General features: G+C 40.0%; 55 protein-coding genes (1 of these 55 running past the window's edge). 18 read left to right on the top strand and 37 right to left on the bottom strand.

Annotated elements, in window-relative coordinates; genetic code table 11:
- The 7 genes from VEB00_17220 to VEB00_17190 all read right to left on the bottom strand — a co-directional run.
- Positions 1 to 313, bottom strand: the 5' portion of a protein-coding gene (locus VEB00_17220) for a DUF3788 domain-containing protein (GenBank protein HYF84747.1). The gene continues 131 nt to the left of window position 1, outside the view; the window shows 313 of its 444 coding nt (coding positions 1–313); it begins with the start codon at positions 311 to 313; its stop codon lies beyond the left edge, outside the window.
- Positions 314 to 336: 23 nt separating this feature from the next.
- Complete coding sequence (locus tag VEB00_17215; protein ID HYF84746.1) at positions 337 to 900, bottom strand: nitroreductase family protein; 564 nt, start codon at positions 898 to 900, stop codon at positions 337 to 339.
- A 26-nt stretch (positions 901 to 926) separates the two neighbouring features.
- On the bottom strand, positions 927 to 1,550 hold the full coding sequence (locus VEB00_17210) for a GyrI-like domain-containing protein (protein HYF84745.1): 624 nt from the start codon (positions 1,548 to 1,550) through the stop codon (positions 927 to 929).
- A 26-nt stretch (positions 1,551 to 1,576) separates the two neighbouring features.
- Complete coding sequence (locus VEB00_17205) at positions 1,577 to 2,035, bottom strand: GyrI-like domain-containing protein (GenBank protein HYF84744.1); 459 nt, start codon at positions 2,033 to 2,035, stop codon at positions 1,577 to 1,579.
- Between the two features lie 60 nt (positions 2,036 to 2,095).
- The gene (locus tag VEB00_17200; protein HYF84743.1) at positions 2,096 to 3,037 is read right to left on the bottom strand and encodes a YafY family protein; all 942 of its coding nucleotides are present in this window, start codon (positions 3,035 to 3,037) and stop codon (positions 2,096 to 2,098) included.
- Positions 3,038 to 3,095: 58 nt separating this feature from the next.
- A complete protein-coding gene (locus VEB00_17195; protein ID HYF84742.1) occupies positions 3,096 to 4,313 on the bottom strand; it encodes an MFS transporter in 1,218 nt (405 codons plus the stop codon).
- Positions 4,314 to 4,435: 122 nt separating this feature from the next.
- Entirely contained in the window at positions 4,436 to 5,632 is a 1,197-nt protein-coding gene (locus VEB00_17190; GenBank protein HYF84741.1) for an MFS transporter, read from the bottom strand.
- Positions 5,633 to 6,114: 482 nt separating this feature from the next.
- On the opposite strand from VEB00_17190, the gene VEB00_17185 reads away from it, so the two are divergent.
- Complete coding sequence (locus VEB00_17185; protein ID HYF84740.1) at positions 6,115 to 7,743, top strand: ATP-binding cassette domain-containing protein; 1,629 nt, start codon at positions 6,115 to 6,117, stop codon at positions 7,741 to 7,743.
- A gap of 59 nt (positions 7,744 to 7,802) precedes the next feature.
- Here the strand turns inward: VEB00_17185 and VEB00_17180 are convergent, their stop codons facing one another.
- Both VEB00_17180 and VEB00_17175 read right to left on the bottom strand, forming a co-directional pair.
- A complete protein-coding gene (locus tag VEB00_17180; GenBank protein HYF84739.1) occupies positions 7,803 to 8,948 on the bottom strand; it encodes a DEAD/DEAH box helicase in 1,146 nt (381 codons plus the stop codon).
- A 57-nt stretch (positions 8,949 to 9,005) separates the two neighbouring features.
- A complete protein-coding gene (locus VEB00_17175; GenBank protein ID HYF84738.1) occupies positions 9,006 to 9,758 on the bottom strand; it encodes an exodeoxyribonuclease III in 753 nt (250 codons plus the stop codon).
- Positions 9,759 to 9,943: 185 nt separating this feature from the next.
- Between VEB00_17175 and VEB00_17170 the strand changes: the two genes are divergently transcribed.
- From VEB00_17170 to VEB00_17160, 3 genes are all read left to right on the top strand, one after another.
- Positions 9,944 to 10,597 carry an SIMPL domain-containing protein gene (locus VEB00_17170; protein ID HYF84737.1) on the top strand — a complete coding sequence of 218 codons (654 nt, stop codon included), beginning with the start codon at positions 9,944 to 9,946 and terminating at the stop codon, positions 10,595 to 10,597.
- 100 nt (positions 10,598 to 10,697) lie between these two features.
- Entirely contained in the window at positions 10,698 to 10,889 is a 192-nt protein-coding gene (locus tag VEB00_17165; protein HYF84736.1) for an EscE/YscE/SsaE family type III secretion system needle protein co-chaperone, read from the top strand.
- Positions 10,890 to 11,075: 186 nt separating this feature from the next.
- Positions 11,076 to 11,429 carry a YmaF family protein gene (locus VEB00_17160; protein ID HYF84735.1) on the top strand — a complete coding sequence of 118 codons (354 nt, stop codon included), beginning with the start codon at positions 11,076 to 11,078 and terminating at the stop codon, positions 11,427 to 11,429.
- A 42-nt stretch (positions 11,430 to 11,471) separates the two neighbouring features.
- On the opposite strand, the gene VEB00_17155 is transcribed toward VEB00_17160, so the two are convergent.
- From VEB00_17155 to VEB00_17140, 4 genes are all read right to left on the bottom strand, one after another.
- Positions 11,472 to 13,376, bottom strand: a complete 1,905-nt coding sequence (locus VEB00_17155) for an ABC-F family ATP-binding cassette domain-containing protein (GenBank protein ID HYF84734.1) — start codon at positions 13,374 to 13,376, stop codon at positions 11,472 to 11,474.
- A 268-nt stretch (positions 13,377 to 13,644) separates the two neighbouring features.
- Positions 13,645 to 13,998 (bottom strand): PilZ domain-containing protein, encoded by a 354-nt coding sequence (locus tag VEB00_17150; protein ID HYF84733.1) that lies wholly within the window; start codon positions 13,996 to 13,998, stop codon positions 13,645 to 13,647.
- A gap of 94 nt (positions 13,999 to 14,092) precedes the next feature.
- Positions 14,093 to 15,394, bottom strand: coding sequence for a M18 family aminopeptidase (locus VEB00_17145; GenBank protein ID HYF84732.1), 1,302 nt, complete (start codon positions 15,392 to 15,394; stop codon positions 14,093 to 14,095).
- A 27-nt stretch (positions 15,395 to 15,421) separates the two neighbouring features.
- A complete protein-coding gene (locus tag VEB00_17140; protein ID HYF84731.1) occupies positions 15,422 to 16,312 on the bottom strand; it encodes a LysR family transcriptional regulator in 891 nt (296 codons plus the stop codon).
- Between the two features lie 120 nt (positions 16,313 to 16,432).
- Here VEB00_17140 and VEB00_17135 point away from each other — a divergent pair, with 120 nt between their 5' ends.
- Complete coding sequence (locus VEB00_17135) at positions 16,433 to 17,623, top strand: coenzyme F420-0:L-glutamate ligase (protein HYF84730.1); 1,191 nt, start codon at positions 16,433 to 16,435, stop codon at positions 17,621 to 17,623.
- 154 nt (positions 17,624 to 17,777) lie between these two features.
- Positions 17,778 to 18,800, top strand: coding sequence for a PTS sugar transporter subunit IIC (locus VEB00_17130; protein HYF84729.1), 1,023 nt, complete (start codon positions 17,778 to 17,780; stop codon positions 18,798 to 18,800).
- A 326-nt stretch (positions 18,801 to 19,126) separates the two neighbouring features.
- Here the strand turns inward: VEB00_17130 and VEB00_17125 are convergent, their stop codons facing one another.
- The 7 genes from VEB00_17125 to gpmI form a co-directional block, all read right to left on the bottom strand.
- Positions 19,127 to 19,798 (bottom strand): NAD(P)H-dependent oxidoreductase, encoded by a 672-nt coding sequence (locus tag VEB00_17125; protein HYF84728.1) that lies wholly within the window; start codon positions 19,796 to 19,798, stop codon positions 19,127 to 19,129.
- A gap of 2 nt (positions 19,799 to 19,800) precedes the next feature.
- The gene (locus tag VEB00_17120; protein ID HYF84727.1) at positions 19,801 to 20,349 is read right to left on the bottom strand and encodes an NAD(P)H-dependent oxidoreductase; all 549 of its coding nucleotides are present in this window, start codon (positions 20,347 to 20,349) and stop codon (positions 19,801 to 19,803) included.
- Between the two features lie 13 nt (positions 20,350 to 20,362).
- Positions 20,363 to 20,746, bottom strand: coding sequence for an FMN-binding protein (locus VEB00_17115; GenBank protein ID HYF84726.1), 384 nt, complete (start codon positions 20,744 to 20,746; stop codon positions 20,363 to 20,365).
- Positions 20,747 to 21,214 (bottom strand): MarR family transcriptional regulator, encoded by a 468-nt coding sequence (locus VEB00_17110; GenBank protein HYF84725.1) that lies wholly within the window; start codon positions 21,212 to 21,214, stop codon positions 20,747 to 20,749.
- Positions 21,215 to 21,399: 185 nt separating this feature from the next.
- Positions 21,400 to 22,857 carry a DEAD/DEAH box helicase gene (locus VEB00_17105; protein HYF84724.1) on the bottom strand — a complete coding sequence of 486 codons (1,458 nt, stop codon included), beginning with the start codon at positions 22,855 to 22,857 and terminating at the stop codon, positions 21,400 to 21,402.
- A gap of 342 nt (positions 22,858 to 23,199) precedes the next feature.
- Positions 23,200 to 23,676, bottom strand: a complete 477-nt coding sequence (locus tag VEB00_17100; protein HYF84723.1) for a hypothetical protein — start codon at positions 23,674 to 23,676, stop codon at positions 23,200 to 23,202.
- Between the two features lie 224 nt (positions 23,677 to 23,900).
- Positions 23,901 to 25,475, bottom strand: coding sequence for a 2,3-bisphosphoglycerate-independent phosphoglycerate mutase (gene gpmI / locus VEB00_17095; GenBank protein ID HYF84722.1), 1,575 nt, complete (start codon positions 25,473 to 25,475; stop codon positions 23,901 to 23,903).
- Positions 25,476 to 25,647: 172 nt separating this feature from the next.
- Here gpmI and VEB00_17090 point away from each other — a divergent pair, with 172 nt between their 5' ends.
- Positions 25,648 to 26,109: a peroxiredoxin gene (locus VEB00_17090; GenBank protein ID HYF84721.1), complete on the top strand. Its 462-nt coding sequence runs from the start codon at positions 25,648 to 25,650 to the stop codon at positions 26,107 to 26,109.
- Between the two features lie 60 nt (positions 26,110 to 26,169).
- The gene (locus tag VEB00_17085) at positions 26,170 to 26,436 is read left to right on the top strand and encodes a hypothetical protein (protein HYF84720.1); all 267 of its coding nucleotides are present in this window, start codon (positions 26,170 to 26,172) and stop codon (positions 26,434 to 26,436) included.
- A 217-nt stretch (positions 26,437 to 26,653) separates the two neighbouring features.
- Here VEB00_17085 and VEB00_17080 read toward each other — a convergent pair whose 3' ends face one another.
- Entirely contained in the window at positions 26,654 to 27,826 is a 1,173-nt protein-coding gene (locus VEB00_17080) for an aspartate aminotransferase family protein (protein ID HYF84719.1), read from the bottom strand.
- Between the two features lie 147 nt (positions 27,827 to 27,973).
- Between VEB00_17080 and VEB00_17075 the strand changes: the two genes are divergently transcribed.
- Entirely contained in the window at positions 27,974 to 29,332 is a 1,359-nt protein-coding gene (locus VEB00_17075; protein HYF84718.1) for a PLP-dependent aminotransferase family protein, read from the top strand.
- A gap of 142 nt (positions 29,333 to 29,474) precedes the next feature.
- Positions 29,475 to 30,167 (top strand): DUF421 domain-containing protein, encoded by a 693-nt coding sequence (locus VEB00_17070; protein HYF84717.1) that lies wholly within the window; start codon positions 29,475 to 29,477, stop codon positions 30,165 to 30,167.
- A 26-nt stretch (positions 30,168 to 30,193) separates the two neighbouring features.
- Here the strand turns inward: VEB00_17070 and VEB00_17065 are convergent, their stop codons facing one another.
- Entirely contained in the window at positions 30,194 to 30,733 is a 540-nt protein-coding gene (locus tag VEB00_17065; GenBank protein ID HYF84716.1) for a DUF5698 domain-containing protein, read from the bottom strand.
- Positions 30,734 to 31,248: 515 nt separating this feature from the next.
- Between VEB00_17065 and VEB00_17060 the strand changes: the two genes are divergently transcribed.
- Positions 31,249 to 31,728, top strand: a complete 480-nt coding sequence (locus VEB00_17060) for a hypothetical protein (GenBank protein HYF84715.1) — start codon at positions 31,249 to 31,251, stop codon at positions 31,726 to 31,728.
- A gap of 52 nt (positions 31,729 to 31,780) precedes the next feature.
- Positions 31,781 to 32,206 carry a spore germination protein GerW family protein gene (locus VEB00_17055; GenBank protein ID HYF84714.1) on the top strand — a complete coding sequence of 142 codons (426 nt, stop codon included), beginning with the start codon at positions 31,781 to 31,783 and terminating at the stop codon, positions 32,204 to 32,206.
- 51 nt (positions 32,207 to 32,257) lie between these two features.
- Here VEB00_17055 and VEB00_17050 read toward each other — a convergent pair whose 3' ends face one another.
- The 7 genes from VEB00_17050 to VEB00_17020 form a co-directional block, all read right to left on the bottom strand.
- Positions 32,258 to 32,629 carry a NifB/NifX family molybdenum-iron cluster-binding protein gene (locus VEB00_17050; GenBank protein ID HYF84713.1) on the bottom strand — a complete coding sequence of 124 codons (372 nt, stop codon included), beginning with the start codon at positions 32,627 to 32,629 and terminating at the stop codon, positions 32,258 to 32,260.
- A 14-nt stretch (positions 32,630 to 32,643) separates the two neighbouring features.
- Positions 32,644 to 33,495 (bottom strand): DUF6544 family protein, encoded by an 852-nt coding sequence (locus VEB00_17045; GenBank protein HYF84712.1) that lies wholly within the window; start codon positions 33,493 to 33,495, stop codon positions 32,644 to 32,646.
- A gap of 159 nt (positions 33,496 to 33,654) precedes the next feature.
- The gene (locus VEB00_17040) at positions 33,655 to 34,938 is read right to left on the bottom strand and encodes an S-layer homology domain-containing protein (GenBank protein ID HYF84711.1); all 1,284 of its coding nucleotides are present in this window, start codon (positions 34,936 to 34,938) and stop codon (positions 33,655 to 33,657) included.
- Positions 34,939 to 35,082: 144 nt separating this feature from the next.
- The gene (locus VEB00_17035) at positions 35,083 to 37,278 is read right to left on the bottom strand and encodes a tetratricopeptide repeat protein (protein ID HYF84710.1); all 2,196 of its coding nucleotides are present in this window, start codon (positions 37,276 to 37,278) and stop codon (positions 35,083 to 35,085) included.
- Positions 37,279 to 37,351: 73 nt separating this feature from the next.
- Positions 37,352 to 37,579, bottom strand: a complete 228-nt coding sequence (locus VEB00_17030; protein ID HYF84709.1) for a hypothetical protein — start codon at positions 37,577 to 37,579, stop codon at positions 37,352 to 37,354.
- A gap of 100 nt (positions 37,580 to 37,679) precedes the next feature.
- Positions 37,680 to 38,222, bottom strand: coding sequence for a hypothetical protein (locus VEB00_17025; protein ID HYF84708.1), 543 nt, complete (start codon positions 38,220 to 38,222; stop codon positions 37,680 to 37,682).
- Positions 38,223 to 38,356: 134 nt separating this feature from the next.
- Positions 38,357 to 48,334, bottom strand: coding sequence for an RHS repeat-associated core domain-containing protein (locus VEB00_17020; protein HYF84707.1), 9,978 nt, complete (start codon positions 48,332 to 48,334; stop codon positions 38,357 to 38,359).
- Between the two features lie 400 nt (positions 48,335 to 48,734).
- On the opposite strand from VEB00_17020, the gene VEB00_17015 reads away from it, so the two are divergent.
- Positions 48,735 to 49,103: an HsmA family protein gene (locus VEB00_17015; GenBank protein HYF84706.1), complete on the top strand. Its 369-nt coding sequence runs from the start codon at positions 48,735 to 48,737 to the stop codon at positions 49,101 to 49,103.
- A gap of 31 nt (positions 49,104 to 49,134) precedes the next feature.
- Here VEB00_17015 and VEB00_17010 read toward each other — a convergent pair whose 3' ends face one another.
- The 3 genes from VEB00_17010 to VEB00_17000 all read right to left on the bottom strand — a co-directional run bounded on the left by VEB00_17010 (position 49,135) and on the right by VEB00_17000 (position 51,555).
- The gene (locus VEB00_17010; GenBank protein HYF84705.1) at positions 49,135 to 49,353 is read right to left on the bottom strand and encodes a helix-turn-helix domain-containing protein; all 219 of its coding nucleotides are present in this window, start codon (positions 49,351 to 49,353) and stop codon (positions 49,135 to 49,137) included.
- 110 nt (positions 49,354 to 49,463) lie between these two features.
- Positions 49,464 to 51,311 (bottom strand): cation-translocating P-type ATPase, encoded by a 1,848-nt coding sequence (locus VEB00_17005; protein ID HYF84704.1) that lies wholly within the window; start codon positions 51,309 to 51,311, stop codon positions 49,464 to 49,466.
- 28 nt (positions 51,312 to 51,339) lie between these two features.
- Positions 51,340 to 51,555, bottom strand: a complete 216-nt coding sequence (locus VEB00_17000) for a heavy-metal-associated domain-containing protein (GenBank protein ID HYF84703.1) — start codon at positions 51,553 to 51,555, stop codon at positions 51,340 to 51,342.
- Between the two features lie 205 nt (positions 51,556 to 51,760).
- Between VEB00_17000 and VEB00_16995 the strand changes: the two genes are divergently transcribed.
- From VEB00_16995 to VEB00_16980, 4 genes are all read left to right on the top strand, one after another.
- On the top strand, positions 51,761 to 52,294 hold the full coding sequence (locus VEB00_16995) for a PadR family transcriptional regulator (protein HYF84702.1): 534 nt from the start codon (positions 51,761 to 51,763) through the stop codon (positions 52,292 to 52,294).
- Positions 52,291 to 52,656, top strand: a complete 366-nt coding sequence (locus VEB00_16990) for a DUF4180 domain-containing protein (protein HYF84701.1) — start codon at positions 52,291 to 52,293, stop codon at positions 52,654 to 52,656. The genes VEB00_16995 and VEB00_16990 overlap by 4 nt, the downstream gene beginning before the upstream one ends.
- 22 nt (positions 52,657 to 52,678) lie before the next feature.
- A complete protein-coding gene (locus tag VEB00_16985) occupies positions 52,679 to 53,491 on the top strand; it encodes a ZIP family metal transporter (protein HYF84700.1) in 813 nt (270 codons plus the stop codon).
- Positions 53,492 to 53,568: 77 nt separating this feature from the next.
- A complete protein-coding gene (locus VEB00_16980) occupies positions 53,569 to 53,949 on the top strand; it encodes a hypothetical protein (GenBank protein HYF84699.1) in 381 nt (126 codons plus the stop codon).
- 75 nt (positions 53,950 to 54,024) lie between these two features.
- Here the strand turns inward: VEB00_16980 and VEB00_16975 are convergent, their stop codons facing one another.
- From VEB00_16975 to VEB00_16960, 4 genes are all read right to left on the bottom strand, one after another.
- Positions 54,025 to 54,681, bottom strand: coding sequence for a pentapeptide repeat-containing protein (locus VEB00_16975; GenBank protein HYF84698.1), 657 nt, complete (start codon positions 54,679 to 54,681; stop codon positions 54,025 to 54,027).
- A gap of 248 nt (positions 54,682 to 54,929) precedes the next feature.
- Positions 54,930 to 55,217, bottom strand: coding sequence for a putative quinol monooxygenase (locus VEB00_16970; GenBank protein HYF84697.1), 288 nt, complete (start codon positions 55,215 to 55,217; stop codon positions 54,930 to 54,932).
- Between the two features lie 318 nt (positions 55,218 to 55,535).
- A complete protein-coding gene (locus VEB00_16965) occupies positions 55,536 to 56,378 on the bottom strand; it encodes a DegV family protein (protein HYF84696.1) in 843 nt (280 codons plus the stop codon).
- A gap of 353 nt (positions 56,379 to 56,731) precedes the next feature.
- On the bottom strand, positions 56,732 to 57,037 hold the full coding sequence (locus tag VEB00_16960; protein HYF84695.1) for a hypothetical protein: 306 nt from the start codon (positions 57,035 to 57,037) through the stop codon (positions 56,732 to 56,734).
- Positions 57,038 to 57,178: 141 nt separating this feature from the next.
- On the opposite strand from VEB00_16960, the gene VEB00_16955 reads away from it, so the two are divergent.
- A complete protein-coding gene (locus tag VEB00_16955) occupies positions 57,179 to 57,370 on the top strand; it encodes a hypothetical protein (GenBank protein HYF84694.1) in 192 nt (63 codons plus the stop codon).
- Between the two features lie 100 nt (positions 57,371 to 57,470).
- Here the strand turns inward: VEB00_16955 and VEB00_16950 are convergent, their stop codons facing one another.
- Complete coding sequence (locus VEB00_16950; GenBank protein ID HYF84693.1) at positions 57,471 to 57,668, bottom strand: cold-shock protein; 198 nt, start codon at positions 57,666 to 57,668, stop codon at positions 57,471 to 57,473.
- Between the last annotated feature and the right edge of the window lie 3 nt (positions 57,669 to 57,671).

Here is a 57,671-nt window from a genome sequence, read left to right as displayed (position 1 = left end):
CTTCTGCCGTAAATTCCTCAGATAAAGCCTCAATTACGGGCAGCAGATTCAAGGTAATGACAACCAATGCTACAAAGCTGTCCTTATCAGGATACAGAGTACAAAGCGACTTGCCGGATTTCTGGTACTTCACGTTCCATCCGGGCTTTGCTGTGCACGTGCTGTGCATTATCTTGGGTGAAACGTTATATCTCTGCTGAATAAAATGGTTAATCTGCCTCCACAGCTCCTGCGCAGGCAGATTCATATATTCATCAATTTCATTATAGGTAGGCATATGGCTTCCGTCCAGTATAAGGTCTTTTTTATCCATACAACCCCCTCCTTCATTTAAAATTATCTGATGTATGTAATGAGGTTAGGCTTCCTGTCAGGTGCGTTGGCAACTGCATCTTCCTTATACCCAAGCACAGCCGAATAGTAAGGCTTGTAGCCCTTGGGTATTTTCAGTTCTTTTCGCAATTCAGGACCTTGTGGTGAGTTAAAAGCAAACATGACAAAGTAAATCCAGCACGACCCCAGCCCGATGGACTCTGCGGCGAGCAACAGATTCTGAGTAGCAGCAGCGCAATCCGCTTCGAGAGGTATGGCCTGTTCTTTGCCAGAAACTAGGATAAGTGTCGGTGCACCATAGAAACAATTGTATGACTCATTATTCGCTATTTCACTTAAACCTTCAATATCCAGTTGCTTAGCGGCTTCTTTAGCTGCAAGATTTAGTCTGCCCATCAGCTCCTTGTTTTGAATTACTGTAAAATGCCACGCCTGGTCCCCAGCATTAGGAGCATAAAGTCCAGCTTCCAGTACCGCCTGTAATTCTTCCTTCTTGATCTGTTTCTCTTTAAAACTTCTGATACTCCTGCGCTGCTTAATGATTTTTAAAGTCTCATTGACAATCATCAAATCATTCCTCCAATAGTTGTATTCTATGCTTCCTCCACTTTAAAGCGGAGAACCGTCTGCAATTTTTCAGTTGGGGTTTTTCGTGCATCAGAGATATAGATTTCCCTATGAACCTTGGATACCCTCTTCAGATTGTTGGCCTTGCAAAACTCCTCCATCTTGACAAAGGAACCCGGCTCATTGTCATATGAGCCTAAGTGCATCATTTGCACACACATCCCATCTTCAGTACTTCCAAACCTGGCCTTTGAAAGCATCGGATGCTTTGTCTTCTTTAATGTATTTTCCAAGGCGGCCTGCGCCACCTCTTCAGTTACAAAATCCGGTTGTCTTATCATAATAGTATATATCAAGCTGTCCTTGTCCAATACTTCCAATCCTCGCGCCTCTGGAGCCAAGTCCCAGACTCCCTCCAAGGGGAATACCGTGTATTCAAAATATCCTTCCGGGGTCACACCCTTCTTAGGCATCATTTTCACTGCATATGCAAGTGAGTACAATACTCCAACTGCCTCAGAAAATTCCTCGCTGTTCGGATTGCCTTTTCCATCAAGCATGAAAAACTTCGTAGGAGGCACCATCACCATCTCCGGCTGATTCTTCGGCAGATACAATTCCTTGGCTTGCTTTTTCCATTCATACTTCATAAATGTACCTCCTATCTGGTTTTTCTCTATTTGACCGGGAACATTATCTTAGTCAACAGCTCGTTTTCTGGTACATCCATGGGTGAATTGTAATAGAACTCGTAGGATACACCTGTTGCTGCAAGTCCGTTTTCACCTATCCATTTGTTCATGGCATCATATGCCGGCACCATCTCTGCATAAGGCCCTTTGTACATGCATGCTGCATACTTGCCGGCTGGAATCTCTTTTGCTTCAATTACGCCTCTCCCTGCAAGCATTTTAGAAACCGGGAAGCCCATCTCCACATCAAGATGCTCCATGTCCATGTTGTAATAGGCAGTAAACGCTGCATCTGTTGGTTGTTCACCAATTTCATTAAGATACTGTATTATGCTCCCATAGGCTTTGCCAAGTTCTTGAGGAAGATTCCCCACTGCAGTGGTCTTTCTGATAGATAGTACAGGCTGTACTCCCTGCTCTTTCAATTCTATTTTATAATCCATTATTATAGCCTCCTTTGGCTTTTCTCTTGATTATAACACTGCATATATGACATCTGTATGTCATGTTCCTAGAGAATATTTTTCATATATTCCTTTTGAAATGTCTGCAAGCATTTTTCGAATATGAGGGGGATTAATTACCTCCACACCCATTCCGAAGCTCAAGATAAAACCATAGAGCCAGTTGTTTTCCGGAAGCACTGCTTTCGCCAGAAGCCTTCCGTCCTCCAGCTTCTCCAATTCTACACCGAACCATTCTGTAACAACGCTTTCCATCTCTTTTTCAAATATTAGCTCGAGGGAAATCATATTTTCAGGAGTTTTCCACTGATCCTCATAAGTAAGCTGCCCCATGGACACCTTCTTCGGTTCATAGCAAACTTCCGATGCAGTAAGCTCCCTCATCCTGGACAGCTTAAAGAGTCTGAAGTCCTGCCGAGCATGACACCAAGCATATAAATACCACTTCTGCCCCTTTAGCACCAGAGAATAAGGTTCAACCCTGCGGCTTGTCCTCTTGCCTTCGGAATCTATATATGTAAATTCTATTTCCTTATGATTTTCTATTGCCTTTCTAATGCTTGCAACGCTTTCCTTCAAAAGCTCATTAGCTCCCCATGGGGATAAGTCTATTACAAGCTGTTTTACCTTTGAGTCGAGATTCTCCAGCTGCGATGAGGACATTATATTCTTGAGCTTCTCCATGAGGACACCTTGCCTGCTGTCGGGTATTGTTCCGGCAATGCCGCTCAATGTGGATATAAGGGTAGACATATCATCCTCTGTTAGTACACTTCTGTCCAAGCGATAACCATCAGCAATACCTATTCCCCCATTTGCCCCCTGATACGTCACAATAGGTATGCCCGCAAGATTTATAGCCTCTACATCCCTAAGTATTGTTCTGACAGAAACACCAAACGTATCTGCTAGCTCTTTGGCTTGTATCCTTTCTTTCCGAAGCAGCAGCACCAGAATAGAAACCAACCTGTCAAGCTTCAATTTATCACCACCTGCCAACAAAAAAATCGCGTATAGATACAATATCTATACGCTACTATCACCTTATAATCCTCTTATGAACGGGAGATATTTTAGAATCCTTACCCTCAAATACTCCCCTCAGCCTCCCAAGTGAATACCCCGAGACAATGGGCACCAAGCCTAGGAATAGCAAGTAGAGTCTTAATGATGAGGAGGCTTTGAACAAAGATAAAAGTGCAATCAATATCAATGCGCTTATAGCCCTTCCGGCATTCAGCACCAGATCCTTGTTAATCATATATTCTATCCTCATACCTTCTTCATGGTTCCGGTCTATTACATTAAATGTCGCAGAGTTAAGCTGTATTAAAAAGAACGGGAGAAGAAAGGCATCCATCATTATATAAAAAACCAGTGTTCCATATGCCACATTGATTGCTAAGGCCAATACTGCTATGGATGAGCCGAATACACCTATTAGAATTGACAGCCTTCTATGAGGAGGCTTTATCACCCTCTGTACAAGGACATATGATGCAGAGGATATCAATGAGCTGATTAGGGTGAGTTTTCCTAAGGAGAGCTCACTTTTGGTTGCCTCAATAGTCAGTATGTTCACCAGAAAGACTATGATCACATCTCTGAATCCCCAAAGGGTGGTGGATGTTCTTACAATGCTCCATTCTTCGCAATTGCGTGAGAAGGCCTTTTTAAAATCCAACCTGTGCCCGTAACTCTTGCATCTTAGCAGCAAACTTACCAGAGTAAGAACCACAAATGTGGTCAGTGTCATGGTAAAAACCATATTGTAGCCCTTTGTCCCTTTGAAAATGCTTATTATATAAGCAGAAATCATAGGTGAAATTGCGGCAGCTATTCCGGCACTGCATCCATTGAAGCCATTGAAGGTATCTCTGTTGTTCATATGGGTGAAGTCAAAGCTGAGGGTATTGAAGGCAAGCCAGTAGAACCCTGTTGCCATACCGTAGATGATCCCCAGTAAGTATATATAGTACGTACCTTTGCTGCCCCAGAATAGTATCAACATGAAGAACAACACATAAGTCAGAAGCCCAATCCTCAGGGACCATATCCCATTTTTCCTTTTTGCCAATATTCCCGCAAGAACAAAAGTTATGGGCGTAGCAATATAATGGGTCAGATGATATATTGCAATCACCACATACTCATTCGTTTGTTTCCAAAAGAATACATTCACGAATATATTTGATAGTCCCATGGCAAAAGTAAATAAAGCACTTATAACCAACAAAATCTTAGCTTCTTTACACATAAGTTCCTCTCCTTGGCTTTCGTCACACCCTTTTATTATTTACACAATGCCTAACTATATCTAAATCAATTTTTAGCAAAGAATCCAAATAATTTAAAAAGAGCGTATTTCGTGCAAACCACCTATGCCCTCTTTCTCGAACCTAGTGCAAGCAGAAAAAAGCTGTTAATCAGTACAAACACAATGCCCAGGCCTCCAAGACACTTTATCGCAAAAGCCAGCGAATACCTGTCTCCAAGCATCCCCACAAAAGGAAAAACTGTTATCATAAAGAAGCTGAACACCATACTGGCAAAGGAAAGTATCGTGGCACGATTCTCACTGGGTATCATCTTGTTTATATAGTCACTCATAGCAACATACACGATCTCTTCTGTAATCATAAGAACTATAAAGAATACAAAATGATATGCACTAAGTGCTATGCCCCATAAGCATGCTACCGTGACAAAGGGTACAATCAGCAGGATGCCTTGTTCTTTTATTACTTTTTCAATTTTATGCACCTGAGGCGCCGTCAAAGCCGAGACCAGATATGCGGCTGCGTAGATAACACCTATTGCTGCCTCATTATAGCCATTACCCTTCATGAAATTCTGCAAATAAAAGAATATGCAGGTACAAAAGGTAAGTATTATCTCTGTGAATACTATTAGAGACCCTATCCTCGGATTTTCCCTGACAACGCTTATGCTCTGCTTGAGCTGATTTACAAATATGTTTCCCTTCTGTTCTGCCTCATGCTTCCTAGCAATGGATGGCTCCTTAAAGCTAAAGGACTGCAGCAGAGCGATGGCGCCTATAATAATTGTTAGTGTAAAGGCTATGCCATAGCTCTTTGTAGCCATGTAACCCCCCAGCAGGAAGGATACAATACCGGCAACCTGATAGAAGACTTCCTTATTGCCGGATATTTTCATGTACTTGTCTTCTTCCCCTATTTCCTTTAGGGAATCATATAAAAGAGCATCCCCGGCACCTGACTCCAGGTTATAAGATAAGGCTGTGAAAACAAAGGATATTGCAAACCAGAGGAAGTTATCCGCTGTAAGCAGTATTATGACGCTGACGAGTGAAAGCACCCGTCCACATATTCTGCTTATCTTCCTGCCGAATATGTCCGCTACAGCTCCGGTAGGAACCTCCATAAAAAACGAGGTTATATGGAATATCGTCTCCAGCAGCCCCAATTGGGTAAGGCTCATGCCTTTGCTGGCAAGGTATATCATCCAGATCCCCCTGGTCAGGTCAATATTTTGAAGTAATGTATATATATAATTTTTGTTTATATTTTTCTTTAATTGAATTTTATAATCCATGATTCTATTCTCCTTAAACGCAAAAAATCCCTAAGTAAAACCTTACTTAGGGATTAAAGCTATCAAATTTTATTAGTAAAGTTTGGTTTTTCAGTTTACATAATATTCAATTTTGGATACACTTCTCCCTTGTGCTCCAAAATCTCCTGTAATAGCGTGTGCATTAGCCAGATATTCAATTATTCCAGCATTGATATTTACCATTATATTTCTCCGTTTGAGTATTATAGGCTTATTGTAATATATTTTATTAGCTACTACAAGGGTTTTTCAATATAATACAGTCTATCTTCATTATAATGTGGTTGTCTGGAGCTATTTGTGATATAATTGCTTGGTGCCTCGTAAAGTATATCACTTCTAAAGCAGGCGCGGCACCAAATATAGGAAGTGCATTTTTAACACTTGAACAACAAGAAATTTGTTGTGTTAAAAAGCACTTGGTGTTTAAAAATTTAACTAGTTAAAGGATGGTATTAGTTTTGATCAGTACAAACAATGTAAGCCTACGATATGGCGGAAGAAAATTATTTGATGATGTTAACATAAAGTTCACTCCAGGCAACTGTTATGGTCTCATAGGCGCTAATGGCGCAGGAAAATCCACGTTTCTAAAAATTCTCTCCGGAGACATTGAGCCAAACACAGGTGATGTATCCATTACTCCTGGAGAGAGACTTGCAGTTCTTAAGCAGGACCACTTTGAATTCGATGAATTCGCAGTGCTGGAAACTGTAATAATGGGTCACAGCAGACTTTATGCAATAATGAAAGAGAAGGAAGATCTCTATGCAAAGGAAGACTTCTCTGACGAGGATGGAATGAGAGCTTCAGAGCTTGAAGGCGAGTTTGCAGATCTGAATGGTTGGGAAGCAGAGTCTGAAGCTGCAACACTTCTTACAGGCTTAGGTATCATGGAAGAGTCCCACACCAGGAAGATGAAGGAGCTGAATGGCTCCGATAAAGTTAAGATACTTCTTGCACAAGCTTTATTTGGTCATCCTCATATTCTGCTTCTGGATGAGCCGACAAACCATTTGGATATCAAATCTATAAGATGGCTTGAAAACTTCCTTTTGGATTTTGAAAATACTGTTATAGTAGTATCCCATGACAGACACTTCCTCAATAAAGTGTGTACACACATGGCAGATATAGACTATGGCAAGATAAAGGTTTATGTGGGCAACTACGACTTCTGGTACCAATCCAGCCAGTTGATGCTGCAGATGTCCAAAGACAAGAACAAGAAGACAGAAGAAAAGATGAAAGACTTACAGGAGTTTATCATGCGATTCAGCGCCAATGCCTCAAAGTCAAAGCAGGCGACCTCCCGTAAGAAGCAGCTGGAAAAGCTTACCCTTGAGGATATACAACCCTCTTCCAGAAAATATCCCTTTGTCGGCTTCAAGCCGGACAGAGAGGCTGGTAATGAGCTTTTAACTATAGAAAATTTGAGTAAAACAGTAGACGGCAAAAACATCTTTAGTAATGTCAGCTTTAGAATCAATAAGGGTGATAAGGTTGCTTTCGTTGGATCTGACGGTATAGCAAAGACAACACTATTCAAGATACTAATGGGTGAGCTGGAAGCTGACAGTGGAGAATTCAAATGGGGAATCACTACTTCGCAGTCCTACTTCCCCAAGGACAACTCCGAATTCTTCACTAATGTAGATCTCAATCTTGTGGATTGGTTAAGACAATATTCTGAAGATAATGCAGAACAGAAAACAGAAACCTTTATCAGAGGCTTCCTTGGAAGAATGCTCTTCTCTGGAGAAGAAGCACTTAAGAGTGCTAAAGTACTCTCCGGTGGTGAGAAGGTCCGCTGCATGCTTTCAAGAATGATGCTAAGCGGCGCAAATGTCCTGCTCCTTGATGAGCCGACCAACCATTTGGATCTTGAGTCCATTACAGCAGTCAATGAAGGACTCACAAGCTTCCCTGGTACGATACTATTTGTATCTCATGACCATCAGTTCATACAGACCATTGCCAACAGGATAATAGAGATTACTCCTAACGGGCTTGTTGACAGACAGATGAACTATGATGAGTATTTGGATAATGAAGATTTGCAGAAGCAGATAGAAGAAATGTACAAATAGGAAATATGATTATAAAAAGGCAGTCGACTTAATGTCAGCTGCCTTTTTGTTTTGTCTTCTTATTTTTGAGGGTCCAATATTTCTCCTCTGGAGATTATCTTCTCCTCAATTTTTATTTTAAAATCCCTCTCGCATCTTCTCACAAAGGGAACTTCCTTTTCTGTGACAATGAACACTGACGTTCCGGGCTCTCCCATTCTCCCCGTTCTTCCCGCTCTGTGCAGGTAGCCTTTGGGATCCCCAGGCAGGTCCAGATTGAATATATGTGTAACTCCCTTGATATCCAGCCCCCTGGCTGCCAAATCTGAAGCAACCAGAAGCTTTATATCGCCTTTCCTGAAGCCTTCCAGAGCCTTCTTCCGCTCTTCTTTGGAAGCATTTCCTGATATATCGTAAGCGCTCAGATGATGATACTGCAGCTTAGCAGTAGCTAATCGCAGCTCCTCGCTATTATTGATGAATACTATGGCCCTTTCAGGCTTTACTGAAGCTACAAGCTTTCGCAGCACCTCAATCTTATCCCTTTGATCTGCTACCAGATATATATGCTCGATATTAGGGCTTATTTCCCCTTCATCCTCTACGCGGACTACTTGGGGGTCCTTCATTAACCCCATGGCAGTATTCAAGGTCTTTTCAGTTATTGTGGCTGAAAAGAGCATCAGCTGCCTATCCCTTAAGGTTGTTTTTATCACATCCTTGACGGTGCCCAGGTTATGCTCATCAAGCATTCGGTCACCCTCATCAATAACTATGGTCCTTATTGTCTGTGCGTTTATTTTTCTCCTTTTTATAAGCTCCAGCACTCTGCCTGCAGAACCTACAATTATGTTGGGCTTTTCCCTGAGCTTTTCTATCTGTCTGGTGATGTTCACCTCTCCTATTATTGCTGCCGAAGTGACAGCAACTCCAGAGCTCTCAGAGAGGAGTCTTATTTCTTTCTCAATCTGCATGACCAGCTCATGGGTTGGTGCTAGTATTAATGCTTGCATCTCCCTTTTTCCTGTGTCTATCCTTTGAAAAATAGGCAGCAGGAACGCCAGTGTCTTTCCGCTTCCTGTCGGTGACTGACCAATGATATCCTTGTTCTCCAAGGCTAATTGTATAGAATCCGCCTGTATCCCTGTGGGCTCTGTAATTCCCTGTTTTTTCAAGCCCTCCACCAGACGGGGATCCAATCCCAGTTTATCAAATGTATCTATCATATTTATCCCCTTGCTATACAAAATGTGATAAGTTTGGTATTATTTTTCCCATTTCTACTATTTCATAACCAACTCTATCGGGCAGTGATCCGACCCCTGCACCTGTGGATGGATGTCTGCGCTGACCAGCCTGTCAGCCAGCCTTTCAGAGATGCAGAAATAATCTATGCGCCACCCTGTGTTGTTGGCTCTTGAATTGAAGCGATAGGACCACCATGTATAAGCGCCTTGCTTGTCAGGATTGAAATAGCGATAAGTATCTATAAATCCTGCTTCCAGCAGTTCGGTGAACTTGTTCCTTTCCTCGTCGGTAAACCCTGCATTTCTCCTGTTGCTGTTGGGGTTCTTCAAATCTATTTCCTTATGTGCTACATTCACGTCCCCGCAAACCACAACAGGCTTCAATTTGTCCAAAGCCTTGAGATGGCTTCTGAACTCATCCTCCCACTGCATCCTATATTCCAGCCTTTCCAGCTCCTGTTTAGAGTTGGGAGTATATACAACAACGAAATAAAAGTCTTCAAACTCCAGAGTAATGACTCTTCCTTCCTTGTCATGCTCTTCCTTGTTTATTCCATAGGTGCAGCTTATCGGCTCAATTCTGCTGAACACTGCGACCCCGGAATAGCCTTTTTTCTCCGCATAATTCCAGTACTTATGATAACCTTCCAGCTTCAAATCTATCTGTCCCTCTTGCAGCTTGCTCTCTTGAATGCAGAAAATATCAGCATCCACTTCTTTGAAGTATTCCAAAAACCCCTTTTGTGCACAAGCTCTAAGACCGTTTACATTCCATGAAATCAGCTTCATACAAATCCCTCCAGGTTATTTATCCTATGCATTATGATTATTTTAGCATTTATCCGGCAATGTGACAACTTATGGCAATATCCATAGACGAAAATCACAGTATCAAAGTAGTTTTTGCAATCATAATACCCACATGTTCGCATAAATATAATAAGCAATCATTGAGTAAGGAGAGTGAGTTTTTGATGTATTATAATTATTACAACCCAAGTTTGTATGCACCAAAAAAAGGTTATTTAAAGGTTAACGGAGTGGGCACGGTAAAAGCTATTCCAGATACAGCCATCATCAACCTGGGCGTTGTGACGGAAAACCTCAGTCTGGAAGCAGCACGAAGGGAAAATGCAGTGAAATCAACTGCAGTTATAAACATGCTCACTAATATGGGCGTTGAAAAAAAACAAATAAGCACAGGAGCCTTTTCTATTGATCCTTTATACGATTTCATTGACGGAAAGCAAACCTTCAGGGGATATCGTGTTTCTAACCTTCTAACTGTGACTATAAAAGATATTGCCCGAGCAGGAGAGGTTATAGACAAAGCCACCTTTTCAGGGGCCAACCGTATTGACAATATAAGCTTTATTCTGTCGGATCAAGCCCATTATTATGATATGGCTTTGAATCTGGCAATTGAGAATGCACTTCATAAAGGATCAGAAATTGCTGCCGCCCTGGATATTGAAATTGATAGGGTTCCCTGCAGAATAATAGAAAAGAGTGTAGGAGCACCTACTTATGATACCTCTCTGGCAAAGCTGTCCGCGCCAGCTACACCCGTAATGCCCGGCCAAATAGAAATCACTTCAATAATTTTGGTTATACTTGGATATAAATGATAAAGCCATCTTCTTATCCAATTAATACAAGCATTTTTTTCTGCAAAGTAAAGATAATAATACTGTAAGTCAAATAAAGATTTTATGGAGGTACGATTATATGCCAGGAAAAAATGCAAAACAACAAGTTCAGGATGTTTCCAGCCAACTTAGCACTGTTAAAAATACATTAACTCAAGCCCTTAATTCTGCTGAAAAACCTGAAAACAAGCAACAGATTCAAAACAGCTTAAATGCAGTGGATAATGCAATTAATACAACAAGCACTGCACTTACAAATTATAAAGACTGAAAATCAAAGGAGAGGCTTACGCCTCTCCTTATTTATCTCTATTCTTCTTTTTTATATAAACAGTAACACCCCTCATGCCGTTGCATATTGTGTAGTGGGACAAACCAAAATACTCAGAAATTATAGCGAAAGGAGGGAAAAAGAATGCCAATGGTAACTTACGACTCTAAACATGAAAAAGATACAATGCCAAAGAAAAGACACGAAGAAAAATGCGAATATACCGAGGAAGCCCAGACCCATAATCATGAATTCCTGGGAAGCACAAAACTTGCTTCAGAAAACGGTGAGGAAATCCATAACCACAGATTTGCAGGAGTCACCAGCGAAGTGATATTTGTACCAGGTGGACATGTACACACCTTTATGACCGATACAGACTTCTTCGACCATCTTCACGGGGTAGGAGGAACAACCGGCCTCCAAATTCTAGTCGGTGGTGGAAAGCATGTACACTTCGCCACCGGTACGACTACGTTTGACGACGGTCACGACCATGACTTCCAGTTTGCCACACTTATAGACGCCCCGCTTGTATAGCTTGGTGTAAAATAATTTTGCCGGCTGAATAAGCCGGCTTTTTCATTTATTCTTTGCTATTCTTTCAGCTAAATCATTAAGGTAAACCCATCTCTCCATCTTTTCCTCCAATTGGCTCTCCATTACTGCCTTTTCATCCATAAGCTGCTGGAGCAGCACATAGTCGCTGGATGTAGCACTTAGTCTGCCTTCTACCTCCTGGAGGTTCTGCTCCAAAAGAGCAATGACATCATCGATTTCCGCATATTCCTTTTGTTCCTTGTAGGAGAATTTCGCCGGCCTTTCCCTATCTCTTACAGCCTCATTCCTTGTGCCTGCCTCTTTATCCTTTTCCTTCATCCTCTGTCCTATGCTGTCGCTTATCTCTTCTAAAGCACCGCTTTCTTTGACATCTGTGTAGTTGCCGGTATACTTCATTATCCTGCCCCTGCCTTCAAAGACAAATATCTTATCTGCTGTCTTATCAAGGAAGTATCGGTCATGAGATACAGCTATAACTGCCCCTGGAAAGCTCTCAATATAATCCTCTAATATGGTCAGCGTTTCTATATCAAGGTCATTGGTGGGCTCATCCAGCAGCAATACATTGGGTGCTTCCATAAGTACTCTAAGCAGGTGAAGCCTTCTTTTCTCCCCGCCGGAAAGCTTCGATAAAGGTGTCCACTGTGCGGCAGACGGAAACAAGAACCTCTCAAGCATTTGGGATGCGGTTATCTTTTCTCCTTCTGCTGTCTCCAGATACTCCGCTCCCTCCTTAATATACTCAATAACTCTCTTGCTATCGTCCATATGATAAAAATCCTGTGAGAATAAACCGATTTTGACAGTCTCGCCAACTTCTATGATTCCGGAATCCAGTTTTGCTATTCCGGCTATGATATTCATCAAAGTGGTTTTACCGCTCCCGTTAGCTCCGATGATGCCTACCCTGTCATTGCGCAGTACTATGTAGCTGAAGTCCTCAATCACTTTATTTTCACCGAAGCTTTTACATATATGCGACAGCTCAATTATCTTTCTGCCCAGCCTGCTGCTGCCCACGGATATTTCCAGCTTTTCCTCCGACAAATCAACGGCTTGCTCGCTTAAATTCTCGAACCTCTCTATTCTTGATTTCTGTTTTGTAGTACGGGCTTTGGCACCCCTGCTTATCCATGCCAGCTCTTTCTTGAATAGAGTCTGTCTTTTACGCTCACTGGCGACTTCACGCTCTTCCCTATCTATTTTCTTCCCTATAAAGTTATTGTAGTTGCCCTTGTATAGATGGAGCTTGCCCTTATCCAACTCAGCAATTACATTCACTATTCTATCCAGGAAGTACCTGTCATGGGTAATCATCAGAAGGGCTCCCTTCCTTTTGCCCAGGTACTCCTCCAGCCAGTCTATTGTCCTGTTGTCAAGGTGATTTGTAGGCTCATCCAATATAAGCAGCTCTGAAGGGTTTATCAAAGCCGCTGCCAAGGCGACCCTCTTTTTCTGACCCCCGGATAAAACTGCAATTTTCTCTTGAAAATCAGTAACGCCAAGCTTGGTTAATACGCCCTTTGCCTCGCTTTCCAAACTCCAGCCATTCATCCTGTCCATTTCACTGCTGAGCTTTAAGAGCTTCTCACAATTAGCCTCAGGGTTCTCCAAAGCTATCTCGTATTCCCTCACCAACTTCATTGCATGAGAATCACCTTTAAAAACCTGCTCCAGCACTGTAGCCTCAGGATCAAAATAAGGAGTCTGCGGCAAATATTCAACAGAAACAGAATTTCCTTTAATGATCCTTCCTGCGTCTGGCTTTTCAATTCCTGCAATTATTTTGAGAAGGGTGCTTTTTCCTACTCCATTTACTCCCACAATGCCTATTTTGTCCCCATCATTTATTCCGAGGCTTATTTCATCAAGCAGTACTTTTTCACTGTAGCTTTTAGTTATATTTTCTATACTTATAAGGTTCATCAGATACCCCTTCTTAATGCCATTTTTTCTTATGGGAAACCGTTTCAAATCATCCCACCTAATTATTTTATCACATTATTCGTTTTGCGAAACACATTTTGCATTATCATTCAAATTTCGCAAAAAGTTACCTTGTTACTGTTGAATTCGCTTTTTCCCTAATATAATTCTTCAGTGCGTTCAACATAGTAAAGAAATGTATAGAATAAAAAGACCACAGTCATAATGATTCGACTGTAGTCAAGTTTTTTGCTATTCACCTTTTATACTATTTCGAGATTACTCCCAGCTCCTCGCCGTACAAATCCACCCTCATGCTCAGTATGTCTGCCAGACCTACAAACTCGCAGCCCACATTGTATCCGACTTCAGTTTTATCTATGCGTACTATTTTTAATACCGCATAAAAATACTTATCTGGAGTCAGTTGAATCTTTGCATCAAAATAGTAGTCCAGTGGCAATTCATGCCCGCAAATGAAGCCTATACCTGACTTTGATATATTATTGACCTTAATGCCTTCATTTATATTGGGAATTAGTTCATAATCCTGCCTAAAAAGTGAAGAAATAGTAAGCTCCAGCGTAAGTGGGAGTCTATCATGTTTTCTTCTTTCTTCCATAGTATATTTCCCTCCTTCATTTACTTGCAATGTTTAAATTGCCCCTTGCTAACTTCTTGCAAATAATTATATCATATTTTCTCTTGTTTTCTAATTATAATCTATAAAACTCTTCAAAGCTCCTTGTCACATAAGTGTGGTCAAGCACTCCACCCAGCTCTCTCACTGAATGCATTGCCAGAATAGGTGTCCCCATGTCCATACTTCGCATATGGAGGTGCGACGATGAAATAGGCCCTATAGTGGTGCCGCCCGGTTCATCCGAACGGTTTACAAACCACTGCACAGGTACATCGGCTTTGAAGCAAATCCCTGCATATGCAGCTGAAGAGTTGCTATCGGTAGTGTATTTCATATTAGCACTTATTTTGATTACCGGACCTTTGTTGATCAGCGGCTTGTTCTGCGGGTCATGCTTATCTCCTGCATTTGGATGAACGGCATGAGCCAAATCCGCTGATATCATGAAGGATTTTGAGACAGCTCTAAAAAAGTCTTCCCTGTCTCCCCCCATTGACAACACTATTCTCTCAAGTATGCTCGAAAGTAGCTGTGAATCTGCCCCCTGCTTACTAGTACTTCCAACTTCTTCATTGTCAAAGCAAACCATAACGTTGGTGCTCTTTGAAGCAGCAGTACTTGTGATTGCTGTTATCGCTGCATGCACCATGGCAAGGTCGTCAAGCCTTGCAGAGGATATAAATTCATCATTAAGCCCCATTATTGTCCCCTTCTCAAATTCATACAGGAACAAATCAAAATCAATTATATCAGAGGGTTCAACATTTATTTCCCTCGCTATGGCATTCAATAGATAATTGCCCTTTTCCAGCTTATCGTTTATTAATGACATCAGTGGCAGCATATCCTTCTGTTTGTTCAGCTCTACCCCTGAGTTCATATTTCTGTTCATATGTATTGCCAGATTCGGTATTACCAGAATCGGCTTCTTAATGTTCACAAGCTTAGTGATGGGGTTAAAAAGGTCAGCTCCCTTTACTGTAACCCTCCCCGCCACTGACAGCGGTCTGTCCAGCCACGTGCTAAGTATTGGCCACCCGTAGGTTTCGGTATCCAATTTGATGTAGTGGTTCTCTGCTGTCATCTCAGCTGATGGTTTTATCCTGAAGGTAGGAGAATCAGTGTGCGCACCGATTATCTTAAAACCATTCTCTTGGACCTCTCTCATGCCTACTACAAATGCAGCCAATGCAGAGTGGTTTTTTATCATATAATATTTGCTGCCCTTTTGAAGCTTCCACCTGTCCTCTTCCTTGAGCTCTGCAAAGCCATGGTTCTCCAGCATTTTTCGGGTGACATCAACTGCATGGAAAGCCGTCGGGCTATCATATATAAAATCTATTAGCTCCTTTGCAAAATCCAACTCCTTATTCATTTGCTTACCCCCAATCATAGTCATAGCTTAATTATACACCAATTCCAAAGTATCAACAAATCTTGCCGAAGCAGGCGATAGCGGTATGCTCTTCAAATAACATATGCCTATACTTCTTTTTGGTATCTCTTCAATCAGCTGCATTTCATATAATGTTCCGCTTTTTAGATACTCTTGTGAAAACTCTTTTATGACGCAAGATATGCCCAGATTGATTTTTGCAAATTCCAAAAGAAGCTCATGGGAACCCAGCTCAATCTCCGGTTTAATTCCAATTCCCTTTGAAAGCAAATACTTTTCTACGTATTGCCTTGAGTTAGACTTGGTCTCCAGCAATATAAGCGGAAGCTCTGACATTTCCTCAAGGCTTAAAGGCTTTGAAAGTTTATCCTTATACGTTTCCCCACAAACAAAGATATCTTGAATATCCATGCATTTTATTATCTCAAAAGCTTCATCTTCTATTGGCAGATTGCATACTGCAATATCAATTTCTCCCGATTTTATCATAGCACAAAGTTCTATGGTTGTACCGTTAAAGACTTTTAATTTAATACCCCTGTATAGCTTGTGGAACCTTTCCAGGTAGGGTAACAGATAATACCGTGAAATTGTATCTCCCACACCTAATCTCAATTCCCCCGCCATCAGGTTCTTAACCTCCACCAGCTTCTTTTCACCTGTATTGATTAAATTTATTGCAGAACTAATATATTCAAATAACAGCTGTCCTTCATTTGTAAGGACTACGCCCCTGGGTGTCCGTGTAAAAAGACGTATCATAAGCTCTCCTTCAAGCTGCATGATTGACTGGCTGACAGCCGGCTGCGTCATATATAGCGCTGCCGCAGCCTTTGAAAAGCTATGTACTTTAGCAACTTCACAGAAAACTCTGTATAAGTCCAATTTAACCACGATATAACCCCTCCTTATATGTTCCATAATATATATTTATTTTACTTATACCATACATTCCTATATAGTACAAGTATGGAGTCCATAGCTAATTACAAAATCACTTAATAGGAGGAGATAATAATGGAAAGAATAACAGGTACTATCTCAAGAGGTCTTCGTGCTCCGATTATAAGGCAGGGAGATAATATAGCAGAAATTGCAGTAGCTACTGTATTAAAAGCTTCAGAAATAGAGGGCTTTCATATTAATGACAGGGATATTGTTGCTGTAACCGAATCTGTGGTTGCCCGCTCCCAGGGAAACTATGCGCCAATTGAAGCAATTGCGAAGGATGTCAAAGCCATATTCGGAGAAGATACTATTGGAGTGATATTCCCTATCCTAAGCCGCAACCGCTTTGCTGTGTGCCTTAGGGGTATAGCAAAAGGAGCTAAAAAAATAGTATTGATGTTTAGTTATCCATCAGATGAAGTAGGCAACCAGTTAGTGGATATCGATGCTATTGATGAAAAGGGTGTGAATCCCTGGACAGATGTTTTGACAGAAAAGGACTTCCGCGATTATTTTGGATATACTAAACACTCTTTTACCGGTGTTGACTATATTGATTATTATAAATCCTTGATTAAAGAATGCGGAGCTGAATGCGAAATAATATTTGCGAACAACCCGGCAACTATTTTAGACTATACAAAGAATGTCCTTACCTGCGATATTCATACAAGAGTCAGAACGAAAAGAATCCTGAAGGCAAACGGTGGAAAAAAAGTGTACAGCCTTGACGATATTCTTACTGAATCAACTGACGGCAGCGGCTATAACGAAGCATACGGGCTCTTAGGTTCAAATAAGGCTACAGAAAACAGCGTCAAGCTTTTCCCGCGTAGCTGCCAGCCTATCGTTGACAGCATTCAAGCCATGCTTAAAGAAAAGACAGGCAAGACAGTTGAAGTACTGATTTATGGAGATGGAGCATTCAAGGATCCGGTGGGCAAAATATGGGAGCTTGCTGACCCCGTTGTATCACCTGCTTACACAGCTGGTCTTGAAGGTACTCCCAGTGAAATAAAACTGAAGTATATAGCAGATAATAACTTTGCCGATTTAGAGGGAGAAGCACTTAAACAGGCTATCTCAGAGTATATCAAGAACAAAGAATCTGACCTTGTCGGGAGCATGGAAGCACAGGGTACCACCCCCAGAAGACTCACCGACCTCATAGGCTCTCTATGCGACTTGACTTCCGGAAGCGGAGATAAAGGAACACCTATTATTTACATCCAAGGCTACTTTGATAATTATACAAAATAGTATTTATGGAAAAAGGTTTGAAAGCAGCATTTCAGGCCTTTTTCCATTTTTTAGCTTTACTTGCTAATAACTTTACATCATAATATATTCAGAAACAATTTTGTGCAATATAACGTTATTATTCGATTAATACTTTATTGAATGAGAGGATATTATGGAAAAAAAGAAATTCAATTTCCAGGAATACTTGATTAACGTGCTGAACTATATGGCCCAAGGCCTTTTCTCATCGCTTATAATAGGCCTTATATTAAAGCAGGTAGGAGAAAAACTGGGAATCCCTTTGCTCGTAGAGTTTGGAATAATCGCTCAGTTCATGATGGGCCCTGCTATCGGAGCAGCGGTGGCTTATGGTGTAAAAGCTCCTGTTTTATCAATCTTTTCTTCCTTAGTCACCGGGGCACTGGGAGCACAAACCATACTGCTCACCTCCACTGGCATATATTCTATAAAGATAGGAGAACCGGTAGGAGCTTTATTTGCAGCTTTGGTTGGTGCAGAAGCAGGAAAGCTGGTGCAAGGAAAAACCAAGCTCAATATCATTGTGGTTCCTGCTGCTACAATTATTGCAGGCGGACTCACCAGCGTCTTTGTAAGTCCATTTATGGCATCCCTGATGACAGCCTTGGGGCAGATGGTCAACTATGCTACAGAGCTTCAGCCTATTCCTATGGGAGTATTAGTCTCAACTATAATGGGTATGGTATTGACCCTTCCAATAAGCAGTGCAGCCCTGGCAATAGCTTTAAAGCTTGACGGTCTTGCAGCAGGAGCAGCTACTGTAGGATGCTGTGCGCAGATGGTAGGCTTTGCTGTTGCCAGCTACAGGGAAAACAAACTCGGCGGGCTTGTAGCCCAAGGCCTTGGAACTTCTATGCTGCAGGTTCCCAATATTGTAAAGAATCCTTTGATTTGGGTGCCGCCTACCATAGCAAGTGCTTTATTAGGGCCTGTAGCCTCTGCGATATTCAAAATGAGAAACAATGCCGTAGGTGCAGGTATGGGCACCAGTGGGCTGGTAGGACAGTTTGCCACCGTAGAAACTATGGGAACTGCTTCCCTGCCTTTGATTCTTGCTCTTCATTTCCTTGCGCCCGCAGTGATAACCCTGATTGTCTCTGAATATATGCGTAAGAAGGGTTGGATTAAGTTTGGAGATATGAAGCTTGATGTATAGCAAAGAAGGTCTATTTAGAATAGATTGAGGCTAATGATAAAACAGCGCTCATAAAGCAGCCATGTATAGCACGGTATAACTATACAAATCTTGATGGTACTAAGTCACTTCGCCTAAGAAAAGTCTAGCGCCTTCAAATGGTCATCCTTGACCTTGAAGGCTTGCTCGGCATCCTTGCCTCACATACGACTGTTTCTAAGGCTACGTTCCTAAGTACCATTAACAAGCTTTGTATAAGCACACCTTAGCTATTACATGGCTGCTTGCATAAGCGCACATCGTTATATAGGCTTCGAAGACTTGGCTAGTTAGTCAGCAATCTAGGTCTATTCTAAGTAGACCTTTTTTGTATAATCCACATTTCCGGCTTCGCGTGCCTGTTTTTTTGTCATTTGGTTCATAAAAATCACTAGAGGCCAATACATAATTGGGGGAATATCCATGGTAATACACTTTTGAGCGTCGATGCTTATCTTTTCTCCCTTGAAGACGTTTTCCAGGGCAAGTCTGAAGCCTGAAGTGATTTTTTCTCCCTTTTTACCTATGTCCTCCAGTAATGCTCCATTTATCATCGGGCCTCCGCCATAAGCCAATCCACCCAGCCAATTCATTCCTGTATCTTCAGCAAAGAACCTGCAAGCATCAATAAGCGGCTCAATACGGGTTATATCAGGAAAGCCACACTGACCTACTGCAAAGAACGCCTTGCCCTTTAGCTCCTTGGCGCACTCCTCAGTTAGCTTCTCCAAGAGCCAGATATCATGATAAGGAAGAAAATCTGCATATACGGGTGCTGACATAGCTATAATATCATTTTGTGCTATTAACTGACTTAAGTGTTCTATTTTTTCCTTACCATCGAAATAATCAATAGCATGTATGATTTCTACATCATTTCCAAAGCTTTCTGCAAGCTGCTTCATAGTCCTTGCAAAGCTGTACGATGTCCCACTTTTCCTTGGACTTCCGTTTAACAGGAGAAGTTTTTTTCCACTCATCACTAGCACACCCCCTTTAACAGATTATCTATAACCTGTTCTATCTCGTTCATATCATCTGAAGCATTCAGCACTACTGACTTATGTTCAAATTGTCCGTTCAATGCGTTGTTTTCCACCAGTCTCTTGAAGCTTTCCTCCCTCTCCTTTGAAGCCTGTCCTTGCACCCCGATTCCAATAAGCATTTTACTGCCATAACGTGCTGGATGCACCATATGACCATGCTTTACTGTATATGATGGAAGGGCCATTAACGCAAATTTATCTACAGCTTTTTTGAGGCTGGAAGGATAACCGCCAAACCTCACCGGTGCAAGTAGTACAATCGTGCTGCTCTTTGCCATGGCGTATAATATCTCATGCATGTCATCCTTAAATACACATTTGCCAGGGGATTTAAACCCACATACACCGCAGGATCTGCAGGGCAGAATTTTCATATCCCTTAATTCAAAATGTGAAAGCTCTTTACTCTTTTGCAGCATTCTTTCTTTCAGCTTGTCTGAAATGCTGTTGCTGCCTTCCATTGCGTCCAGTATTACTATTGACATGTTAACCCTCCTATTATTTCAGTGCGTTTTCTATAGATTTCAGATAAGCCTTACAGGTAACTGTTGAGCCTGATATCGCATCAATCTTTGGGCTTTGCTTCTCCAGCACCAGGTTTACCAGCTCAGCCGTAACCTCTGGCTTTGGAAGCAGAACATCCTTCACTATCTCAACCCCTGTAATTTTATGATCTTTGACTATCACATTCACTTCATTGGTCCATCTTCCACCATTATATGTTCCGTTGTAGGTTCCATCATTTAGTTTAGATAGATCTACATCATTGATTTCCAACACTTCCCCAGCTTCGACTCCTCTGCTGATGAAGAATAAGCCCCCTCCAGAAACCAATACAAAAATTATGAATACTGACAACATAATCTTTAAAAATAATTTCATTTAATACATCCTTCCATGTATGGTTTTTTCTATTTTCTCTACCTTCGTAAATAACTTACCAACGCCTTTGAACATCGAATCAATTTCCTCTTGGCTTAAATCCTTAAAAAGATCTTCTATAAATTCGTCATCCTGCTTCTTTCTTTTTTCCCAAAATACCTGACTTTTATCTGTCAGTTTAAGCCTTAAGGCCCGGGCATCATGCTCATCCTTCTGAATAGTCAAGAAGCCTTTTTCCTCAAGCTTCAGTGCAAGCTGCTTTACATTCTGGCGTGAGCTGCCCATAAGTTCAGCCACCTCACTTAATGTCGGGGGATTATCACCTAATTGTGATATCATTACTTGCAGGAGCCACTGTTTTGTGGTAATACCATCTCTTCCAAGATATTGGTCTCCTATGACCTGAAGCGTGTTTGCAAGCAAGAAAATACTGCCGAATATGAACTTCTGCTTATCAATAGAATCCATTAAGGATACACCTCCAAAGCGTACTTTTGTATATACGTAATATGTTACCTATATAAGTAATATATTACGTATTAATTAATAAGTCAATAGCTTCTGGAAAAAATATCAGCCACATAGATTTACTATATGGCTGAACTTAATTACGAACTATCCAAAAGCGCTATAGCCTGAATAACGCTATATGCTTACGCATTGCGGAATCTTACTTTCTTTACGGTATGCACTTTCCCTTTAATGCTTGTATCCTGAAGCTCCTTGACTATATAATCCGCATCTCTGCCGAATACCTCCACATAGGAGCAGGTATCCTGCACATCAATTATTCCTATATCCTCCGGATTAATCCCTTTGATATTCGATATAGCACCCAGTATGTCACCCGGCCTCATTCGCTTGGTCTTGCCTGCATTTATACGTATTTTTGTAATCTCCCTGTTCAGTGCTTCTGCTTTGTTTTTCTTGGCTTTAGGCTTTGACTTTATCTTATCTTCAAAGTCCCCCCTGCCCGTTTGCACTTCAGCATCTGTGGGCAGCTCTCTCCTTGGAATCTTATACTGTACATACTCTTCAATATCCTTCAAAAACCTCAATTCCCTGGGTGATGCAAGAGTAATGGCTACCCCCTTGCTTTCTACACGTCCTGTTCTGCCAATCCTGTGAACATAGCTTTCGTTTTCCATAGGAACGTCATAATTGATAACGTGGGTGACATCATCTATATGAATCCCTCTAGCCGCAACATCTGTTGCAACCAGGAAATGAAACTCACCTCTCTTGAAGCTCTGCACAACGCTTAAGCGCTGGTCCTGATCCATTCCTCCATGCAAGCCCTCGCAGAAGAATCTTTCAGCCTTCATTTTCCCCAGCAGGCTATCTACCTTCTCCCTGGTATTGCAGAACAAAATGCAGCTTTCCGGTTTTTCTGTGTATATTATTTTCTTTAGAATGCTGAATTTATTGTCTTCCTCAACCTCATAGCAGTACTGCTGTATTTTTTCTGTGGTAGATATTTGGGAAGCCACCTCAACCTTTTGAGGCTTCCTCATATATTTATTGCATACCTCTTCTATCAAGTCAGGCATTGTTGCAGAAAACAGCATGGTTACCCTTTTTTGAGGAAGCAGCTTAATAATTTCTTCTACCTGGTCTATGAAGCCCATATCGAGCATTTTATCCGCTTCATCAATTACCAGATATTTTATTTCATTCAGAACAAGATTCTGGCGTTCTATATGATCAAAGGTTCTTCCTGGAGTGCCCACAACAACGTGTACTCTCTGCTTTAGTTCCCTCTTCTGCAATTCCATAGGCTGCTTGCCAAATATTGCGGCACACCTTATTCTCTTGAACCTGCCCAAATGGGAAAAGTCCTCTTTTACCTGCACAGCCAGTTCCCTTGTAGGGGTAAGCACCAGAACCTGAGGATATCTTTTCTCAAGCTCCAGCCTTTCACATATGGGTATCGCAAATGCAGCTGTCTTGCCGCTTCCTGTCTGTGACTTTACTATGATGTCTGCATTTTTAAACACCATGGGTATGACCTTCTCCTGAACCTCTGTCGGTTTGTCATATCCGAGCTTTTTTAGAGCCTTTAATGTTTCCTTGCTTAAGCCATAATGCTCAAAATCCTTCTTGGTTGTCATATGTAATCTCCTAAACCTTTAATTATTTTATTTAGGTGCTTATTAACATAACTGCTTTCCAGTCATTCAAAATGTTAATAACGCACTTCCAATACGTTTTGTGAAATACCCTCTGCATCATTCATTCAGATTTCGCAAAAGGTTTCATTAGTGTTATTGAATTCGCACTTTACCCAATATGTATACTTATGTGCGTTCAATATTGATATTGTGCCCTGCTGCTAGAAACGAATACTTTTACAGGGCACTTGTCTATATCAAATGTTTTCAATCTATTCTCGCTGCTTAAATATACAAAAAAGCCACCGGCACATAACTGCACCGATGGTCATAGAAACTTTATTAGTACCTTGATACGATTGCCAAATGCTCTGGTGATACCTCAGGACATACCGTCAATAAGCTATCTATTACATAATCAACGTTTTCATCATCTATTTTTTTGCCTTTGATATCCCCTTCAAGCGTGATTTCTTCGCTGTTTAGAGAATTATAAACTGTGCTCACCATCGGGACTTGTATAATATCTTCATTTTGTAGACAGCATTCCGAAAAGTATAGTATCCCCTCGTGAGCTATCAATTGCCCAAAAGCATATTCTTTTTGATGCTCAGCTGTACTATCTTGAGGATTGCAATTGTATTTAGTGTGCTCGACATGTCTCAGATCAAGAATGAAGCTTTCGTCCTTTCTGGTTAAAACACATCTTGCTCCCAACTCAAGCAGCTTCTGCTTTACATGTTTGGAAAACTCTCCTCCAAACTCAGTAATAAACTGCTTCATTGATACTGTCTTTTTCATTCGATAAATCTTCTTCAATTCCGATATTCTCCTTTATATTGTACTTCCTTAAACCCTTTAGCCTATAGTACATCAGAAAGTGTACCTTTGGGGACTAATAGAATAAAACCACCCCTGAGAGGTGGCGTATATATGCGTATGCGTGCTAAATGACAGCATAGCTCTATAGCTAATTATATTATACCACAATGGTAAAAAATAATCCGTTTTTTCTTAATTTTGCTAAAACTTATAGGAATCTGCTATATAATGCTGTTTTCCCAGCAATCTGGATGGTCAATCCCTAGCAAAGTTGTGATAGTTGCCGCAATATTAGCAAGTCCAAAGCTTCCTGACTTTAATTCACGGTTTTGCACTTTATCATAGACTATGAATGGGACCGGGCTAAGTGTATGACTTGTTTTTGCTTTAGCCGTGCCACCCTTGGCTTTTTCATACATCTCATCCGCGTTTCCATGGTCAGCTGTGATGACAAGTATGGCTTCTGTTTGATCAACCGCCTTAATAACTCTTGCAAGACACAGGTCAAGAGCTTCAACCGCTATTTTGGTTGCGTTAAAACTGCCGGTATGCCCGACCATATCACCATTAGGGTAATTTGCTCTTAAGAAGTCATATTTGCCGGATTTTATGGCATCTATTAGCTTGTCAGTCACTTCTGCGGCTTTCATCCATGGGCGTTCATCAAAGGATACCCTGTCTGAAGGCACTTCCTCAAAGGCCTCAAGCTTTTCACTAAACTTCTCACTCCTGTTGCCATTCCAGAAATATGTCACATGCCCGAATTTCTGTGTCTCAGAAACAGCATACTGCCTGATGTTGTGCTTTACCAAATGCTCTGATAATGTATTCTTTATATCCGGAGGTGTGACCAAAAAGTTCTCTGGAAGCTTCAAGTCACCATCATACTGCAGCATACCGCAAAATACAATTTTGGGGCGTCTTCCCCTATCAAACTTGTCAAAGGATTCATAATCAAAGGCCATGCTGATTTCAATCGCCCGGTCACCTCTGAAATTGAAGAGAACAACACTGTCCCCATCATTAATAGTACCTACAGGATTACCCTCTGACCCTATGACAAAAGGCGGTAAATCCTGATCTATGACTCCAGGCAGCTCCTCTCTGAAAGTGGATATCGCCTCACTGGCAGAAGCAAACTGCTTGCCCTTGCCCAATACATGGGTATCCCAGCCAAGCTTCACCATATCCCAATTTGCTTCATATCTATCCATTGTAATCTTCATTCTTCCGCCGCCGCTTGCAATTCTTCCGTCAAAGCTGCTGTCATTCAGCCCCTTCAGCACCTTCTCCAGCTGTTCCACATAATCCAGCGCCGATGTGGCCAAGACGTCTCTTCCATCTAGTAATACATGTACTCGGACTTTTTTTACATTATCCATCTTTGCTCTTATAATCATTGATTTAAGATGAGCAATATTCGAGTGTACATTGCCATCTGACAGGAGACCGATAAAATGCAGCACAGAGCCGTTCCCTACGCAATTGTCAACTACCTTGCGCCATGTATCCGAGCTGTACATCTTTCCATTTCCTATTGATTCGTTTACCAGCTTCGCACCTTGGGCGTACACCTGCCCGCTGCCCAATGCATTATGTCCTACCTCTGAGTTGCCCATGTCCTCATCCGAAGGCAGGCCAACGGCTATTCCGTGGGCCTTTATTACAGTGTATGGGCTGTGGCTCATTAGCATATCAAGAGTAGGTGTATTGGCAGCCTTTACCGCATTGCCGTACTCATCTTCATTTATTCCTATGCCATCCATTACAATTAATACAACCGGTCTTTTATTCATTTAATTCACTCCGTCCTTTTCCCTTATGCCGGGACAGTTTGTGACTACCCGGTACACTAAACTTACGGTAATTATATTCATTTTTTTATGCTCTGTCAACAATAGGAAATATGTGCCAGGAATCTGATTTATGTGTTATGCTAAATATATACATAAGAAAGGGGATGCGTCTATGAATCTTATTAAAGTAGGGGATATTGCACCGGACTTTTCCTTAAAGGATAATAAGGAGCAGATAATCCGTTTATCAGATTACAAAGGAAAAAAGGTATTGCTGTCATGGCATCCACTGGCATGGACAGCAGTTTGCACTGATCAAATGAGAGCTCTGGAAGTGAACTTGGAAAAATTCAATAATCTCAACACCGTACCCCTTGGTCTCAGTGTTGATCCTGTACCTAGTAAAAAAGTATGGAGTACTGTAATCGCTATTAATAACGTGAGTCTCCCTTCTGACTTCTGGCCTCATGGGAAAGTAGCACAGGACTACGGCATTTTTATCGAAAAGTTAGGAATATCAGAACGTGCCAATATAATAATTGATGAAAATGGCATAGTTAAATGGGTCAAGGTTTACCCAATAAAGCAGCTGCCTGATATTAATGAGGTTTTACAGGTTTTGTCCAGCATATAAAAGGTTTATTTGTTACATATTAATTATAGTGGTACAGCAAGTCTTATTGGAGGATGCAATATGAAGAAACTAAAAGCATCAATCTATGATGCACACAAGGGTTATGATGTTATATTTGACGCAGACCTTCTGAACATGAAAATACGGATATTCGATGAGACCTTTTCTCAGACAGGCAAAGTATTATATGAAGGCAGCGTCGGCAGGTTCATTAAGGAAAGAATACCCTCGAACTTCCTGGCTGAACTTCTTACAGAACTGAGACATAAGGATAAGATATCGTACCGTTTAAGCGGTGGAGAAAACTTTATTGAAAGAATTCGATAATTTCACAAATATAAATGCCAAGCATTAGTGCTTGGCATTTTGCTTTAATAAGCTTCCCTTAGTTATTACTTGGCTTTTCATGGGCCCAATTTATGTGTTTAACTTAAGAAACGCAAAGCCACTATAAAACACTTCTAAAATAATATTAAACTAAAAAGAGAGATGAGCAACATTCTCATCTCTCTTTTTATAAGAGTCAACTACTTTCGTATATTGTCTATCGCTCTAAAATACAATCGAGTCTTTCTACCATATTTCCAACTGAACTCTCTTTGATTATCAATGCTGGATAGAACCTGAGGAGGTTCCCAATCATATTATATCCAACCAAGAATCCCCCTTTAAAAAGCTTACGCTGTATTGATGACAGTGAAAAATGCTTATCTTCCTTGAATTCCATGGCAAGCATCAACCCTCTTCCCCGAACTTCCTTGATACAATCATGCCGTTTAGTGAGCTGTTCTAACTTATCCTTAAACTTGACGCCTATTTCAGCACTTCTAACAATCAGATCTTCTTCCTTTATCGCTTTTATCACTTCTATGGTAACTGCACAGCCCAGCGCATCATTCTGGTGAGATTGTGCATACCTCAATCCGCCGCTTTCCAGTCTGTCTGCGATATCAGCTTTCATAGCAACCGCACTTACCGGATATCCGTTGCCCATAGATTTCCCCATTGCAATAATATCAGGCTGAAGCCCATAATGCTCATAACCGAACCATGACCCGGTACGCCCAAATCCAGTAGTAACTTCATTTGCCATAATCAGCCCATCGTGCTGTCTCACAGTACTTTCTAGATTCTTAACCAGCTTTTTGGGGGGCAGTTTTACTTGACCTGATGTATTCCCAGGTTCAAAAACTAGTCCCCCGATCTGCTCAAAAGGTATTTCCTTAAAATAGCAGCAATTAGAGCTACACTCGTCTAAGGCACAATCTCGGCACCGACTCCAATCAAAAAAGTACCATTCTTCAAGACTTCTCCTGCCTGCAGAACCATATGCCGCCAAGTAGGAACCGGATAAGGAGAGTAACAGCTGCTGCTGTGTCACGCGCCTGATACTCTGCACCCCGAACTCGACAGATTCACTCCCTGAGCTAAGAAAGATACATTTTCCATCTGATATTTGAACTGTTTCGAGGACTATTGAAGCGGCTTCCTCCACTACAGGACTCTTGTACTGGTAACCCAAATGCATGATTTGATCAATTTGCCTCTTGATCGCAAGATTGATTTGTGGGTGGCTGTGACCAAGTGCAGCGGACCAAACTCCTGCTTCAAAATCAATATATTTTCTATCCTGGTCATCATACAAACAGTCTCCTTGTCCTCTAACTATATTAACATCATATTTATTGTACCCGCAGCAATTTAAAACTCTATCCATTTTCTAACCTCCCTAATTTATAAGTGTACCAAATATTTTGTATTTATTGACAATATTTGGTACACTTACAATATAATTCAGGAGTTCCACCGGGTCAATCGGCCTTTTTGCAAAGTGTACCGGTACGATTATTGGGAGGTTATCATTATGAAATACAGTGTGATTGTTAATGCCATCGAGAAGGAAATCTCACTAGGAAACTTAATCCCTGGAGTTAAAATACCATCCATTAGAGATCTATGCACCAAGTACAGATGCACCAAATCTACTGTACTGAGAGCTTACTCTGAGCTTAAAGAGCTTGGTCTTGTATATGCTATACCCGGCAGCGGATACTATCTTATCAATAATTTCACTGAGACGTCTGGACATAACACATCAATCGATTTTTCAGGCACTTCACTGGATAAAAACTCACTGCCCTACAATGAGTTTCAGCCTTTCATAGCTCAGGCTATCAATAAATATAAGGAAGACTTATTCACATATGCCGATCCCAAAGGTTTAGACCAGCTTGCCGAGGCACTTCGCAAGCATTTGCAAAACCATCAGGTATTCACGAACATCGAAAGGGTATTCATTACCACCGGCTCACAGCAAGCACTGAGCCTTTTATCCAAAATGCATTTCCCCAATGCAAAAACCAATGTTGTGCTTGAACAGCCAACCTATCAGGGAATGCTTGAATGCTTAAAGCAGAATCATATAGAAGCTATTGGGGTTTCCAGAGATTTTGACGGCTTGGATTTCGATGGTCTGGAAAGAGCCTTCAGAAATGACAATATTAAATTCTTCTATACAATTCCTCGGTTCAACAATCCACTTGGGTTAAGCTATACTAATGCCGATAAAAAGAAAATACTTGCATTAGCAGAGAAATACAATGTGTATATTGTGGAGGATGATTACCTCGGAGATCTAGAGGGTGACTCGAAATCAACCCCCATATTCTCCTTTGATCAGTCGGATAGGGTTATATACATTAAGACTTTTTCTAAGGTTTTGCTTCCAAGCTTAAGAATTGCAACTGTGGTTCTTCCGAAACTATTGATAAATACTTTCAGGGAATATAAGTACTGGTCTGATATTAACACTCCTCTAATATCGCAAGGCGCTCTCGAGATATATATTAACAGCGGAATGTTCAACTTACATATCAACAAAGTCAGAAATATGTATTCGGAAAGAATGAATTTTTTGAAAGAATTTACAGAGCAGCAAGCCTCCCCATCAATACGTTGGCATATACCTGAAAAAGGAGGCTTTTATGCCGGCTTGGAAATACTAAATATGAGTAAACAAAAAGACATAGTAGCTGGTTTATTAAAAAAGAATATCATATTATCCGATATTGAGAGCTACTATTTGAAAGAATTCATAAATGATAAATTTCTTAGGCTAAGTGTCACAAGGGTTGAACCCAAAATTATAGAATCCGGTATCATTGAGATTATCAATGAAATTGAAAATAGCACATATACGCTTGGGAGCAACATTCATTTATAGAGTACAATGTCTGCTCAAAGCAAGTAATAATTTTGCATACTTGGTACTCGGCACCTTAACATCTTTGAATAAATGACTATGGAAATCCAGAGAATAACTAGTATCCGGCTCAGAAGCCTTGAGATAAAACCAAGGAGGCTATATGCATACTATATTTGAAACGTCTATAAGAACCATGATTGGTTTTGTAGCACTATTAATTTTGACGCGTCTACTTGGCAAGAAATTGTTAGGTCAGCTAACATTTTTTACTTATATCACAGGTATCGCTATGGGAAATATGGCTGGTGACATGGTAGTACATAGAGATATAAAACTGATCGATGGTGTGTCAGGTCTTATAGTATGGGCATTCTTAACTTTTCTTGTTGAGTTCATGAGCTTAAAATCGTCTAAAGCCAGAGTATTGCTTGACGGCGAGCCTGCAATAGTTATTAAAAAAGGGGTTATCATGCAAAAGGAACTGGCTGCACAAAGACTAAACATGGATGATCTTACAATGCTTCTGCGAACCAATAATATTTTTTCTATCAACGATATTGATTATGCAATACTGGAGCCAAATGGCCGGCTAAGTGTATTAAAAAAACCAGATCTTGAAACTATCACAAAAAAAGATATGCAAATTCAGCCAGAAAGTCGGATGTATCTGCCTGCTGAGATTATTGTTGATGGAAGGGTAGTCATAAGAAATCTGAAAGAGCTAAATCTCAATAACGAGTGGGTAGACCAGCAGCTAAGCCGCGCAGGAATAAGCTCTGCTGAAGAGGTTTTTTTCGCTGAATTGCAGAGCGACGGAAGCCTTCATATAAGCAAAAAGAGAGCTTCCAAATAGCTCTCTTCCATATCCGCATCCTTTAATCAGACTGCCTTCATTCTGGTGGAAGTAATTTTACCCTCTATTCTATTAAGGTTTTTGACCTTCAAAGTTGGATCTGTTACGCCACATTGATCCATAATATCTTCAAGTATTTTAAATTCCTTCCTCTTGATTACGACTTCGACTTTATATCTTCTATCTCCGTTATTTCCTCTAGCTAGAAAGTTGTTAACCGTATAACCTTCTTCTCTAAGCTTTTCCGCTATTTCAATCATTTTATCCCTGTTATTAAAGAATATATCTACTTCCAAAATACCAAGTGCCAGCCGTTCCTCAAGTTTACCACCAATAAAAACTCCTAATGTTTTACCTAAGGCATATGCAAATGCAAAATGAAACCCCTTTGAACTAGTCATTTTACTGACAACTGTTGCAAAAATCATAGCATCCGTAAATACCAAAAGATAAACTGGATTCATAATCTTCTTCGACATTAATATGCTTTTTAATGTTGCTAAAACATTAGTAAGCGCTGTTACTAGAAATAACCCTATAAGGGTCAATATAATATGTTGTGTCATCCCGACACCCCCTTTTTGATTCTCTATCATTAATTATTTAATTTTCTTTTCTTGCCAATAAAAGCTAATTCCCGTAAAAAAAGCTAACATAGCATTATGTTAGCTTTGGAAGACATAAATAAACCCATGGTCTTATCCATGAGAATAATCATTCAGTTATTTATTTAAACAATTCATATTGAAAATTCAAGAAAAGAATAAATCTACTTTCATCATTAGATCATTTGAAAATCTCTAATTTGCACCAAGAAAAGCAATTTCATAGCAATTTTGAAAACAATGATAAGATTAATTTAAATAATTGTCTGGCTATATTTTAACCAGTTTGTATAACTATTGCACTAACTTCCCTATATTATCATATATTCTAAAAATTTGCAAGTAAAGCTCTTCAATAGGTGCAGGATGTATTATAGTTAAATATGTAAAACCCAATACATTCTGACACGATAAAAGAGACCGTATTGGTTAAAATATTAATGGTCATAATATCCGCGAACATGGAGGTAAATTCCATGGTTTTACTATTAATATTATTGACGTTACTTCTGCTTCTAGTTGTTTTATTATTTACAGTAAAATCAAAAGTAGATTTTATTTTCAATTCCACCAACTCAGATATGCATGTGACATTGTTTTGGCTGTATCCTTTGCTAAGGTCAGTTATAGCAAGGGAGAATAACGGATTAATTCTGACCGTATACCTGCTGAACAAAAGAATTTTAACTAAACAATTGAATCGTAAGCAAAACGTATCTGGTAAAGAGAGTATTCTTAAAAGCCTTAATCCCACTGATATCCATGTTGATACTCAGTATGGATTTCGTGACCCCTTCGTTACAGGTTTAGCCTGCAGTGCAATACCTCTGGTTTCTGAGTTCTTTAATGTAGAGTCGCTGCATCAGAAACCTGACTTTCTCGCAATTAACGACTATGTCAATTTGGATGCCACTGCAAGGTTGAACTTGGGTCATTCACTGATGAAGCTTATATAGCCAACGATTTAGCTCAGGTAAATCTAATAATTTTATTAATGGAGGTACACTAATGGAAGTTAATTCATCTTTAACTCAGAATATTGATACACTATTTTCAAATATAGAAACCTTTACACAGAGTGAAGGTACTCTGGGAAAGCCTGTCACGCAAGGTGACAAAACGCTTATTCCAATAATCTCCGTGACAATAGGATATGGCGGCGGCAATACCTCTGGTAAGATGTCGCAGGGTACCACCGGTACAACTCAGGGAAGCAGCAATGCCGGAATGGATGCACTGGGCCTTGGTGCTAGAATCAGTACTGATGCTCTCGCAGTCGTTGATGGCAACAATGTTACAGTTATACCTGTTAGCCCTACTGCAAGTAATATGAATCAATTGATAAGCCAAATACCTCAAATGATGGGTAAAGGTCAAACCAGCCAACCCCAGAATCAACAGCAGAACCAGCAGCAGAATCAACCACAGAGCTAATTTCTATTTAAGTCCACACAGCAAAACGCTGCGTGGACTTAATATTTGCTCTTAATGCCCGTGACAATTACAATGGTGTTCGCCATGATGTTCTCCGCTATGGCACCCGCCTTCGCTTACCTTAAGTGTTCCTTCAAGGTATTGCTGCACTGTCTCATCCACATTGCTGCTGGCTCCTGATACTATTCGGATGCCAAGGGAGTCCAGATTCTGTTTTGCACCATCACCCATACCACCTGCAATTACTGTCTCCACTCCATTTGAAGCTAGAAAACCCGGCAGCAAGCCATGCCCATGTGCACTTGTATCCAATAGCACTTTACCTATAATCCTTTTATCCTCAGTCTCAAAAATCGTAAACTGTTCACATTTTCCAAAATGTCCTGATACACAACCATTCTCTGTTGCAACTGCAATTTTCATTTTTGCATTCCTCCTTAATTGCCTACGTTATACTCAATTTCCTTAATCTCAGCCTTGGCGTAGCAGTAATCACCTTCAGGAAAGGACCATATTGCCTCTCCCCCTGAGGATATCTTTATCCCGTTATAATCCTTGTATTCATAGGCTGGAGTTGACCATCTTATATTCTGATAGGTTTTTCCTGTTGGTGAATAATACCTGTCATCCGATACAAATTTTATCAACTCGCCTTTCTCATTAAAATACAACATTGCAGACACTTTGATGCCGTTATTATTGAAGGTTGCTTTTACTGTCAACGGGTCAACGGTTTCCCATTGTATTCTCTCATCTATAAGGCTGGCTGGTGCAAGCATGCACATATCATTAAATACTGTAACTGTCTCACCCTTATTCATTTCCTCACCCTTGCCGTCGGCAACGGTAACCAGCCCAGCCAACTTTACCAGCATAATTGCCTTAGCATCTGCGTATTTATGTAGCCCCATGATCGGAAGGCCGGACATTTTCATCTGCATAAAATAGAGTCGTTTTGTATCCTTCAATTCGCTGTATTGCTCAGCACTCATTTTTGTCCAATCCTTTTTCGGGTCCGTTTTAAACTCTCCTTCAAATACAATTCTGAAATTCTTTACTTTTTCCTTGCCCACCGCCCCAACATATATAAGGTACTTTTTAACCGGCTCAGGCAAGTGCTTCATATCTCCTTCAGTTAATATACTGCTGTCTTGTTCCGAAGTGCTTTCCAGCAATTTTGCAACTTCTGCGTTATAAACTCTTTTGAGGTCTTGCGATTTGAAGATTAGAAATGAGACGATCAAGACCAGTAAAAGTACTATAATTGTAAAGATATACTTCCTATACATGTAATTATCCCCCCTACCAGAAATATATATAACTTTTCAATACTTATTTTACACCTATGGCCTTAACCTGACTATATCAAAAATGATCTGACGATAAAAAGCACCTGCTGCAATAATGGCAGAAGGTGCTTTTGTTCGGTACCAGGAACTTAAGATTGTCTAAAGTCCAGTTTTATATTTTTCAAATATTCTCAGAATCAAAATAATGGCTTGCTCTCTGCTTGCTTCCTTTTGGGGATTGAAGAGGTTGTTTGCACCTAAAATGAGTTTATTCATATACATATACTTAATCGGTTGATACGCCCATTTGGAAATTGTATTCCTATCATTGAAGGTTAGCTCTTCCGATGCGACTTCAATATCCGGACGCACTAATTTAATCATGTTGAACAGCATTGTCGACATCTGTTCCCTGTTTAGAGGTTTGTTGGGACCGAATTCACCATTGCCTATTCCAGTGACAATACCTAGGTTATATGCCTTTAAAACCTCAGCATTGTCCGTATCTTTAAAAGGATTCGAATCTGCCGGCGTAGCTGGCTGATCAGCCAGCCTGTCATAAAGTATGATTATCAATTCACAAAACTCTTCACGGGTAATTGGTTTCTGATAGTCCTTTAATACACGTCCTGTAGCAAATCCTCTTTCTACTGCGTTGTTAATTTCAGCTATAGCCCAGCTGCTTGGTTCTGATCTAAACTTCTTATTAGCTGTTATTTGAGCCACAGCTACTGCATCTGAGGTGCCGTGTCCGTCAGAGCTGGCGCTTTGTGCAAAGATCTTGAACGCATATTTATCTGCAGGAAATTCTGCAATTGTTGCGACAATTGAATCTTCTACAACTATATTATTAGCTTCAAGTATAAATTCTTCTACTTCTTCTATTTTATTTTGTTCTGAAATGGACCTGTATATAGGCTTTATAATATCGCCTTTTTTGATGCTTATCGCGCTGCCATTGCCGCCCTTTTCATTTATGCCGACTATTTCACCTTTATTACCTTCGTTAAATACAACTTCGATGCTGATCTTTTTATCGTTTAAATATGCAGGGATATAGAATCTGTTGAATTCATATTCATCCCGGTATGTAAAGACAAAAACATTGTTCAGTTTTATCAGGTTTACCTTTAAAGGTATTTTTAGCATTTTATCATATGCCCAGTTTCTTGGGTCAAATACGCGCACACCCAATGCTGTAAAGGTATCCGTCTCCTCATCAATATACCCTGGGTAATATCCCATTCTAAATATAAAACTTGCACTTTTTTCAACAGGTAAGTTGAAATACCCATAATCAAAGGAAGCACCGGACATATCAATTATTAAATTTTCCGACACGCCCTTAACAGAAGCTTCCACACTGAGTATAGGTGATAATAATATTACTATAGTCAATAAAAGCATCAGGCATACCTTGGTATTTCTTCTTATGGTTTTCATTAAGTAACCCTCCTTTGTATTTAAAAATATAGCGCCAGCCGCACCGGAGGTTTCCCTGGCACCATATCCATTCACCTGGCACCATAAATAAGTTGACATAGTGGAACCTAAGCCCCAACTCGGTTAATAGAAAACAAAATATAATTACTTTTTCTCCAGCGACATATTCCAATCATATAACGTCCATGGACTTTGAGGATCTTTAAGCAGCTCTTTCATAATTTCGAACCGGTAATGGGCATCGGTGCCCAAAACATTGCGTTTCTCGCCTGACCAGGCTTCAAAGCCTGTAATATAGCTTTCTCCCATCTCTTTCCATGAGCCAAAAGCCTTCTGAAGAGTTTGCGCTGCATCCATGATATATCCCCAGGATTCCTCATCTGTCAGGTAGCCCGCTACATAGCACTCACCGGCAACTCTCACAAGCCTGCACAACTCCCAACCCACCAGTTTCTTTTGCTCTCCACCGGCATCAAGGTATAAATGCCCCGACTTCTTAAGATTATTTACGACTCTCAAAGCATCTTCCCTGCTTTTGATGCCCCACGATCCATCCAGATAATTTTTACCGAACAGTACTCCGGTTTCATCTGCCAGTTTTCCTCCGCGAAGATTCAATGGCCAGCAATCCATTCTTAATGTTATGGCACTGGCACCTAGAGCCCATTCCAACTGCTCATCGCTGTACCTTTTCTTAGTAGAAGGGGTATTGATATATGCCGTTCTGGTATTTTTGTTCCAGTTCACCCTTGCTCCAAAACTTTCTGCGACAAACCGGACCGGAACAAAGACACTTCCGTTTATGGAAGTTGCAGGCACATCCAATTTTACCGGCTTTCCATTGACTGTAGCAGTTCTATCTCCTACCTTCAGTATGATCCTGGTATCATTTTTATGTCCGGTAATGGTATTAGTTTCATTGTCCCGATCCACCTGTGCTCCAAGAGCATTAAATGCATGCTCTAACGGTACCATAACACTTCCATTGATAATCCTCGGCCATTCATCCAAAACAACTTCCGTTCCGTTCACCTTGAGTATAATACCGGATAAAGTAATAAATTCCCCGGTTTCCCGTATGTTTTCAAAAGCCGGGTCGTAGCGCAGTTCATAACGCATGAAGTGGTCTTCTTTCAGTACATCCATCAAGTAATCAACCATTTCACCCAATCTGGACAATTTTGCTAAAGCCCTTCCCTTTTTATATTTGACATGGTAATTATTGGGGTAAGATTCCAGATGTTTATTGTAAGACTCCAATGCCTCATCATATCTTCCCAGTTCATGAAGCGTGCTGCCCCTATACTCGTAAAAGATAGTATAATTATCAGGCTTTGAAGCAATAAGCTGGTCGTAGATTTTCAAAGCTTCATCGTATCTCTTAAGCCGGCTTAACACACTCGCCTTGGAACTATAAGCAGTAATACTATCCGGTTGAATTCGTATCATTTGGTCGTAGCAAGCCAGGACATCCTCATACTTCTCCATTTTTTCCAGTATGCTTATCATGTCGTGCCAAACATAAAATTCATCAGGGCTGATTTCTGAGGCTTTACGAATTACTTGCAAAGCCTCATCATATTTTTTAAGTTCTTCCAATATACTAGCCTTATTTCTGTATGCAACTGTATCTTTTGGATTTATCTCGATGACCTTTTCATAGCAGGTAATTGCTTCTCCTACCCTCCCATATGATTTAAGCAGCCGGGCCTTCTTTTTCAATGATTCGGTATCAGACGGATCTAATTCAATAATTTTGGTATAGCACTCAATTGCCTCGCTACCATTGCGATACTCCAAAGCAGAGGCTTTTCCCTTATACGCCTCAATATCTTTTGGATTTATCTCAATAATCCTGTCATAGCATATAATTGCTTCTCTATTCTTGCCATACCGTTGAAGCAATTTAGCCGTTTTTCTCAATGATTCGGTATCAAACGGATCTAATTCAATGATTTTGGTATAGCACTCAACTACCGCGTAGCCCCCTCCGCTAATCTCCAAAATAGTGGCCTTTCCCTTATACGCCCTAATATCTTTCGGGTCGATCTCAATAATTTTATTATAATACAACAGCGTATCAGCATATTTATTTAATCCTAAAAGTGCATGAATTTTCCCATAATAAGCATCCTTACTGTTCGGGTCCAGTTGGATAGCCATGTCAAACTTCTCTTCAGCCTCCTTAAACAAACGTTTTTCTATCAAGTTATTACCCTCATTACAATAATCCGAAGCACTTGGTTGTGCCTCAGCATAAACGTTTTGCTTGTAAATACAGTCTGACAAGCCCATTATAACTATAGTGGCAATAATAAATAAAGTTATAATCCTTCTCATTTTGTAAATCCCCTCCAAACTTAAATATGGTATCAGATTACTGTACCTGGCACCATATTCTTCTACTTGTCGCTTAATAAAATGTACTTTCGAAAAAGAATAAGTACAACGCGAATATAAACATGCCTACACCAATTACCCCGGCACATACTCCTAAAAATACATACCAGATTTTTGCATTATCTTCACCTAAAAATTCTTTCGTTGTAATTGTATAATACTTTTCAAAAAATTTTTCTGGTTGTTTCAAAGCACCATTTATAAATTCATATGCAGTCCACAAAGATGCTATCCCGTACAAAATCGAAAGTCCCACTTCATCATGAATATCAATGCGAATGCTATTCACCATCCTTTCTGTTAGTTAAGTCCATATTCATATATAAACTGAGAATTTATAATTATAGCCTGCGACTTTTCTTTATCACTTGTTTTGTATTGAAACCTAATAGAACACCTGTGATTATGAGAAAATTTATACCGATGTTTGATAATATCATATACTTTTCTATCGTGTAGTTCTCACGTTCTATATAGTATTGTATGTAGAACAAAACTAATTTTACAGGATGGTACCAGTAATTGCTTAAAGCATTAAAATTTGAAAACACCACATGTTTTTCGATAAGGGGATCATAGCCTGAAGCATAACCTAATATATTAACCGAAGTGATAATTCCTCCTACGCTGATTAGCAGAAGTATATAAGTCAGCAATTTAAACCGATTCTGTGCTTCTGCTAAAACGTTGTGTTTTAATATATTTCCAAATATAAACCATTCTGAAAAAGATAATAGAAACCACAATATAAATATGCCTTGCATTATGATATTACTTGCCAAAGCAGTTCCAAAACGAATGATATACATAAAATAGTTACTCACTACAACAACAAAAATACATATTAAAGTGTATATAAGTATTTTAGCAAAATTTTTTATCATAAATATCCTCCTCTCTAGTTTGCGTCATTTATCAAAATAATGGATGTAGTCTGAATTACACCCATTATTTTGAAATTTTTAATCCAAGTGTAGATACTTTATCCTTTTTTTATACTTATTCTCTTGAAATTTAATTATTCTGTTCTATTTAAATACATACCTTTTAACTGTTCAACTAATTCGTCTAACATTGAATCACATTGGCTTACCAAAACTTTAAATTTATCCATTGCCGCTTCACGCTTTGTGGATATACTATTATTGTTATCCCATCTAGTTTCTTCTTCTACTATCAAACGATTTAGTGTTTCATATCTTGTCTCATGCCGATTCCCAACATTTTTCATCTCCAATGAATATTCATACAATGATTTCCGAGGACTTCCATCAGGACTAGTACTACCAATAAATCTAGTCCCAAATGGTTGTAAGAAGAAAAATCTGTATACATCAATATATGCGTATGTCATATCTACACCTTGTACCAAATCATTCTTCGTGTTTCCATAAAGTGGAATATAGGCTCTCTTCATTAAGTCATATGCAATTTTGTCTTTATTAATAATCCCGTCTTTACCAAAAGTTTTTTCTGTTTCGATAGGTAGATCAAGGGATTCTATATTTATACCAAAAAGACTTCCATAAGTTGATATAGCATTATTTGCATTATCTAATCTGTCAACGACTTTTTTTAGTACAGGTTTTCCTAATTTACCTATGTATTTCCCTGCTCCCCACAATAAGAAGTTTGAAGTAGCCGAAAACTCACTTGTTATACTATTTCCTTCAACGTATCCATTCGATTGTTCATAAATATAAGCAATCATATCAGTTGGTACTGGCATCCAACTTAGAACAGTTTTCGCCCCTTCAAGCTCATCTCGCCATGCTTCATATTTAAGTCTAAGTTGATATCTGTACAGCTTGCCATTAACAGAGTACTTATCTTTAAACCATTGCCGACCTTTTAAAAACTCAACAGCTTCCTCTTCGGTCGGCTTGTACTCAAGTATTTTTCTATATTTACCGGAAAAGCTATATGCCCCTTCTCTTGTATAAATATTACTGTTTTTCATTTCATCTTCATATTGTTTATAAAGCTCTGTATTCTGTAATGCTTTATAACTCTCCGGCTCATAAACGCCTAAGAACCTTTCCCAATTTTGGCGGTAGTAGTTAATATCCTTTGTCCATCTATCAACAACAGCCCAGTGCCCGCTTGGATCCACATATGTCAATGGATTAGCATTACCATAGATGTACAGATTCCTTGTCAAAGGCTCCATAGTGTCCCCGAACATCGTGTCCTGCTGGATAAATTGCATCGTCTTCGGCTCATAATACCTTGCCCTTAGGTATACCAATCCACCCTCTAAGTCATGCATCTCTCCTGTAAATCCGAAGGGGCTGTTTGTCAGCCTCGAGTTCTTTGCTACAGGGTCTAAGGGTTCTCCATAAGGTGCAAACCTGTTGCTGTCTATTATTCCTGCATTCATGTTGGTTATCGAGGTTGTGGTGCCTATGGCATCGTACAGGTAGTACAGAGGGTTGTTGGGTCGTCCTTCTATGCTTACAAGGTCTTCTGCACTTATTCTTTCTATACCATAAGTGTATACTCCTCTGTAATTACCGTCAATATCCGTTGTCATGAGTACCTCTTCGTTCTCTACGGATATATCGTTTATGTAGTTGGTTACCTCGAATACTTCCGGGTTGTTGAGGTCTATTCCTCCGGGGTTTTGGGGATGATCCAACCTCTTGTACCAGCCCAGATGCTTGCCCCTGTTGATGTGTTCCTTGTTCTTCCCTTTGCCTCGTTCGTTAATCTTGTCCTTACCGTTGCCTTTACTGTCATTGCCTTTAATCTTATCACCGTCATTACTGTTGTCTTTATCCTTGTCGCCGTTGTTGCCACCACCGTTGCCGTTATCTTTATCATTATCGCCACCCTTGCCGTTACCTTTGCCTCCGCCTTTGTCATATGCAATGAGCATGCTAATGCTCATTCTTATATCGCCCGCAGCAGCAAACAGTAAACCGTTAGTACCATCCTTCCATCCGAGCTTTCCGCCTTTAGATCCGGGTTCAGACTTTTCGTTTTCTCCGTTGCCATTCCCCTTTTCATTGTCACTATCCTCGTTCTTGCCGTTGTTTTTATCCTTATCATTACCCTTGATCTTACCGGGTGGCACCTGCAGACGCTCCCCTTCTTGTACCGGGGGTTTTACTGCTGTGCTCTGGCTGTATGTCCTCCATAACCTGTTGCCTTCCCCGTCATATCCGTAGGTGAATACTTTTCCGCTGTGCTCTACTATCTCTACCAGCCTGTCCGCATCATCATAATAGTAATAGTCCGCTGTCTTCCGTACCGTGCTTTCCTCCTGCAGGGCTTCTTCTGCTACCTCAACACCGGCAGCAGGTTCTTCTTCAGCACCAGCCTCTGATTCTTCTCCGGTGTTTTCCAATACCATACTCTCGGCATTCGTTTCTTCCGTTGCTTCAGTCTTTGCTCCGCCTTTCTTGCCACTGCTCTTACCTTTACCTTTTGCTGTTCCGGTACTGCTTTCTAAGGCTTCTTCCTCCGGTACTACAGCCTCTTCTTCAGCCTGCAGTGCATTCTCCGCTGTTTGCTCTACCGCCGCCTGCTCCGGTACTCCTTCTACGGTATCCCCGTCTGTTTCATCGGATAGTATTCTTTGTATCCTGTTTCCGTTCAGGTCGTATTTGTATGTGCGTGTGGTTATTCCGTTCTCTGCTTGTCTAGTCATCCTGTTTGATTCGTCATAGGTATATGTATATTGAGTTGTTTTTCCGTCTTCTATTATGGTCTTTTCTGTTACGTTTCCTGCTCCGTCGTAGCTATAGCTGTACTTTGCATTGTTATCACCTGTTTCTTCCATGCTCTTTATTGTGTTGTTCTTGTAGTAGTCATAGGCCCTCAGGTAATGCTTGTCTTCTTTCCATATTTCTTCTTTTGTCTTGTTGCCTGCTCCGTCATATTCGTATTCGATTTTTTCTACTGTGCCTCCACTGCTGCTTATGCTGCTTATTTTTGTTATTCTGTTTTTCTGATCGTATTCATGGGTCGTTGTTATTCCGTTGGGGTATGTTGTGGTTTTTCTTCTTCCTGCTTCGTCATAGGTGTAGGTTGTTTCTCTGCCCTCTCTGTCGGTTACCGTTACCAGCCTGTCATGTTCATCATAGTCATAGCTTACTATTTTCCCATCGGGATATACTATTTTTGTCTTTCTTCCTTTTTCGTCATATTCGTAGTTTACTTCTTCGTCTGCCGGGTCTATGTATGTTGTTAGCCTATCCATTCCGTCATATTCGTAATTGCTTACTCCGTTTATATCTGTCATTCCGGTCTTTCTGTTGAACTCGTCATACTGGTAGGAAACAGTATCTCCTCCCGGGTATAGTATGCTGTTCAATCTGTTGTATTGGTCATATCTGTAATTTATCTGTTTTTCATCCGGCTTTGTGATTTTCTTTATTTGTCCTAAAAGGGTATATTCAAACTTTTTCACTTCTCCCAGTGGATTTTCAAAGCTTGAGAGATTTCCTGCGGTATCATAGGTGTAATAGCTGCTGTCACCTCTGCCGTCTGTCATGCTTTCCAGCCTGCCGTCTTTGTAGTATGTATATTTTGTTATGTTGGCTTCAGGGTCCTTTACCGATATCAGCCTATTTGAGCTGTCATATTCGTAAAATGTTGTATTTCCATTCCCGTCTGTAAAGGTGCTCAGGTTGCCCGACTCGTCATACTGGTAGCCTGTCCCTCCATTTGTAAGGTCTGCTATGCTCTGAAGTCTGTTCAGGGCATCATAGTTGTAAGTATATAGGTTTCCTGAAGGGTCCTGCATTGTCGCTATGTTATTGCTTGCGTCATAGGTGTATTCTGTTTCCTGTCCAAGGGGATCCAGTATTTTCGCAAGGTTGTTTGCTGCATCATAGGTGTAATCGTATCGCTGATTCTCCGGCTTTACCATGTAGTCTATGTTTCCAACCTCGTCATAGCCTATCTCGGTAAACTTGTATTCGGGTGCAAGTATGCTTGTTATTCTGTCTAGCTCGTCATAGCCGTATGTTGTGATATTTCCATCCGGAATTTGCTTTGTTTTGAGGTTGCCAAAATCATCATAGGTATATGATGTGATATGCTGCTGTTCATTAGTTTCGGTAAGCAGCCTGTGCATTTTGTCATAGACATATGTTGTTGATTTTGCTGAGTTGTCGTATATCCTCTCTATATCTCCTGTAATGGAATCATATATATAATTCTTGGCATATCCGCCTGATTCGGTTACTTTCCTTATACGGTGGGCATCATCATATTGGTAGGCTGTTATTCTTCCTTCCTGGTCAGTTACCCTCTGCAGCTCACCTTTTATGTTATATGCCTTTATTGTTGTATTTCCCTGTGTATCACTGACAGTCAACTCCTTACCGTCGGGGGTATAGCTGTAGACCGTTCTTACTCCCCTTTCATCCGTCATTGTCTTTATATTGTCCATAGGGTCATAAGTATAGCCGGTAGTTTCATTCAACGCATTTTCTATTGTTTTTATCCTGTTTTGTCCGTCATACGTATATGCTGTTGTATTATTTTTCGGATCGGTAACTGATTGCAAGCTGCCGCCCGGATAATAGTCATAGACAGTCGTGTTGTCCCTTTCATCCGTTACTGTTTTGAGTTTGTTCAGTGCGTTATAGTCATATTTCTTGGTGTAATTCCTTGCATTTATTATTTGCTTTACCATATTGTTGTCATTGTACAGATACTCTGTTGTGTTATTAAGTGGGTCAGTTATTGTTTTCAGGTTGCCGGAATCATCATATTGATAGCTGTAGGTTCTGTTTCCGGTTTTTTTCATTGAAATTATTTGATCCACGTTGTTATACTCTATTTCAGTGAGTTTGCTCTCAGGGTCTATAACCTGTCTGATCCTGCCCTTAGGGTCAAAGTTATATGCTGTTGTATTCCCGTCTATGCCTTTAATTGCGCTGATATTACCGATTCTATCATAATCATACACTTCTGTTCTTCCCATTATATCGGTAAGTGATTCTACTCTTCCGAACCCGTCATATTCATAATGCGCTTTGTCTACCAATGTACTGCCTTTTGTTTTTATTATGTCCTCCGGTTTGCCTGCTGCTGTATATGAGATACTCTGCACCATACCGGCCCTGTCCTTTATGGATACTGGCCTGTCCATAAAATCATATCCGAACTCTTTTGTTATGTTGTCGGGGTATGTTATTTTCTGGAGTGTTCCGTCAGGATAATAGTCATACTTCTCCAGCTGTGCATCGCTGCCGTAAATGTCCTTTTCCAGCTCATCCAATCTGCCTGTTGTATCATATCTGTATTCTGTTATGTTTTGCATAGGGTCAATGTAATGTTTAATCAAACCCCTGCCGTCATAGAGGTATGTATATTTGGTGTCGTCAGCTTCAGGTATGCTGGTGGTATACAATCTGTTCAACCCATCATACTCCATGTATGTAGTGTTATCCTCCCCGCCGGTTACAGCGCGCATATTTCCATCTTCGTCATATTCATAGGATATGGTTTTGTACATGGGGTCTGTTACTTCTGATATTTTGTTTATTTCATTGTAGTCATATACCGTTGTTTTGCCTTCGCCATTCTCGATTGTCTTTATGTTCCCATTATCATCGTATGTATATCCAGTACTGGTGCTTATCAATTGCTGTGTAACGGGGTCAATATATCTCTCCTCCGTTTCCTCAAGCTGTCCAATGGGGTTATAGTCATATATAAAGGTTATGTCTTTGCTGTCCTTTATTTTTTTAATTCTTCCTGAGTCTGAGTAATCTACTGTTGTTATTTTATTTCCCGGCTCTGTTATCTTCTTTACCCTATACAAATCATCATAAAGATAATCCTTTGTGTTCACGTCATTGCCGATTTCTTTAGTGAGGTTTCCCATTTCGTCATACTCAAAGCTCACTTTATGCTGGTTCGTGCTGCCTTCTGTTTGAAATGTATACATGCCTTGAAGGGTTTGGGTAATATTTTTTCTTGTTATTGTTTTAACCTTGTTTATACTGTAGTCGTAAACATAATCTGTGCTGTCTCCGTCTGCTTCCTCAACATGTGTTATGTTGTTAATGTTATCATAACCATAAGTGTATGTAGGTTGATCATACCCCGGGTATGTGATATCCGTCAGCCTGTCCATTTCGTCATAATCATAGCTTGTTAATCCGTTTTCCTGATCTTCTTCAGTTTTTATGTTTCCGTTGCCGTCATAATCGTATGTTATGGTATAGCCATATACATCTGTGATTGTCTTAAGTCTGTCATTTCCATCATAGTCATATATTTTTATCGGACTGCCGCTGCCGTCAGGAAGTGTCCTGCTGGTTGTTTCGCATTTAAGATTGCCGTTTTCGTCATAGTCATAGTATGCAGCCCTGTATACGTCAAGACTTCCAGGATGTTGCACCGCGGTTACCCTTCCGTTACGGTCATGTGCTATCCTTGTTACGTTAAGTTTAGGATCGGTTATGGTAATGATCCTTCCCATGCTGTCATAGTTATACTCATATTCGTTACTGCCATAAGATATTTTCTGTGCCTGTGGATAGCTGCTGTTGTCTATTGTAACAGTTACATTGTCTGCATCCTTCTGGGATACGAGAAGTCCCTTAGTCGTGAAGTCATAGTCTGTAACTGCAGATTTTCTGATCCCGCCTTCATAATAGTACTGTATTTTCTGCTCCAGATTGTTGTTTGAGTCATAGTGATATTCGGTAATGTTTCTTTCGAAATCCTGTGCAGTTTCGAGCAAATACCCCTCTTTATACGTCAGTAACATCGCATTGTTATCAGGCCTGGTATACTTTTTTATATATCCCAGGTCATTATATTCATAGACATGATTATTTCTCATTCTGTCAGTGAATCTATTTACATCACCCTTGCCAGTGTGCTCATAATTCTCATACTTGTAGCCGGGGTATGCTTTCTTGGTAAGCCACTTCCTGCTGTTGTAGTAATATGTATATATGTTTTGCTCTGCATCTTTAAAGGTAGTCATGCCGGGGTCGTAATCAAAGGAAACAGAGTTGTTCTCTCCGTCCTGCTGTACTAATACTCTTCCATCATCAGTATATTCATTTGTAATGATAGTGTACTGTCTGGCTGGGGTAATAGTCCTAACCCTCATCTTGTCATCATATCCATAGACAGTACCGAACTGCTCAGCATCTATGTATTTTTCGAGCTTGTTGGAGCCTGCCCCATACACGAAGCTTATCTTGGAATTATCCGGCAATGTAACAGAACTGATATTTCCACACCAAGGAGAACCGCTGTCTAGGTATTCAAGCTTGACCTGCCTGTTTACAGGGTCTGTAATAATAGTCTGCCAATCATTGTCATCATACTGTACCTTTATTGTATTATTGTTTCTGTCGTTTATATTTGTAAGAAGTCCTGTCTTGCCAAACCGATAGAGTATGTTCTCAGGTGTCTTTATCACATAGTACTCTCCGGCAGCAGTCAGTATATCATGAGTTGCGGCATTTGTGACATAGGTGCTGCCGCTTTTCCTGAAGTATATCCTGCTCCCGTCACCCCTGCTGTAGCCTATTGTTCCATCTTTGTAGAAGGACAGATACTTGTTGTAGCTGTAATCCCATTTATCTCCGAAGGGACTTTTCCTGTTTTCAAGGGTCGAGACATGGGACCTCACAAAGCTCACATTTATGTTGTATACCGGGAAGGAGAAGTCCTCGTGAGCATATGAAAAGGCTCCCGTATTGGAATTTACATATTGTGCTGCTTCTTCTGCATTTTTATATTCTGTCCCAGATACTTCATCCTTTAGCTCCATCTCTGGTGTAATACTGTTTGGCTGCTTGTAGTTATATGGCTGTGCTTTCTCTGTATATACAAACAGCTTCTGCCCTACTGTAAGGGCTTCATTTGTCAGTTTGTTAAGCTGGTATATTTCGTTGTATTTGTTTCCATCCCCGAGGTAATGCTTTGCCAGCCTTCTTAAGGTATCACCGGGCTGCACTTCGCATACTACAAATTTCCTTGAGGCAAGGTCCTTCTCCTCGATTATTTTATACTCACCTTCCGGCTCAGGCTCTTCGGAGTCTTCTTCCCCGGTGTCAACTTCGGTCTCTCCGTCTGCAGGAGGTGACGGTTCTTCTGGTTCCTCTGGTTCTTCCCATTCTTCTACCGTTATATGTGCCTCTACCCAGTATGCTTTGTCCAAATCCAGGTTGAAATGCTCTGTTTCCCAATTGTATATGTCGAAATTCTCTTCTACTATCTCGCCTGTACCGCCGTCAGGCATTAGTTTGTATTCAATCGTCAGCCTGTTTGTTTTTTCCTCTTCTTCTCCTTCAGAGCCCTCGGAATCCTCGGAATCCTCGGAATCCTCTTCATCTTCTTCATCAGAGCCTGCATCGTACTCCACTGTCCCTTTTGCATATGCCACTCCATTTTCCATTATGTCGTTCCTTTCAAGTACAAGCTCCAGGTCGCCTAAACTTGGTTCTACAGGGTCTTCAACAGGCATATCTGTATATATTATTTCAACGCAAGGCTTATTGTCATCATTGTTCGTTGAATAGAAGCAGTCCGCCTGCTCGCTTTCATTCTCGAGCTTGAGCATGATGCCATAGTTATCTTCTTTTGTCCAGTCTTCTATGAGTGACTTGATATCCCATTGGTACCATTTAGTTTCTTGATTTATTGTGGTTGAGGTCTTATATTGAAAGTACTCATCAAATTCATCCGGCTCTTCATCAGCATCCGGAGCAGGTTGTGTCTCGTAAGTAACACCATTAATATCAATATACTGTAGTATTTTATATAGCTGAACTTCCCTTTCTACACTTTCCCCCAGTCTTGCGCTTCTATAGGTTAAATTGTCTTCATCTCTTGGAATCAACCAATGTGTATATTTATATAGTTTTAGCTCCGCCGATTGTATTTTTACCTCGTCGGTAATCTCCTGAGGCAATATAAATCCCATATAACCTCTTGTCTTGCCTTTATAATTGTCAAATTGAGGTGAATTTGTGCTCCTAATACCGTCATCATATCCTACGTAAATCATATCCTCAAGATTATGTGAATACCTTGGCTTTATTTGCTGTACAAAGTTATCTGAAATCTCACTGCTTCCTATAGTAGCACTTGGATCGATCTTTACAGGATATGCCCTTGCTGCATCCTTGAGCCATTGATCGTCAGGTATCAGAGTGATGCTATAGCTGCCTCCATTTTGCTCAAGCCTTAATTCTATGCTGTTAGACAGGGTTCCCTGGGCATCTTCCATATATGGAGCTGACAGTGCAAATACGTTTTCTCCGGTTTTCTTGTCGGTTATCAGTATTGTCCCATCCTGCTCAACCACTTCTGCAGGACCGTTCACATCCATTTCATATGTGAATTCCAAGTCTTCCCTGTAGCTTGATACTATGATGTCCTCTTTAACACCAAGTTCATGTACCGTGTATAGATAGCCTATGCCCACTTTGTTGGTGGAGTAGAACACCTGGCTGCCCTCGACAATCATATCCCCATTTATTGCATCTTCTGGACTTATTTCTATTGATATATTCCCTTTTTGCACTTTATAGCTTGCTTGTTTGCCTTCTTTCCCGGTAAAGTAAACATCAAACAGGCCTGTTTTATTTTTATAGGCATACTTATTACCCTTGCCTGCTATTTCCACAAGACTGCTATCTATCTCAATAAATTTCCCTTCTGAATCCTTTACATGGATTGTCTGGAAGAATATGACCGAGGTCTTTGTTCCGTCCTCATTCAGATAGGTTTTGGAATTCTCCGTTCGGTTTTCCAATAGCTCCTTTTTGTTCTTCCATTTTTCAAAAGCGTCAGCTTTTTTCAACAGTCCATTGGGTATCTTATGAGGCTTCTTAACTTTGGCTCCGTCCAGTTCTGGTATTTTCTTCTCTTTTTTTATAGAGGAGTTCCCTTTATCCCCGGTATTCATCGACATATTATCTGCATAAATACCAATGCTGCATTGGAATGTAAAGATAAAAATAACCAGATAACTGATTAACTTATATAGTGTGTTCTTTTTCTTCAATTCCTCATTTCCTCCTTTATTTATGTTAATATTCGCCTATGTTATTACATTTTGACATAATTATTCATTTAATTACATATTATACCATTAAGGTTTTTATATACAAATAATTTTCGCCATATTCTTACATATTAGTGTTATTTTGGGCACATGGACCTATAATCATCATAGGCTTTTTGACCCATGTGATAGATTTCTGGCGTTCTCTGCAAACAGGTAGGTTAGATGCTGCAAGGTAGTATCCAGCTCATGAAAAAAGCTGAGATTTTTCATATCTATTAACTTTTTGGGGGAGAATGATTTATCAAGAATCATATAATACACCCGGCTACATTGAAAATAGATTTCCGAGGCAAAATATTAATATAGAAAAGCTTATAAGAAGGCTGGAGGGATCAATATGCTCATTTATGCAATTGTTTCTATGTGTTTAGCTCTTACATTTTACTCTATAGGGGTATGGAGCGAAAAATGGCAAGGTACCTTAAAAAAATGGCATCTGTTTGTATTCTGGATGGGCTTTATATTCGACACCGTGGGAACATCCATAATGAGTGAGATAGCAAAGGGAGGGTTTCAATTCGACTTCCATGGGATAACGGGTTTGCTGGCAATAATACTGATGTTCTTCCATTCAATATGGGCTACAGTTGTATTAGTCAAAAATTATGAATCCATGAAAACAAATTTCCACAAATTCAGCATTATTGTATGGTTGATTTGGCTGATCCCCTTTGTATCAGGAGCAATGTTTGCGATGGCAAAATAATAGTGCCAGACATTGGAGTTAGCAACTACTGCTACTCCATGCCAGGCACCATGGATTTTAAAACTTCCCTATCTAAGATCAGGATTTTTTTATGTCCTGTTTGATTTATCACACCCATGTCTTGAAGCTGGGACAGCTTCCTGCTCAAGGTCTCTTGGCTTATGCCGATATGAGCTGCAAAATCTTTTTTGCTTATAGACAACTGTATTTCATCCTTACCCTCTGACATTCTAAGTAAACTATCAGCCACTCTCTGCTCTACGTCCTGCAGCCCTAATGATTCTATCAGGTTTTCTGCGCTTTGAAGCCTTTTACTTAGCTCTTCAATTATCTTAGCAGCAATGCTTGGGTTCTTCTTTATTATTTCTCCCTATACTTTAACAGTCTGATAGCATTTACTATTACAATCAGCACACTGAGCTCATGTACCAGCATTCCAAAGGAGAGAAATACGGCTTTGGCTAATACCCCTGTTAACAACAATCCTACTACTATTATAGCAAAGTATATGTTTTGTTTCATATTTTTTACAGTAGCCCTGCTCAATCCAATAGCATAGGAGAGCTTACTTATCTCCTCTGACATTAATACTACATCTGCTGTCTCCATTGCGACATCTGTGCCCGCTCCCCCGATGGCAATGCCCAAGTCTGCGGTCGCCAATGCCGGAGCATCGTTTATTCCATCCCCAACCATTGCTGCCGCTCCAATGTCCTCTTGCAGCTTCTTCAATATGGAAACCTTATCTTCAGGAAGCAGCTCTGCATAATAATCGTCCAGTCCGACTTTTTTAGCGATAGCCGAAGCAGCTCTCCGGTTATCTCCGGTTAACATTACAATCCTTTTTATACCTAAGGCTCTCAGCCTTTTTACCAGCTTATCCGCATCTTTTCTTATAGTATCGGCAATTGAAATTATACCAAGAATCTTTCCAGGTTCTCCTACTATTACTCCTGTCTGTCCCTCAGCTTCTTCATTCATTAAGTAATCCTCTATATTACTTGGGGTTATTATCCCGTTTTCACCCATTAGCTTTCTATTTCCGATAAATAAGATTCTGCCGTCCAGCTTTACCTTCAGCCCTTGTCCTGCGATTATTTGCGATTCCTCAGGTATGATAAGATTATTTCCTGGATTTGCGCTGGCTTTTTGGGATATTGCCCGTGCCAATGGATGTTCCGAATACATTTCTGCACTTGCTGCCAAGCTCAATAGTTCTTCTTCACTTATTCCATACGCTCTGACACTGGTTACCTTTGGCTTACCTTCTGTAAGCGTGCCCGTTTTGTCAAATGCAAGTACCTTGATAGTTCCAAGCTTTTCGATTATTTCTCCGCCTTTAATTAGAACTCCATGCTTTGCTCCATTTCCTATACCTGCAACAATAGAAACCGGTGTAGATATTACAAGGGCTCCCGGGCATGCAATTACCAACAGGGTCAAAGATAGCTCAACATCCCTGGTTATGATAAAAATTACTGCTGCAAGTGCCATGATAGCCGGTGTATAATACTTTGAGAAGACTTCAAGGAATTTCTGGGTTGCTGCCTTCTTATCCTGTGCTTCCTCGACCATTTGCTGAATCCTGGCAAAGGTAGTGTCTTCGCCAACCTTATCTGCCCTTACCTTCAAATACCCCGATTCTATAATCGTTCCTGAGAAAACTCCATCTCCATTTTCTTTATTCACCGGCATGGATTCCCCGGTTATTGGCGCTTGATTGACATATGCACTGCCCTCTATTATTGTCCCGTCAACAGGTATCTTTTCTCCTGGGCGAACAATTACTATATCTCCTTTTACTACCTCATCCGGTGACAGCTCTATCTCCTCATCTGCTCTAACAACTCTTGCCACATCTGGTGCCAGATCCAATAGTGCTTTTATTGCTGACCTTGTTTTCTCAAGGGTCTTAGACTCCAAATAACTTCCAAGCATAAACAAGAATGTAACTGCAGCAGCCTCCCAATACTCACTAATAAACAGGGCCCCTATCACTGCAATGGTAACTAAGGCATCTATCCCAAGCATCTTGTACCTCAAAGCTCTTATTGCATTTAGAGCTGTAGGATACCCTGCGACAAAAGCTGCTGCAATCATCAAGGCATCAGATATGCCCGGGTAGCTTGCAAATTTGTTGAGCACTATGGAGATGAGTATCATTGCTCCTGATAATACAACTCTTTGGCCTTTACTTATCCTAAACATATCGATCCTCTCCCTTTCATTAGAAGTCCTATTTTTCTCCCAATACTTCAAACCCTAATCCTTCAATGGTTTTTCTAATTTCACTTCCATCATTAAGACTTTCTTCAAAGGCTACTTTCACTTTACTCGCATTGAATAGTACCTGAACCTCCTGTACTCCCTTTACTCTCTTGACAGCACCTTCGATTTTCATTGCACAGCTTGGGCAGACTAGTGTTTCAAGCTGATAAGTCTTATTTAACATGATCAATTCCTCCTTTTTTTTATTTCTTTTTGTTCTGTAATGTCATTATAGAATGGAAATAAAATCAAAACCTTGACCCAGGTCAAATTTTGGAAAATTAAACTAAATATTTTTTCCCAATATGTGGTTTACATTTTGACACACTATGTTACTATTAACATATAATGCTATTAACATATATATAAAGTAAAGTGAGGTATTAAATGTGTCAATAAAATACGCAATTCTTGGATTATTAAGCTGGAGGCCCTCTACGGGATATGACCTGAAGAAGATCTTTGAAGAATCGTCTATCATGTATTGGTCCGGAAATAATAATCAGATTTATAAAACGCTGATACAGCTTCTTGATGATGGTCTTGCTACTAATGAAGTACTTCATCAGGAAAGTACACCGTCAAAGAAGTTATATACTATAACAAGCAAGGGTGCTAAGGCACTCAAGGAGTGGGTACTCTCCACCCCGGAGCTGCCTGAGTTTAAAAAGACATTCCTTGTACAGCTTGCCTGGGCAGATCAACTTGATGAAAAGGAATTAGACGACCTGTTATCCAGATACGAGAATGAGATAAATATACAACTGCTGATGCAGCAGGAAAAAGCCCGAAGAGGCATCAACTCTCCGAAAAGAACTACTCGTGAAGCATATTTGTGGGATATGATATCTGAAAATATAATATCATCCTATAAAAATGAATTGGATTGGATTCGCAATGTTCGTAAGGAGATGAAAATATGAATTGCAGAGTGATTACTATCGAAGATAAAAAATACGTTGAGTGTGTTTCTTCAGAAATGAAGCTGGCAACCGAGCAAGATATATTAGATCTTGTAGCTGCCTGCTTGGAAAATAACTCTAGTCTGCTTATGATTAATGGTGAAGTACTCTCCGAAGACTTCTTTAATCTCAGCACAGGACTTGCAGGGGCAATGCTTCAGAAATTAGTCAATTATCAGATAAAAACAGCAGCCATTATTTCTGCTGAGCTTACAAACAGAGGCAGATTCAGAGAAATGGCTCTGGAATCCAACAAGGGTAACCATTTTCGCATTTTCAACACCAGAGAGGAAGCCGAAAATTGGCTTGTCAGTATTATATAGATAGAAGGGATGATCATATATTATGACTGAATGGTTTGTAACATTGAGCCCCGTTTTACAGGCTCTTTGTGCTACTCTTTTCACTTGGTTTGTAACTGCATTAGGGGCATCATTAGTATTTGTTTTTAAATCGATTAATAAGACAGTATTAAATGGAATGCTTGGCTTTGCAGCCGGCGTAATGATAGCTGCAAGCTTTTGGTCATTGCTCGCTCCGGCGATAGAAATGGCTGAAAAGTCCGGTACGACCGCCTGGATACCTGCTGTGGTAGGTTTTCTAGGGGGAGGAGCTTTTTTATTGCTTGTAGATAAGATTTTGCCTCATCTTCATATAGGACATTCCGATGATGAAGCCGAAGGCATCAAGACAGGCTGGCAAAGAAGTGTGCTCTTGGTACTTGCCATAACACTTCATAACATACCCGAAGGTCTGGCTGTCGGAGTTGCTTTTGGGGCTATAGCTGCCGGTCTGCCTTCAGCAGCTTTGCCGGATGCGATGGCCTTGGCAATCGGCATAGGGATTCAGAACTTCCCTGAAGGAGCTGCAGTTTCGATTCCTTTACGCAGAGAGGGATTCACAAGGTTTAAAAGCTTCCTGTACGGGCAGGCATCCGGGATTGTAGAGCCAATTGCCGGCGTGTTGGGTGCTATGGCTGTAATCATAATGAAGCCTCTCCTTCCATATGCTTTGTCCTTTGCTGCCGGAGCGATGATATATGTTGTCATAGAAGAGCTGATACCAGAAGCTCAGCTGGACAGAAAAACAGACGTTGCAACAATTGGAGCAATGCTTGGGTTTGCAATTATGATGGCATTGGATGTGGCTCTCGGATAAATCCATTTCACACCCCTGGAACTTCTCACTCGCATTCAGCGTCTTATATATGAATTCAAAATGTAGAGGAGGATAATATGAAAAAAATGTTAATAATTACATTGTCATTAGTACTTCTCGTTGCAGTATTCGCCGGATGCGCAAAACCTGCTGTGCAGACAGAAGCTCCAGCTCCACAATCCATTGCTGTAGGTGAACCAAATCCAAATACTCCGCCCAGCCCTGGACCATCAGCAAAAATTGCTGTAAAGGGAGTTGATATGCAAGGTAAACTCAATGGCAGAATTGATAATAACTCGGTTGAAATCGCGATAAATCCTGAAGATACTCTGGCTTTCAGAGTTACTGATGTACTTGATCAGCTGGATGGCATAGAAGATGGGGATATGGTCAAATTCTCATATGAAGCAAATGGGGATGATCAATTGAATATCACGAAAATTGAAAAAGTGAAATAACAAAAAAAGATGCGATAAATACTCGCATCTTTTTACTTTACCTGATATCCGTCCTCCAACTTAAGCTTGTACTACTCATGCTGTTACTATGAGTCCCAGCAATCTTGAAAAGTCCACTGCCTGCATAGGAGAAACAATTGCACCTCTTAGATCTTCAAGTTGTATGCCTAACCCTTCAACGTTGGAATTACTCAAGTCCATTCCAGACAGGCTTGTCCCCGACATTTGGCTTAGCTTAAAACTGCACTTCCTGAACTGCACCTTTTCAAAATGGCTGTTTTGAAAATTACTATTTTCAAAAATACTCTCTTCCAATATGACTTTTTTCATGTGAGCATAACTCATTAACGCAAATTTACCATTGCATTGTTCTATGTAAACATTCTGGAGTGTTGCATCACTTAGATTTAACCCCATGAGTTTGCAGTTAATGAACTCTGTCCTATGTATAATTGCACCATTAAAATTTGCATTTGATAAATCACAATTCTCAAATCTCACATCAGTAAGCTCCAAAAAGTTAAATATCACAGCTTTAAAATTCACGTTTTTAAAAATTACTCCTTCAAAGCTTACGTGACCGGCCACTTGATTTTCAATTTTACAGTCTAATATATATCCATCTTTAAAAACATTTTCATCTTCAATATCAGTAACCTCAGTAATAATAGTCTCAATTCCATTTATAAACTTCGGCTTGATTATCTTAAGCTCATCTTGCTTTTTATTCATGGATTATTCTCCTTATGCATTTGTTTTCTTATCATATTATACTACGCTTATGATAAAAGTTAACAATGGCACCTTCACATCATTATTTCCAACATATATCACATATGCTACAATAAGTACAATGCAGGCAATTATATATTCCTCGAAACCTTTTATACTTTGTGTGCTTTCGGAAAAGACAGATGTTGTTGAGATGAATGGCTTTATTAGTGCCTTAGCGTATCAAGCTTATCTGGAAAACATATAAACTAAAACAGTTTCTTGCACATATTCATTTCAGATGGTTTTTCCCTAAGTTCATTTATTTGAGGTATTATCCTTGTAAAATGCTCCGAAGCTATATGTTTATTCAAGGCGTCTTCGCTTTCCCATTCTTCCATAAAAATCAGTACTTGAGGATCTTTTACATCCTGATACAGTTCGTATTTTATACAGCCCTCTTCCTTTACTGTCATTTCTACCATTTCTTTCGATAACTCCAGAATCCTATCAAGCTTATCAGCTTTAGCATGACTTTTTGCAATAACCTTTAGCATTTAATATTCCTCCATATGTATTTATTTGCGATACTGTCATAGCACCGGTATATCGCCATTTTCTCATCTTATGACAGTATCGCTATTATATTATTTTCTTCTATACCAGTGGCATATTATCCTTCTGTCCAAAAAGGGATTTCTACGTTTACCTTGAATAAATCTCCATCAATCTCTATTTTGAACCTTCCCCCCTGCAGAGTCGTCAAGCTTTGTGCCCTTGCCATGGCATTTTTCTTCTTGTAATAAATAAAAGTGAGGCATCAAGTATTATAACTTAATGCCTCGCTTTTTTATCACTATGCACTACAAAAACAATTAAACCTCTGAGATCACTATTCCTATAAGTCCTGGTCCTGTATGCACTACCAGCACTGGGCTTATCTGTGTGAAAACTGTTTCATTTATATTTTTTAGCTCCTTAACTTTTTTCAATAAGTCTTGTGCTTCCAAAAAGGCATCTCCATGGGCTATAGCAATATTAACCAGAGTTTCCTTTGCCTTTTCTTTTATTATTTCAAGCAACTCTTCAATAGACCTGCTTCGTCCTCTAACCTTTTTATAACTATAGTACACACCCTCTTCATTTATAGATATAATTGGCTTTATGCTCAGCAGCTCTCCTATTGTACCTTCAACCTTGCCGATACGCCCGCCCTTTTTTAAATATTCCAGCGTCTGCACCACATAATAAACCTTCGTTCCCTTTAGTACGGTTTTTATCCTATTTACTGCCTTTTCAAAGTCATTTGTTTTCTCTAACTCCTTTGCACCCTCTATTATGGCAAAACCCGCACCCATGGTAAGAGACTTTGAGTCGATTATTTCAAAGGACAAACCCTCATAGCTATCCGCAATGTTTCTTATCATGTTCATAGTTCCGCTTATTCCGCTGGATATGGTTACTACTATCGCATGGGTATACCCCTCTTGTTTTAACTGATTAAAAAGATCTACAGTATCCTGGGGAGAAGGCAGCGATGTAGTTGGTATTTCTTCTTTGAACCTTGAGTATATTTCCTCAGGTGTAATATCAACTCTATCCCTATATTCTCCATCTGTGTATATGACTCTTAGCGGCAGAATTCTTATGTTGTATCTTTTTATCGTCTCTAATGTCAAATCACTGGTAGAATCAGAGACAATGGCAGTCTTGGCCATGCTATCACTCCTCATTTGCTAATCTATAATAATCGAACAATATGTTTCGCACTAAATCTGCTACATAATAGTTCAATAGTGCGAAACGTTTACATTGGTGTTATAAATCGCAACTATTCAATGAAATCTCCCTCGCGCGATTTATATTTTGTCTTAATATAACATTTGAGTTTAATTATACATTATATGTATTATCTTATCCATTTAATTTTCAGAATATTTATGAACTTATTAAATGAATTTTCATTGCAGCATGGTTTATTAATAAAATACCCCCTGCTTTATCTAAAGCAGAGGGTATTTTATCTCAAATTATCTCTTTTTCTTTGCCATAAAGTAACCTTCTATTTCTTCTAGGTATAATTTTGTTGAAACCAACCAACTATATTTTTTATTCCATCCTCATCCGAGCTATCCTTGATAGTAAAGCTCCTTACTGCATCATCAAGTATGCTTATATCCACAGCTATAGAACCTTTGTCTTCTCCTACTATTAATGTTCCTACCTTATGTGGATTGGCTCTGTCCTTAAAAGACATCCCCCTCGTATTAAGATTACCTCCAATAGATCTTACAGTATCACATTCAACCAAGCTGCCTAACTGATTTTCTAACGTATTTAGAACAATTTCAAAATCTGCAGGGCTAAAACTATTCATAACCATAAACCCCTTTCTTAAATAATAACCTTATATTCTAGAAGTTTATCCACTGTTATCAACTTAATTCTAGTATTTTTTTATATTGTTGATAGATACTAGTATTATGAATCAAATAACTGATTAAATGGAGGTATGAAAATGCAGCAAAACAATGCAAAACAGGGTATTCAGGATGTATATGACCGCTTGGTTACTTGTATGGATACTTTAAACCAGTCTCTGAGCTCTGCAGAGAAGGAAGAGAATAAACAACGTATTAAGAATACTTTGGGCGCTATTGATAATGCGATTGAAATTACTAATAATGCACTGGCAAATTATAGGGATTAAGTTAACTAAGAAACGGTGCTATGCACGCTTTTCAAAATGATTTTGAGCAAATAAAAACCCCTTAAATAGTCATCTATTTAAGGGGTAAAATATTCACTAATTAGATTATAGTAATATTTTCTGCCTGTGGTCCTTTTGGTCCGCTAGCTACGTTATAAGTTACTTTCTGTCCTTCTTGAAGTGATTTGTAGCCTTCTGAATTTATCTGGGAAAAATGTGCGAATACATCTGTTCCGTCTTCTCCTGTGATAAATCCATATCCCTTTTCTCCGTTAAACCATTTTACTGTTCCATTCATACT

It is taken from the genome of Clostridia bacterium, from assembly GCA_035628995.1.
Lineage (GTDB): Bacteria > Bacillota > Clostridia > Lutisporales > Lutisporaceae > BRH-c25.
This window is presented reverse-complemented; position numbering and strand designations above follow the sequence as displayed.

Excerpts from the sequence above, each read along its gene's own strand:
- VEB00_17145 (HYF84732.1), bottom strand. The coding sequence starts at position 15,394 with ATGAATAAGGAGTTGGATTTTGCAAAGGAGCTAATAGATTTTATATAT.
- VEB00_17080 (HYF84719.1), bottom strand. The coding sequence starts at position 27,826 with ATGGATAGAGTTTTAAATTGCTGCGGGTACAATAAATATGATGTTAAT.
- VEB00_17060 (HYF84715.1), top strand. The coding sequence starts at position 31,249 with ATGGTTTTACTATTAATATTATTGACGTTACTTCTGCTTCTAGTTGTT.
- VEB00_17155 (HYF84734.1), bottom strand. The coding sequence starts at position 13,376 with ATGAACCTTATAAGTATAGAAAATATAACTAAAAGCTACAGTGAAAAA.
- VEB00_17065 (HYF84716.1), bottom strand. The coding sequence starts at position 30,733 with ATGACACAACATATTATATTGACCCTTATAGGGTTATTTCTAGTAACA.
- VEB00_17055 (HYF84714.1), top strand. The coding sequence starts at position 31,781 with ATGGAAGTTAATTCATCTTTAACTCAGAATATTGATACACTATTTTCA.
- VEB00_16990 (HYF84701.1), top strand. The coding sequence starts at position 52,291 with ATGAATTGCAGAGTGATTACTATCGAAGATAAAAAATACGTTGAGTGT.
- VEB00_17045 (HYF84712.1), bottom strand. The coding sequence starts at position 33,495 with ATGTATAGGAAGTATATCTTTACAATTATAGTACTTTTACTGGTCTTG.
- VEB00_16975 (HYF84698.1), bottom strand. The coding sequence starts at position 54,681 with ATGAATAAAAAGCAAGATGAGCTTAAGATAATCAAGCCGAAGTTTATA.
- VEB00_16970 (HYF84697.1), bottom strand. The coding sequence starts at position 55,217 with ATGCTAAAGGTTATTGCAAAAAGTCATGCTAAAGCTGATAAGCTTGAT.
- VEB00_16955 (HYF84694.1), top strand. The coding sequence starts at position 57,179 with ATGCAGCAAAACAATGCAAAACAGGGTATTCAGGATGTATATGACCGC.
- VEB00_17120 (HYF84727.1), bottom strand. The coding sequence starts at position 20,349 with ATGTCAATAGTAATACTGGACGCAATGGAAGGCAGCAACAGCATTTCA.
- VEB00_17070 (HYF84717.1), top strand. The coding sequence starts at position 29,475 with ATGCATACTATATTTGAAACGTCTATAAGAACCATGATTGGTTTTGTA.
- VEB00_17180 (HYF84739.1), bottom strand. The coding sequence starts at position 8,948 with ATGATAGATACATTTGATAAACTGGGATTGGATCCCCGTCTGGTGGAG.
- VEB00_17175 (HYF84738.1), bottom strand. The coding sequence starts at position 9,758 with ATGAAGCTGATTTCATGGAATGTAAACGGTCTTAGAGCTTGTGCACAA.
- VEB00_17000 (HYF84703.1), bottom strand. The coding sequence starts at position 51,555 with ATGTTAAATAAGACTTATCAGCTTGAAACACTAGTCTGCCCAAGCTGT.
- VEB00_17105 (HYF84724.1), bottom strand. The coding sequence starts at position 22,857 with ATGACAACCAAGAAGGATTTTGAGCATTATGGCTTAAGCAAGGAAACA.
- VEB00_16950 (HYF84693.1), bottom strand. The coding sequence starts at position 57,668 with ATGAATGGAACAGTAAAATGGTTTAACGGAGAAAAGGGATATGGATTT.
- VEB00_17195 (HYF84742.1), bottom strand. The coding sequence starts at position 4,313 with ATGTGTAAAGAAGCTAAGATTTTGTTGGTTATAAGTGCTTTATTTACT.
- VEB00_17190 (HYF84741.1), bottom strand. The coding sequence starts at position 5,632 with ATGGATTATAAAATTCAATTAAAGAAAAATATAAACAAAAATTATATA.
- VEB00_17125 (HYF84728.1), bottom strand. The coding sequence starts at position 19,798 with ATGAGTGGAAAAAAACTTCTCCTGTTAAACGGAAGTCCAAGGAAAAGT.
- VEB00_17040 (HYF84711.1), bottom strand. The coding sequence starts at position 34,938 with ATGAAAACCATAAGAAGAAATACCAAGGTATGCCTGATGCTTTTATTG.
- VEB00_17130 (HYF84729.1), top strand. The coding sequence starts at position 17,778 with ATGGAAAAAAAGAAATTCAATTTCCAGGAATACTTGATTAACGTGCTG.
- VEB00_17015 (HYF84706.1), top strand. The coding sequence starts at position 48,735 with ATGCTCATTTATGCAATTGTTTCTATGTGTTTAGCTCTTACATTTTAC.
- VEB00_16980 (HYF84699.1), top strand. The coding sequence starts at position 53,569 with ATGAAAAAAATGTTAATAATTACATTGTCATTAGTACTTCTCGTTGCA.
- VEB00_17165 (HYF84736.1), top strand. The coding sequence starts at position 10,698 with ATGCCAGGAAAAAATGCAAAACAACAAGTTCAGGATGTTTCCAGCCAA.
- VEB00_17115 (HYF84726.1), bottom strand. The coding sequence starts at position 20,746 with ATGAAATTATTTTTAAAGATTATGTTGTCAGTATTCATAATTTTTGTA.
- VEB00_17085 (HYF84720.1), top strand. The coding sequence starts at position 26,170 with ATGAAGAAACTAAAAGCATCAATCTATGATGCACACAAGGGTTATGAT.
- VEB00_17005 (HYF84704.1), bottom strand. The coding sequence starts at position 51,311 with ATGTTTAGGATAAGTAAAGGCCAAAGAGTTGTATTATCAGGAGCAATG.
- VEB00_17050 (HYF84713.1), bottom strand. The coding sequence starts at position 32,629 with ATGAAAATTGCAGTTGCAACAGAGAATGGTTGTGTATCAGGACATTTT.
- VEB00_17210 (HYF84745.1), bottom strand. The coding sequence starts at position 1,550 with ATGAAGTATGAATGGAAAAAGCAAGCCAAGGAATTGTATCTGCCGAAG.
- VEB00_17205 (HYF84744.1), bottom strand. The coding sequence starts at position 2,035 with ATGGATTATAAAATAGAATTGAAAGAGCAGGGAGTACAGCCTGTACTA.
- VEB00_16965 (HYF84696.1), bottom strand. The coding sequence starts at position 56,378 with ATGGCCAAGACTGCCATTGTCTCTGATTCTACCAGTGATTTGACATTA.
- VEB00_17110 (HYF84725.1), bottom strand. The coding sequence starts at position 21,214 with ATGGATTCTATTGATAAGCAGAAGTTCATATTCGGCAGTATTTTCTTG.
- VEB00_17035 (HYF84710.1), bottom strand. The coding sequence starts at position 37,278 with ATGAGAAGGATTATAACTTTATTTATTATTGCCACTATAGTTATAATG.
- VEB00_16985 (HYF84700.1), top strand. The coding sequence starts at position 52,679 with ATGACTGAATGGTTTGTAACATTGAGCCCCGTTTTACAGGCTCTTTGT.
- VEB00_17170 (HYF84737.1), top strand. The coding sequence starts at position 9,944 with ATGTATTATAATTATTACAACCCAAGTTTGTATGCACCAAAAAAAGGT.
- VEB00_17025 (HYF84708.1), bottom strand. The coding sequence starts at position 38,222 with ATGATAAAAAATTTTGCTAAAATACTTATATACACTTTAATATGTATT.
- VEB00_17075 (HYF84718.1), top strand. The coding sequence starts at position 27,974 with ATGAAATACAGTGTGATTGTTAATGCCATCGAGAAGGAAATCTCACTA.
- VEB00_16960 (HYF84695.1), bottom strand. The coding sequence starts at position 57,037 with ATGAATAGTTTTAGCCCTGCAGATTTTGAAATTGTTCTAAATACGTTA.
- VEB00_17150 (HYF84733.1), bottom strand. The coding sequence starts at position 13,998 with ATGGAAGAAAGAAGAAAACATGATAGACTCCCACTTACGCTGGAGCTT.
- VEB00_17160 (HYF84735.1), top strand. The coding sequence starts at position 11,076 with ATGCCAAAGAAAAGACACGAAGAAAAATGCGAATATACCGAGGAAGCC.
- VEB00_17215 (HYF84746.1), bottom strand. The coding sequence starts at position 900 with ATGATTGTCAATGAGACTTTAAAAATCATTAAGCAGCGCAGGAGTATC.
- VEB00_17135 (HYF84730.1), top strand. The coding sequence starts at position 16,433 with ATGGAAAGAATAACAGGTACTATCTCAAGAGGTCTTCGTGCTCCGATT.
- gpmI (HYF84722.1), bottom strand. The coding sequence starts at position 25,475 with ATGAATAAAAGACCGGTTGTATTAATTGTAATGGATGGCATAGGAATA.
- VEB00_17090 (HYF84721.1), top strand. The coding sequence starts at position 25,648 with ATGAATCTTATTAAAGTAGGGGATATTGCACCGGACTTTTCCTTAAAG.